The following is a 46,658-nucleotide window of genomic DNA, read 5'->3' on the forward strand; positions in this document are numbered from 1 at the left end:
TGCGGTTGCGCGTGAAGCCCCGGATCAGCGCCGACATGACCGCGATGCCGACGGCCGCGGAGACGAAGTTCTGCACCGCCAGACCCGCCATCTGCACCAGGTGGCCCATCGCGGACTCGCCGGCGTAGGACTGCCAGTTGGTGTTGGTGACGAACGAGATCGCGGTGTTCCAGGCCTGGTGGCCCTCCATCTGCGGAACGCCCAGGTTCAGCAGGAGGAAGGTCTGCAGCCGGATCAGGGCGTAGAGGAAGAGGACGGAGACGGCCGAGAAGGCGAGCACCGAGCGGAGGTAGACCGGCCAGCGCTGGTCGGCGTCGCCGTCCACGCCGACCACCTTGTAGATGCCGCGCTCGACTCTGAGGTGTTTGGCCGAGGTCAGGAGCTTGGCGATGTAGTCGCCGAGGGGCCGGTAGCACAGGGCCAGCGCGCCGACCAGGGCGAGGGCCTGCAGCCAGCCCGCGAGAGTGGATCCCATGTCAGAACTTCTCCGGGAAGATCAGCGCGACGACGAGGTAGCCGACGAGCGCGACGGCCACGATCAGACCTGCGAGGTTCTCGGCGCTCACAGCTTCTCCACCCCCCGCGCGATCAGGGCGATGACGGCGAACACGGCGACCGTGACACCGACGTAGATGAGGTCGGACATGGGCTCCACCAGCGTGGTTCGGGAGACTGCCGCGCCCGGCCGGGGGGCCTCTCGCGGCACCGGCGGAAGACCGGCTGAAGCAGCAAACCAGCCGTCAGAGGCGCGTTACGAGGTCCCTGACGCCCTCCATACGGGTGAACGAGGGACGTTGACGCGACCTTGACGCGGACGGGTGACGGGAACGCGGAACGGTCCCGGTCGGCGTTCGCCGTCCAGGACCGTTCGTATCCACATGTGCAGGTCGGGTGTGTGGGCGGACGGCCGCCGGTCACATCCTCATGCGCAGGCGGCACACCACCGCGTCGGTGCTCCGGCGCAGGGCGCGGTCGATCACGGCGCCCCGCCGGTTCTGCAGCGCCCGCTGGTACCAGTGGGCCGGCTCCACCTCGGGGATCAGCACGGTCAGGCGGTCGTACGCGTGCTCCTCCCCCAGCCTGTTGACGAACTCCGCGATCGGCCGGCCCAGCCGGCGGTGGCCGTCCGGGATCTCCACCAGGGGCACGCCCGGCTGCCACAGCTCCCAGTCCCGGCGCAGCGCCTCGGCCTCGGCGGGCTCGTGGACGACGGTCACGGCCAGCACCTCGTCGCCGAGCGACAGGGCCGCCGACAGGCCGTCCCGGGTGAGCCTGGTGATCGCCGTCACCGGGACGACGACCAGGCTGCGCCGACGGACCACCGCGCCGGGCACCCGGCCCAGCTCCAGGCGTTCGCCGATCCGCTCGTAGCCGCGGTGGACGAGCTCGAAGAGCAGCACCAGCAGCGGCAGCGCCACCACGATGCCCCAGGCGCCCTCGGTGAACTTGGTGCCGGTCACGACGAGCGCCGCGACCCCGGTGAGCAGGGCGCCGAAGCCGTTCAGCGCGGCCTTCCAGCGCCAGCCGGCGGGCCGGTGCAGGTACCAGTGCCGGACCATACCGACCTGGCAGACGGTGAAGCCGACGAACACGCCGATGGAGAACAGCGGCACCAGGCCGTTGACGTCGCCGCCGGAGCCGACCAGCAGCGCCGCCGAGACGGCCGCGAGGAAGAGGACGCCGTGCCGGTGCACCTGCCGGTCCGCGCGCAGCGCGAACACGTGCGGCAGGTGGTTGTCCCGGGCGAGCAGGTGGAGCAGGACCGGCAGGCCACCGAAGGAGGTGTTGGCGGCCAGGCCGAGCAGAACCACGGTGGAGGACTGGACGACGTAGAACGCGGCGCCGTGCCCGAGCGAGGCGTCGGCCAGCTGGGCGAGCACGGTGACGCCGTCGACCGGCTGGAGGTGGAAGCGGCCGATCAGCACGGCCAGTCCGATCAGCATCACGCCGAGCAGTGCGCCCAGCGCGACCTCGGTGTTCTGGGCGCGCCCGACCCGCGGCGTGCGGAAGGAGGGGACGGCGTTGGCCACCGCCTCGACGCCGGTCAGCGCCGAGCAGCCGGCGGCGAAGGTCTTCAGCAGGAGCAGCGCGCCGACGGTGGTGGCGTTCTCGGCCAGCCCGGAGGCGTGGCCGGCGGCGGCCGCGGTGCCGGCGGGGGCGTCCCGGAACAGGCCGACCACGATGATCGCCATGATCGAGAAGACGAAGACGGCGGTCGGCGCGATGAACCAGCGGGCCGACTCGGCGATGCCGCGCAGGTTCACGGCCGTCACCAGGACCAGCACGCCGAGGCAGAGCCACATCCGTTCGTCGTACAGGCTCGGCACGGCCGAGGTGAGCGCGGCCACGCCGGCCGTCACCGACACCGCGACGTTCAGGACGTAGTCGATGACCAGCGAGGCCGCCGCGGTGAGCGCCGTCCGGCGGCCGAGGTGCTCCTTGGCGACCGCGTACGACCCGCCGCCGTCCGGGAACGCGGCGATCACCTGCCGGTAGGAGGCCACCAGCACGGCCAGCAGGACGGCGATCGCCACCGTGACGGGGAGCGTGAAGCCCAGCCCGTACGCCCCGGCCGCGGCGAGCACCAGGACGATCGACTCCGGCCCGTACGCCACCGAGGCCATGGCGTCCAGCGAGAGGGCGGCCAGCCCGCCGAGCGCCGTGAGGCGGTGCCGTTCGTCACCCGCGCCGACGTCCGGCGGCTGGGGGTCGGCCTCGACGGCCGGGGTGGAGATGGCGCTGGACATCGACGGGGCCTCCGCGGTCGGTAGTTGATCCGATCCTGCGGGTCACGGCCCCGGCGGCACTCCGGCCCGTACGCGATCCTGACGCGGCCGGGAACGCCTTTTACGCCTTGCTGACGCCGCGCACGGAGGCACGACGGGGCCGCGGCGGGCGCACGGGGGAGGTCTGGACGGGGGTGGGTGGGCCACGTCACGGCGGTCGCCGCTTGGGAAGACGGGAAGGACTCCCACCCCCGCGGCCCCACTCTGCTGCCTGACTCCTGTAATTGCAAGCAATGTGCAATAAGTCGCCGGCCGGCTCCATGGGAGGCGGCGCGGGAGGAGCGCGGGAGGAGGGCGGGGAAACGAAAACAGCCCCTGATCCGCGTTTCCGCAGATCAGGGGCTGTTTTCTATCCTGTGGCTGGTGCAGGGTTCGAACCTGCGTAGCTTGCGCGACAGATTTACAGTCTGCTCCCTTTGGCCGCTCGGGCAACCAGCCAGGATTGGTGTCTCCCGGGGTCTTGCCCCGTTCGACTCCGTAAACGATACCCGATGCCAGGGGGTGCTTCGCCACTCGATTGGTCACGCGATGATCAAGGCTTTCGGCGTGGCTGTCGGGGGCGGTGGCGGGGCGGCGCTGGATAGGCTGGGGCGGCGGGCGCCCGGTGCGGCGCGCCGTGCCAGTGAAGCCAGAGCATCAAGGAGACCAACACCCATGGCCGACTCCAGTTTCGACATCGTCTCGAAGGTCGAGTGGCAGGAGGTCGACAACGCGATCAACCAGACCTCCCGCGAGATCGCCACCCGCTTCGACTTCAAGAACGTCGGCGCCGAGATCAGCCGCTCCGGCGAGAAGATCGAGATGAAGGCCAACGGCGAGGAGCGCGTCCGGGCCATCCTCGATGTGCTGCAGACGAAGTTCGTCAAGCGCGGCCTGTCGCTGAAGGCCCTGGACGCCGCCGAGCCGCAGCTGTCCGGCAAGGAGTACAAGATCTTCGCGAACGTGAAGGAGGGCATCACCACCGACGATGCCAAGAAGGTCGCGAAGATCATCCGGGACGAGGGCCCCAAGGGCGTCAAGGCCCAGGTCCAGGGTGACGAACTGCGCGTCAGCTCCAAGAGCCGCGACGACCTCCAGGCCGTCCAGGCCCTCCTCAAGGGCAAGGACCTGGACTTCGCGCTCCAGTTCGTGAACTACCGCTGACGCCTCCCGGCCGGTCCCCGGCGGCGACGACGAAGGCCTCGGTCCTGGGTGCGGGACCGGGGCCTTCGTCGTCGGGCCGTGGGGTGCGGCCGGTGGGGTCAGCCGGCGCTGGGGTGGGGGTGGACGGCGGTGCGGGCCGCCGTGGCGTCGGCCAGCGCCTGGGCCTGCGCCTTGAGGGACGCCAGGCGCTCGTTCACATCCGTGGACGGGAGCTTCGGTGGGGCCGGCGGGGTCACCGAGGGCGCGGGCACCGGCAGCGACGGGGGCGCCGGCAGCGAACCGAGCAGGCCGGACAGCGTGTTCAGCACGGTCGTCAGCAGCTGGCCCACGACGTCGAGGCCGGGGACGGAGGAGGTCACGCTCGACAGCAGGCCGGTGACCGTCTTGATGATGTCGCCGAGGGTGCCGGACGGGTCGGGGGTGGCGGGGAGGGCCGGGAGACCCGGGGCCGCGGGGGCCGGGACGGCCGGCAGGGTGGGGACCGCCGGGGCCGGGACGCTCGGCACGGGGACGCTCGGGAGCGGGTCGGCGAGCGGGGCCGAGACGACGGGGGTTCGGGGGGCCGCGGAGCCGTTGCCCGCGGTGATGGCGGATGCCGAGGCGACCGGCGTCAGCGCGAGGGCTGCGGTCAGCGCGGCGGCCATCCAGGTGGCACGCATGGGTACTGCTTCCTCTCGATGCGAGTGGGGCGAGATCGCCTGACTCACACCGTGGGGCAGCCACCCGGACGCAGCCACCGCACGTACGCCGAACGGTGGCGCGGCGGCCCGCGCGCCCGGCGCGGCTCAACCGGCCGTCGCCGCCCAGCCGTCGGTGCTGCGGTGGGCGCCGAGGCCGACCGCCTCGAACTCGTCCGCCCGCCCCTCCCCCACCCGGGCGCCCAGCTGTCGCAGGACGCGGGAGATCGGGCTGCCGTCGGGCGCGAAGGGTTCGAACGCACTACTGAGCGGGCCGAGTTCGAGCCGACCGTCGGACCACACGGCGGCGCGCTGGGTGCCGGTGCCGCCGAAGAAGTCGGCCTCGACGCAGGCGACCGGGCCGGCCTTGGACCAGGCCGCGAGCCTCAGTTCGAAGCCGTCCGGGTGCCAGGCGAAACCGGCGCCACCGTCGGACTTGCGCTCGTCGCCGTCGGCCCGGAAGGCGGCCAGGAACGCGGGCGTGGCCGGGATCAGGGCCAGCCCCTGTGCGAGCGGCGCCACGCGGGCGGACGGCACCTCGGCCGCCGCGACCGTCAGCAGCTCCAACGTGCCGATCAGCGCTCGGAGTTCATACGACATGCCGGACATCGTGTCCCACGGCACCGACAACCGGCCCGGAATTTACGATTCCGTGCCATCCGGAGTCCACACGGCCGCCCGAACTCTCGCACTCGCAGCGCGCGTTCGGGCACTCGCACCGCGCACCGGCAGGCCGCGGGCCGATGCGCGGTCACCCGGGCGGGCGCGCGCCGCATGCGGCGCTGCGGGCAGACGGGTGAACTGGCCGGGTACGGCCCGCCCCCAAGCCCGCCCCGCCGCCCGCCCCGCAGCCCGTACCGGACGAGGCCCCGTACCGGACGAGGACCCGCCCCGGAGGAGGACCCGGATGAGTTCCACGGACGCGCCCCCACCCCGCCCGGACGGCCCGCAGGCCGGCCCCGCCACCCGGGAGCGCGGCGGAGCGGTGGCCGCACGGGTGGCCACCGCACCGCGGATGTCCTGGCTGACGCTCGCCCTGATGACCACCAGCTCGGTGGCCAGCCTGCGGTCCGCCCCGACCATGGCGGTCTACGGCCTGGCCTGCGTCTTCCTCTACCTCGTCCCGGCGCTCGTGTTCCTGCTGCCGACCGCACTGGTCTCCGCCGAGCTCGCGTCCGGCTGGGACGGCGGCGTCTACCGGTGGGTGTCGGAGGGGCTGTCGAAACCGCTCGGCTTCCTCGCCGTCTGGTGCCAGTTCGCGATGACGATCTTCTACTACCCGTCGCTGCTGGCGTACGTCGCCTCCACGATCGCCTACGTCGTGAACCCGAGGCTGGCCGGCAACGGCCCGTACACCGCCCTGGTGATCATGGCGCTGTACTGGACCGGCGTCTGGGTCTCCTCCCGCGGGACGAAGGCGGTCGCCGGCCTCTCCTCGATGGGCCTGGTGATCGGCACGCTGATCCCCGGCACGCTGCTGGTGGTGCTCGGCTTCGTCTTCCTCGGCCAGGGCAACGCCTCCGCCGCGCCGATGGACGGCGCGCGCCTGTTCCCGCAGTGGACCGGCCTGGCCAGCCTCGTGCTGATCGTCAACAACTTCCTGAGCTACTCGGGCATGGAGATGAACGCGGTGCACGTCTCCTCCCTGCGCAACCCGGCCCGGGAGTTCCCGCGCTCGATGTTCACCGCCTCCGGGATGGTGCTGGCGATCTTCATCCTGCCCGCGCTCGCGATCAGCTGGGTGGTGCCGTCCAGCGAGCTGAGCCTGACGGCCGGCGTCATGCAGGCCTTCGACGCCTTCTTCCGGTACTTCGACGTCGGCTGGCTCACCCCGGTCATCGCGGTGGCGCTGATCGCGGCCTCGCTCGGCGGCATGCTCACCTGGCTCGCCGGGCCGTCCAAGGGCCTGCTGATGATCTCCCGCCAGGAGGGCTACCTGCCGCCGTTCCTGCAGCGGCTCAACAAGGAGGGCGTCCAGCAGAACCTGCTGGTCACCCAGGGAGTGATCACCACGGCCATCGCCCTCATGTACGCCCTGATCCCGAACGTCTCGAGCGCCTACTGGATCTTCTCGGTCATCACCACGCAGGTGTACCTGATCGTCTACCTGCTGATGTTCGCCGCCGCGATCCGGCTGCGCCGCACCCGGCCCGACCACCCGCGCGGCTACCGCGCCCCCGCGCTGGTGCCGATGTGCGTGATCGGCATGCTCTCCTCGGCCGCCGCGATGGCGATCGGCTTCGTGCCGTCCTCGCAGTTCGGCAGCGGCAGCGTCTGGTCCTACATCGGGATCGTCGGCGGCGGGCTGCTGGTCCTCGGGCTGCTGATCCCGTACCTGTTCCTGCGGCTGCGCAAGCCCGACTGGCGGTCCCCGGAGGCGGCGGCCGAGCTGGCCGCCCAGGAATCCGCCGAACTGCGCGACGCCGGAGGAGGCACGGCATGACGGCCGATCCGATGGCCTCCCGGCACCGCTGGATCTACCTGGGCTCGATCGTCCTGCTGGTCGCGATGCTGGTCACCGGGCTGCTCGCCGCCATCCAGGACCGGATCGACGGCTTCGACCTGCGCGACACCGTCCGCACGTAGCCGCCCGCAGCTACCGCCCGCCACGCCGAAGCCAGCCCACGGGAGCCCGCATGACCGACGAACTCGCCAGCCGTGTAGCCGGGTTGATGCCACGGGCCAAGGCCGACCTGGCCGAGCTGGTGGCCATCCCCTCCGTCGCCGACCCCCGGCAGTACCCGCCGGAGCACTGCCGGGAGGCCGCCGAGTGGGTCGCCGCCGCCTTCACCGCGGCCGGCCTGCGCGACGTCCACCTGGAGGAGACCCCGGACGGCAGCCACGCCGTGATCGGCCACCGCCCGCCCCCGCCCGGCGCGCCGACCGTCCTGCTCTACTGCCACTACGACGTCCAGCCCCCGCTCGACGAATCCGCCTGGACCTCCGAGCCGTTCGAGCTCACCGAGCGCGACGGCCGCTGGTACGGGCGCGGCGCCGCCGACTGCAAGGGCAACATCGTCATGCACCTCACCGCGCTGCGGGCGCTCGGCGAGGACGTCCCGGTCGGCCTCAAGCTCGTCGTCGAGGGTTCCGAGGAGCAGGGCACCGGCGGCCTGGAGCAGTACGTGCCGCCGCACGCCGGGGAGCTGCACGCGGACGCGCTGCTGGTCTGCGACACCGGCAACGCCGCCGTCGGCGTGCCCACCGCCACCACCTCCCTGCGCGGCGTCGCCAACGTCGTCGTCACCGTCAAGGCCCTGCGCGGCGACGTGCACTCCGGTATGTTCGGCGGCGCCGCCCCGGACGCGCTCGCCGCGCTGATCCGGATGCTCGACTCGCTGCGCGACGCCGACGGCGGCACCCGGATCGACGGCCTGGACTGCACCGGCACGTGGAGCGGCGCAGGCTACGACGAGGAGCGGTTCCGCTCCGACGCCGGGGTGCTGGACGGCGTCCGGCTGACCGGTTCCGGCACCGTCGCCGACCGGCTCTGGGCCCGCCCCGCCGTCACCGTCCTCGGCCTCGACTGCCCGCCCGTGGTCGGCTCGGCCGCCGCCGTCCCGGCCACCGCACGGGCCCGGGTGAGCCTGCGGGTGCCGCCCGGCACCGGGGCGCGCGCGGCGCAGGACGCGCTGGTCGCGCACCTGGAGGCCGCCGCACCCTGGGGCGTCGCGGTGGACGTCGAGCGCGAGAGCGCCGGCTCGCCGTTCCGGGCGGACACCGGCGGTCGCGCGTACGCCGCGCTCGACCGGGCGATGCGGGAGGTGTACGGGCAGCCGATGTCGTTCCTGGGCCAGGGCGGCTCGATCCCGCTGTGCGACGTCCTCGCCAGCACCTACCCCGAGGCGGAGATCATCCTGATGGGCGTCGAGGAGCCGCGCTGCCTGATCCACGCGCCGAACGAGAGCGTCGACCCGGGCGAGATCGAGCACATGGCCCACGTCGAGGCGCTGTTCCTGCGTCACTTCGCCGACGCCGCGCGGGCGTGACGGCGCCCCGGGCGGCCCGCACCCGGCCGCACACTGGCCGGCCCCGTCCGCATCCGGCCGCACACTGGCTGCACCCGGCCGAACCCGGCCGCACCCGGCTCACCGCGCCGGCTCCGGACGGGTGACGCGGCCCAGCCGCGTGATGGAGTTCCTGACAGCAGCCCGTCCGGACCTTGAGGAGGAAGACCCGTGCCCCGACCCTTCACCACCGAGGACTACCGCGCCCGGCTGGCCCGCGCCGCCGCCGACGCGACCGCCGCCGGACTGGCCGGCCTGGTCGTCGCCCCCGGCCCCGACCTGCTCTACCTGTGCGGCTACCAGCCCACCGCGATCACCGAACGCCTCACCGCCCTCGTGCTCGGCACCGGCCGCGAACCCGCGCTCGTCGTCCCCCGGCTGGAGCGCCCGGACGCCGAGAAGGCCCCCGGCACCCCGGCCGTCCGGCTGCTCGACTGGCGCGACGGCGAGGATCCGTACGCCACCGCCGCCCCGCTGCTCGACCCGGCCGGGCGGTACGGCGTCTCCGACAACGCGTGGGCCATGCACCTGCTCGGCCTCCAGAGCGCGCTGCCCGGTGCCGCCTTCACCTCGCTCACCGCGAGCCTGCCGATGCTGCGCGCGGTCAAGGACGCCGACGAGGTGGAGCGCCTGGCCGCAGCCGGCGGCGCCGCGGACGCCGCGTACCGGGGCATCCTGGAGGTCGAGTTCGCCGGCCGCCGGGAGACCGACGTCGCCGCCGACCTGGGCGCGCTGCTCATCCAGTACGGCCACGGCCAGGTCGACTTCACCGTCGTCGGCTCCGGCCCCAACGGCGCCAACCCGCACCACGAGGCCGGCGAGCGGGTGATCGAGCGGGGCGACACCGTGGTGCTCGACTTCGGCGGCCTCAAGGACGGCTACGGCTCGGACACCACACGGACGGTCCACGTCGGCACGGACGTCCCGGCCGAGGTCCGCAAGGTGCACGACGTGGTCCGGCTCGCCCAGCAGACGGCGTTCGAGGCCGTGCGGCCCGGCGTCACCTGCCAGGAGATCGACCGGATCGCCCGCCGCGTGATCACCGACGCCGGCTACGGCGAGTACTTCATCCACCGCACCGGCCACGGCATCGGCATCACCACGCACGAACCGCCGTACCTGGTCGAGGGCGAGGAGCAGCCGCTGGTGGCGGGCATGTGCTTCTCGATCGAGCCGGGGATCTACCTGCCCGGCCGCTTCGGGGTGCGGATCGAGGACATCGTGACCGTCACGGCGAACGGAGGGCGACGGTTCAACAACACCCCGCACGAGCTCGGCATCGTCTCCTGAACCGGCTGCCAAGCAGCACCGAACCGACCCAAACCACGTGCCATGAATAGGACTTTCTTAAGATCCGGTCATTGTTCGTCAAGGCTCCTCCCAGCTTGCGCCGCTAGTTTCGGCGGGCATGACCAACCTGCTGCGGCCGGCCCCACCACCACGACTCGTGCGGGCCGGGCGGCCTAGCCCGGCGGGCGCGGCGGCCAGACTCCGGCCGTTGCGGCTCCTCGCCTGGCCGCTCTACCTGGCGGCCCTCGTCTGGTATGTACGGGGCAACGGCCTGCCGTCCGCCAACGACGTGGTCTTCTGCTGGCTGATCGGCGCCCTGCTGACCGCCGCCGTGCACAGCGGGCACGGCCCTCGCGGCTTCCTCATGGTCCTGCGCGACTGGGTCCCGGTGATGGCCGCGGTGTGGACGTACTCGCTGCTGCGCGGCTACGGCGCCCACACCCCGTGGGCGCCGCACTGGCTGCCGCAGCTGGACGCGGACGAGGTGCTGGGCTTCGGCGAGCCCTGGACCGTCCGGCTCCAGGACGCGCTCTACACACCCGGCGCGGCGCACTGGTACGACTACGCGGCGGTCACGGTCTACCTCTCGCACTTCTTCATGGTCTTCGTGATCCTCGCTGTCCTGTGGCGGCGCAACCATGCGCGCTACGTCCAACTGCTCACCTGCTACCTGGTGCTGACCTTCGCCGGCTTCGCGACCTACCTGCTCTACCCGGCCGACCCGCCGTGGCTGGTCGCCCAGGCGGGCCACATGCCCGGACTCACCCGGGTGGTGTCCTCGGTGCTCACCGACATCGGGCTGCCGCAGGCGCAGTCCGTCTTCGAGAACGGCAGCCAGTTCGCCAACGACGTCGCCGCGATGCCCTCGCTGCACTCCGCCTATCCGGCGATGCTGCTGTTCTTCTTCTGGCCCACCGCCCGCCCCTGGCTGCGCGCACTGCTCGTCGCCTATCCGCTCGCGATGGCCTTCACGCTGGTGTACGGCGCCGAGCACTTCATCGTCGACATCCTGGCCGGCTGGGCCTACGCGGCCGTCGTCGTCCTCGGCCTCCGGCGGCTGCGCTCCCGCCGCACACAACGCGCGCGGGAACGGGCAGACTTGGCCGGGTGCAGATGACGCCCGCGAAGCCCACCGCCGAACAGCTCCTGGCCGCCAAGGACACCACCATCCCGGACGTCACCGGGCCCGGCCTGCGCGTCCTGTTCTGCGGGATCAACCCCGGCCTGTGGTCCGGCGCCACCGGCCACCACTTCGCCCGCCCCGGCAACCGCTTCTGGCCCGCCCTGCACCGCTCCGGCTTCACCGACCGCCAGTACCGGCCGGACGAGCAGGGCGAGCTGCCCGCCCTCGGCCTCGGCATCACCAACGTCGCCCCGCGCACCACCGCCAAGGCCGACGAACTGACCGCCGAAGAGCTGCGCGAGGGCGGCGCCGCCCTGCGCGAGCGCGTCCTGCGGCTGCGCCCGCGCGTGCTCGCCGTCCTCGGCATCGGCGCCTACCGGACGGCCTTCGGGGCGCGGAAGGCCGTGATCGGGCGGCAGCCGGAGGGCATCGGCGGCACGGAGGTGTGGGTGCTGCCGAACCCGAGCGGGCTCAACGCGCACTACACGCTGGACGCGCTGGCGGCGGAGTTCCGCGCGCTGCGGGAGTCCCTGGAGGACTGACCGGCCGCCACCAGCCCCTCCGGCAGCGGCCCGGCCCGCAGCTCGCGGATCAGCGCCCGGACGGCGGCCGTCGCGGCCAGCTCGGGCGTGGTCACGTACCCGACGGACCGGCTGGGCGGGCGCGGCCCCAGATCGGTGACGGCGAGGCCGGCCGGGGCGCCGAGCAGCGTGGTCCTGGGCATGATCGCCATGCCGAGGCCCTGGGAGACCAGCGAGACGGCCACCGAGTCGTCCTCGACGTCGAGCGTGGCGGCCGGGATCCAGTCCTGCCGCTGCCACCAGTCCCGGGTGTAGGAGCCGCAGTTCTCGTCCCAGTCGACCAGCGGCAGCCCGCGCGGCGCCGGGTGGCCCACCGGGTGCGCGAGCGCGTACGTCTCCTCGAACAGCCGCGCCGAGACGAGGCCGGGCACGGGCGGCGGGCCGCCGCCGTCCAGGGTGGCGAGCCCGAGGTCGGCGCGGCCGTCGGCGACCTCGCCGGCCGTGCCACGGCCGAGCTCCCGGACGATCCGCACCCGAGGCGCCAGCCCGGGATGGCGGGCGACGAGCCGGGCCAGGACGGGCGGCAGCACGTGCGCGGCGACGCTGCGGAACGCGGCGATCCGCAGCGGGCCCGCCACCTCCTCGACTCCCGCGCCCGCGGCCCGCACCTCGGGGCCCATCGCCGCCGTCAGCCGCAGGATCCGGCGGGCGTACGCCACCGCCCGCACGCCGGCGTCCGTGGGGCGTGCGCCGTGGCGCCCGCGGTCGAAGAGCACCGCGCCGAGCTTCCCCTCGCAGGCGCGCACGGCGTGCGAGACGGCGGACTGGGTGGTCCCCAGACGTGCGGCGGCCGCGGTGAAGCTCTGCTCCTCCTCGACGGCGACCAGGATCCGCAGCTCGTGCGGGGCGAGATCGGTCATGCGGGCGAATCTACCGCCATCCATCGAATCCGCTCATGGAAGCGGCCGTTCCATCGCCGCCGGCCCCTGCCCGGCCGCTCCCCCGCTTCCTACGGTGGTCACGTCCACCCCACGAACGACCCCGGAGCCACCGATGACCCGCCCCACCGTCCGCGCCGTCCACCAGGTCTCCCGTCCCGTCGGCGCCCCCACCGCCGCGGACTTCGCGTTCGTCGAGGAGACGGCCCCCGCGCTCGCCGACGGCCAGGCGCTGGTCGAGAACGTCCACCAGTCCGTCGACCCGTACATGCGCGAGCTGATGGACGAGGGCGGCTGGGAGCTGAACGCCCCGCTGGAGGGCCGCGCCCTCGGCCGGGTCGTGGAGTCCCGCAGCACCGCGCTGCCGGTCGGCACCCTCGTCTTCCACCGCAAGGCCTGGCGCACCCACTCCGTCGTCACCGCGGACGACGCCCACCCGCTGCCCGACTTCGCGGGCGTCCCGCTCAGCGCCCACCTGGGCGTGCTCGGCCGCACCGGCCTGTCCGCGTGGGTCGGCCTGACCAGGATCGCCCGGCTGCGGCCCGACGAGACGGTGTTCGTCTCGGCCGCGGCCGGCGGCGTCGGCACCGCGGCGGGCCAGTTCGCCCGGCTGCTCGGCGCCGGCCGTGTGATCGGCAGCACCGGCTCGGCCGCCAAGGCCGCGCACCTCACCGACCGGCTCGGCTTCGACACCGCCTTCGACTACCACGACGGCCCGATCGCCGACCGCCTGCGCGAAGCCGCTCCGGACGGCCTGCACGTCTACCTGGACAACGTCGGCGGGGACCACCTCGCGGCGGCCATCGACGTGCTGCGCGACCGCGGCCGGATCGCGTGGTGCGGCGCGGTCGCCCAGTACGACCACGCCCACAACCCGCCCGCGGCGCCGCGCAACCTCTACGACATCGTCGGCAAGAGCCTGCGCCTGGAGGGCTTCCTGGTCCGCGACCACCTCGACGCCCGCCCCGACCTGTACGACTTCGCCGTCCCGCACCTGCGCTCGGGCGCGCTGATCCCCGACGAGACCGTCGTCCACGGCTTCGACCGCGTCGTGGACGCCTTCCTCGGCATGCTGCGCGGCGCCAACACCGGCAAGATGATCGTCCAGCTCGCCGACGAGTCCTGACGCCCTACGCCAGCACCGCGAGCTCCACCCCCGCCAGCCGGGCCGGGTCGGTGACCCGGTGCCCGCGGTGCACGCGGATCTCCTTCCCCGGCGCCTACTTCGACGCCACCACCGGCGCGAAGCTGCTGCGCGACACCCGCGTCCTGGTGGTCGCCGTCCGCGGCGGCGGCTACGGGCCGGGCACCCCGCGCGAGCACCAGGACTTCCAGGTCCCGTACCTGCGGACGTACTTCGGCGACCTCGGCGTCGCGGAGGAGAACCTGCACGTCGTCACCGCCGAGCTCACCCGCGCCGACGACGTGCCCGCGCCGAACGGCCTCCGACCGATCGCCGCGGAGTCGCTCACCCGGGCCGAGGCCGTAGTCGACGCGCTGGCCGCCGCCTAGAGCGGAGTGACGGCCTTCAGGACGACGAGCAGCGCCACGGCGGCGTTGAGCGCGCACAGCGCCGACGCCGCCGTCCCCACCGCGGCGACCATCGCGGCCAGGCCCGCCGGGGTCTTCGCCGGCGGCCAGTTGCGGTCGGACGGCACCGGGCCGAGCAGCGCGGCGACCCGGCGCGGCACCGGACCGGGGGCGGGCACCGGGGCGGCGAAGGCCGCGAAGCCCGGGGCCGGCCCGGGACGCGCGACCAGGGCCGCCCTGGCCACCGCCCGCGCGGTGATCCGCCTGTCCCCCACCGCCTGCGCCGAGTCCTCGTCCGCCCAGCGCTCCGCGCTGAAGGCCACCGCCTCCTGGAGCGGGCGCAGGAACGGGTTGACGTCGGCGGCGAGCCGGGTGGCCAGCAGGTAGCGGTGGTGCCGGTGCACCAGGTGCGCGCGCTCGTGGGCGAACAGCGCCTCGCGCTCGTCCTCGGCCAGGCCCTCCAGCATCCCGGTGGACACCACGACCCGCCCCGGCGAACCCGGCAACGCGTACGCGTACGGGCTGGCGTCCGGCAGCACCGCGAGGTCGGCGTCCGGCCCGGGGCCCGCCGGCAGGCCGTCCAGCGCCCGCCGGGCCCGGGCCCGCACCCGCAGGTGGCGCACCGTCGTCCGCAGGCAGGCCGCCCCGACCAGGACCAGCAGCCACATCGCGGCCGTCCCGACCGTCTCGTGGTACGGCAGCGCGGCCCGCACCTCCGGGTCGGACCAGCTGTCCGGCAGCGGGTTGCCGGGGATCTGCGCGGTGCCGACCACGCCGATCAGGCCCAGGCACAGCACGCTGCACACCGCCAGCACCGCGCTGATCACGGTCATCAGCCGGGCCGCGCCCCGCGGGTGCAGGTGCTGCCCGGTGAGGCGTGCGATCGGCACCGCCGTCAGCGGCAGGATCAGCGGGAGGAAGACGAAGAAGCCCACGGGTCAGCTCTTACGGTCGGCCGCTGCCGGATCGGCGGACACGGAGTCGAGCAGCGCGCGCAGCAACTCCTCGTCGTGCGGGAGCAGGGCGCTCACGAAGCTCGCGAGGACGGCGTCCCGGTCGGCCTCGCCGTCGAGCATCCGGCGCATCCTCAGGGCGGCGAGCCCGGCCGCGTCGGAGGACGCCTGCCAGAGGTAGGAGCGGCCGGAGCGGGTCCGGGAGACGGCGTTCTTGGCGTGCAGCCGGGAGAGGATCGTCATCACGGTGGTGTACGCCAGGCCGCCGTCCAGGCGTTCCTGGACCCAGCCCGCGGTGACCGGGCCGGGTGCACGCTGGAGCACCGCCAGCACCTGGGCCTCCAGCTCGCCCTGGCCGCGTCGCCGGGCGGGGGTCTCCCCGGCCGGGGCGTGCCTCTCGTCTGCCATGACGGCCCACTCCCTCCGGATGCCGCACCCCGGAGCCGGCGGGGCACGCCGCTCATCCTAACGAGCGGAACTCACCGGACGGGTGGCGCCGACCAGTGCTTCGTCGACGACCTGGCCCCCGACCGCGCCTCCCGTGCGGCGGCGCCGGACCCACCCACCTCAACCCACCCCCTCCCAGTCCCCGGAGCGACCACCCCCTCCGCCACCCCGGCGAACCCACCCACCCGAAAGCCCAGCCCCACACACGAGCCCCACCCAACGGAGCCTTCAGCCCCGATACCCCGCCATCCGCTCCAGCCGAGCGATCCGCTCCCCCATGGGCGGATGCGTGGAGAACAGCCGAGCCCCCGCCTCCCCCGGCCGAAACGGACTGGCGATCATCATGTGACTGGCCGTCTGCAACTGCGGCTCCGGCGGCAGCGGCAACCGGCGGGTCCCCGCATCGAGCTTCCGCAAAGCACGGGCCAGCGCCAGCGGATCCCCCGTGATGCGAGCACCGTCCGCATCGGCCTGGTACTCCCGGGACCGGCTGACCGCGAGCTGGATCAGCCCCGCCGCCAGCGGCCCGAGGATCATGATCGCGAGCAGCCCGAACAGGCCGGGCCCGTCGTCGTCCTCGCTGCGTCCGAAGGGGATCAGCCAGGCGAAGTTCACCAGGAACATCACCGCCGAGGCGAGCGCCCCGGCGACCGACGAGATCAGGATGTCCCGGTTGTAGACGTGGCTCAGCTCGTGGCCGAGCACCCCTCGGAGCTCGCGCTCGTCGAGCAACTGCAGGATGCCGTCCGTGCAGCAGACCGCCGCGTTGCGGGGGTTGCGGCCGGTGGCGAAGGCGTTGGGGGCGGGCGTGGGCGAGATGTAGAGCCGGGGCATCGGCTGGCGGGCGGAGGTGGAGAGCTCCCGGACGATCCGGTAGAGCTGCGGCGCCTCGATCTCGCTGACCGGCCGGGCCCGCATGGCCCGCAGCGCGAGCTTGTCGCTGTTCCAGTACGCGTAGGCGTTGGTCCCGACGGCGACCAGCAGGGCGATCACGAGGCCGCTCCGGCCGAAGAAACCGCCGATCACCAGGATCAGCGCCGAGAGGCCACCGAGCAGGACGGCGGTCCTCAGTCCGTTGTGCCGGCGGTGCACGTCAGGCCCTCCAATGGCGCGGTGGGGAAGCCCTTTCTGCCTCGTCCCTCCTGCCCGGTCAACGGGTGGGGCCGGGGACCTTGTTCCCTTGTGACACAGCCGACAGAGGTGGCACCACCCTCACCCCGGAGTGCCCGCCACCCGGCCACCCGCCGACAGGTCAGAACAGACTGCCGCCCGCGACCTGGAGGACGAGCTGCGGAGCGACCGAAAGCACCACGGCCGCCGAAGCGGTGAGCCCCAGGGTCGCCGTCAGGCTGAGCGGAAGCCGACGCCCACCGCCAAGGCCACCCTCACCGAAGGCCTCCCCCTCCGCCACCGGAGCGAACAGCCGAGCCGTCCAGAGCAGGTAGTAGTACAGGGCGATGACCACGTTGACGGCCATGACGACGGCCAGCCACCCCAGCCCGGCGTCGACCGCCGAACGGAACACCACGACCTTGCCGAAGAGCCCGATCACGCCCGGCGGCAGCCCCGCCAGGCAGAGCAGGAAGAAGGCCAGGGCGAGCGCCGTCCAGCGGTTGCGGGCGAACAGCCCACGGAAGTCGTCCACACTGGTCCCGGCCCGCCGCCCGACCGCCGCGACGACGCCGAACGCACCGAGGTTCACGACCCCGTAGATCAGCGCGTAAGCGGCGGTGGCACCCAGCGGATCCGCCGCCGTCGGCGCGTACCCGGCCGCGGCGAGCGGCACCAGCAGGTACCCGGCCTGGCCCACGGAGGACCAGGCCAGCAGCCGGACCGCGCTGTAGCGGGTGTCGAAGCGCTGCCGCAGCGCGCCGACGTTCCCGACGGTCATGGTGACGGCGGCGAGCACCGCGAGCACCAGGCCCCAGGTGTGGGCGTACGGACGGAACGCCACCGTGGTGGCGAGCGCCAGCCCGGAGAGGCCGGCCGCCTTGCCGACGACCGACAGGTAGCCGGCGACCGGCAGCGGTGCGCCCGTGTAGGTGTCGGGCACCCAGAAGTGGAACGGGACGGCCGCCACCTTGAAGGCGAAGCCGACGAGGGTCAGGACGGCACCCGCCTCGGCCAGCGGCTTGAGCTGCGCGGGGGCGTGTTCCAGGCCCTCGGCGACGGCGCCGAGGTGCAGGCTGCCGCTGGCCGCGTAGACGAAGGAGACACCGAGCAGCATCACGGCGGTCGCCGTCACGGAGGAGACGAAGAACTTCAGCGCGGCTTCGGCACCCCGGCCGTCCCGGCGCAGCGCGACCAGCGCGAAGGCCGGCAGCGAGGCGACCTCCAGGGCGATCACCATGGTGGCGAGGTCACGCGAGGCCGGCAGCAGGGCGGCGCCGGTGGCACTGGAGAGCAGCAGGAACCAGTACTCGCCGCCGGGCAGTTTCTCGCTCTCCACGGTGTGCACGGACAGCAGCGCGGCGATCAGCGCGCCGCCGAGGGCGAGCAGCTGGAACACCAGGGCGAAGTGGTCCGCGACGTACGAGCAGCCGGCGTTGTCAGTGGCCCCTGCTACGTTCTGCGCACAGAACGTGGCCCGGGGTGATCCCCCGGTGAGGGGGAGGAGCGAGATGAGCGCGAGGGCGAGTCCGGCCACGGTGAGGCGGCCGAGCCACTTCTTGTGTCGCTCGGGCACGAAGAGGTCGGCGACCAGCACCGCGAGGGCGGCCACGGCGGCGATCAGCGGCGGCGCGATCGCGACCCAGTCGACGGACTGGATCAGGCTGCCCGCGTTGGGTACGGCGAGGGAGGTCACAGTGTGCTGCCCCGTGGAGTGAGGTCCGAGTGCGGCGAGCCGGGCTCCGAGCATGGCGCCGAGCATGTCAGCCACCTCCGAGGAGGTGCTTGACGGCCGGGTCGGAGAGGCCGAGCAGGAGCGCGGGCCAGAGGCCGGCGAGCAGGGTGAGGGCGGCCAGCGGCGTCCAGCTGACGGCCTCGTACGGGCGCAGGTCGGCGAGCTCGGCCACCGGTGCGGGCTGCTTCGGGTCGCCCATGCAGACGCGCTTGACGACGATCAGCAGGTACGCGGCGGTGAGGAGGGTGCCGAGGCCGGCCAGGACCATGTAGGTGACGAAGGCCGGGCGGGACAGGCCCGCCGCCGGGTCGAACGCGCCGAACATGGCGAGCACCTCGCCCCAGAAGCCGGCCAACCCGGGCAGGCCGAGGCTGGCGACGGCGGCGAAGGCGAGCAGGGCACCGATCCGCGGCGCGCGGCCGTAGAGGGCGCCGCCGGTGGTGCCGGACAGGGTGTCGAGGTCCGCCGTGCCGTAGCGGTCCTTGAGCGCTCCGACGAGGAAGAACAACAGGCCGGTGATCAGACCGTGCGCGACGTTGGCGAACAGCGCGCCGTTCACGCCGGCCGGGGTGAGGGAGGCGATGCCCAGCAGGACGAAGCCCATGTGGCCGACGGACGAGTACGCGATGAGGCGCTTGAGGTCGCCCTTGGAGCCGCGGCGGGCGAGCGCGAGGCAGGCCAGCGAGCCGTAGACGATGCCGACGGCGGCGAACGCGCCCAGGTAGGGGGCGAGCGTCGTGGTGCCGTCGGGCACGACCGGGAGCAGGACGCGGACCAGGCCGTAGGTGCCCATCTTCAGCAGCACGCCGGCGAGCAGCACCGAGCCGACCGTCGGGGCGGCGGTGTGCGCGTCGGGGAGCCAGCTGTGCAGCGGCCAGGCCGGGGCCTTGACCGCGAGCCCGATCATGATCGCCAGCGCGGCGGTCACCTGGGTGGTGTGGCTCAGGCCGCTGCCGTGCGCGGCGGCGAGGACCTGCATGTCGAAGGTGCCCGCCTTGCTGCCGACCAGCAGGAAGCCGAGCAGCATCACGGCCGAGCCGAGCAGCGTGTACAGGATGAACCGGTTGGCGGCCGGCACCTTCGCGCCGCTCCCCCACCGGGCGATCAGGAAGTACATCGGGATCAGGACGATCTCGAAGGCCAGGAAGAAGAGCAGGAGGTCCAGCACCGCGAAGGTGGCGAGCATGCCGACTTCGAGCAGGAGGAACAGCCCGACGAACGCCCTCGCCGACGGCACGTCGTCCCCGCCCGGCAGCCGCTTCTCCGAGTACAGCGCACACAGGAAGGTCAGCAGCGCGGTGAGCACGATCAGCGGCAGCGAGACGCCGTCCACGCCGAGGTGGAAGCGCACGTGGATCGCGGGGATCCAGGACACGTCCGTGGTGGCCTGCATGCGGGCGGGCTCGCTGCGGTCGAACCCGGCCGCCAGGGCGAGGCTGAGCAGGAACACCGCGCCGGTGAGCACCGAGTTCAGCCGCAGCGCGCGCCGGTCGGCGACGCCCGCGTCCGGGCCGAACACCGGCGCCAGGGTGAGGGCTGCACCGAGCAGCGGCAGCACCAGGAGGGCGATGAGGACCGCGTTCATCGGGGACTCCTCCGTGCGACGGTCGGGGGGAGGGACAGGACGGGGAACGGCATCCGCTACACCGCCACCAGGACGGCCAGCAGGACGACACCGGCGAGCAGGGCGCTGAGGTAGGTCTGCGCGTTGCCGGTCTGCGCGAGCCGGACGGCCCGGCCGAGCAGGTTGGCACCGATCCCGCTGCCCTGCACGTAGCCCTCGACGACCTCGCGGTCGAGGAAGCGGACCAGCCGGGCCGCGGCGGCCACCGGGCGGACGAACAGCACGGCGTAGAGCCGGTCGACGCCGAAGCCGTGCCGGGCCGGGCCGAACAGCGGGCCGAGCAGGGTGCGCCCGGGGTCGGCGACGATCACCTCGGCGCCCGGGGCCCCGGCCTGCGCGGGCACCCGGCCGAGCGGGGCCCGGGCGGGGCGACCCGCGCCGAGCCGGGCGGTGGCCGAGCGCCAGGCGCCGTACGCCAGCAGCGCGCCGGCCACGGCGAGCCCCGTGCCGGTGACGGCGGTGACGCCCGAGGGCCGCAGCGTGCCGCCGTCGAGCAGGGCGGGCAGCCAGTCGGAGCGCAGCCCGGTGATGCCGAAGGCCATGGTCGGGACGGCCAGCACCCAGAGCGGCCAGCGCATCGCGTGCGGCTCGGCGGTGGCCGGGTCGGCCTCGTCCAGCTCGGGCGAGTACGGCGCGTCGGCCTCGTGGTCGGCCACGACGGTGGCCCGGTCAGCGACGGCCGGGGCCACCACCTCGGGTGCCGCCGCGGCGACACCGGCCGGGCTGTGGAACGCGAGCAGGAAGAGCCGGGTGGCGTAGGCGGCGGTGAGCAGCGCGGTCAGCGCGGCCGAGACCAGCACGATCCAGCCGGCGGCCTGCGGCACGGCCGAGGCGGGGCCGAGGCCGTTGGTCATCGCCTCGCCGTTGGCGGCGTGCTCGGCGGCGCTGAGCACCGCCTCCTTGCTGAAGAAGCCGGAGAACGGCGGCAGTCCGATCAGGGCGACCAGGCCGATGCCCATCGTCCAGTAGGCGTCCGGCACCCGCTTGCGCAGCCCGGGGATCCGGGACATCGCGGAGATCGAGTTGGTGTGCGCGGCGTGGATCACCACGCCGGCGGCCAGGAACAGCAGCGCCTTGAAGGCGCCGTGGCTGACCAGGTGGAACACCGCGGCCTCGCGGTCGCCGCTGGCGAGCGCGCCGGCCATGTAGCCGAGTTGGCCGACGGTCGAGTAGGCGAGCACCCGCTTCAGGTCGTCCTGTGCGAGCGCGCACAGCGCCGAGCCGATCATCGTCACGGCGGCCATGACGGCGAGCACGACGAGGGCCGCGCCCGAGAGCAGGAACACCGGCAGCAGCCGGGCGACGAGATAGATGCCGGCCGCGACCATGGTGGCGGCGTGGATCAGCGCGGAGACCGGCGTCGGGCCGGCCATCGCGTCCGGGAGCCAGGTGTGCAGCGGGAACTGCGCGCTCTTGCCGGCGACCCCGGCGAGCAGCAGCAGCGCGATCAGCGTCGGGTGGCCGAGCTTCCCGTCGGTGGCGGCGGCCAGCACGTCCGGGATGCGGAAACTGTGGGCGTCGGCGCCGAGCAGGAAGATCCCGAACAGGAACGGCACGTCGCCGAGCTTGGTGACCAGGAAGGCCTTCAGCGAGGCCGAGCGGGCGTCCGCGCTCTCCCAGTGGTGGCCGATCAGGAAGTACGAGCAGATGCCCATGACCTCCCAGCCGACCAGCAGGACGATCAGGTCGCCCGAGTACACGACGAGGAACATCGCCGCGGTGAAGAGCGAGACCAGCGCAGCGTACGAGGGGTAGCGCGGGTCCTCCTTCAGGTACGCGGTCGAGTAGACCTGGACGCACGTGGCCACCAGGCCGACCAGCACGGAGATCAGCGAGCTGAAGCCGTCCAGGTGGAGGGCGAGCGCGACGTCCGGGCCGCCGGTCGGGGTGAGCCGGGTGGCGGCGTCGAGCGCCTGGCCGGTGCCGAGCTGGAGCGCGACCACGAGGGCGAGCACGGCCGAGGCGGCGACCGGCACGATGGCGAGCGGCCGGACCAGGCCGGGCGCCTTCTTCCCGGCCGCCAGGGTGGCGGCGGCACCGAGCGCGGGCAGCGCGGGGACGAGGGCGGGCAGGGCGAGGTTCATGCGGTGGCCTGGCCCTTCAGCGCCCCGGCGCCGGCCGGCGCCTCCTCGGCGAGCGTCTCGGCCGGGTCGCCGAGCGCGGTGGCCCGGTCGATGTCCGCGGTGCCCCTGGCCCGGAACAGCAGCAGGACGATGGCGAGCCCGAGGCCGATCTCGGCGGCGGCGATCGTGATGGTGAACAGCGTCAGCGCCTGGCCGGCGTGCAGGGAGTCCCGCAGCCAGGCGTCGAAGGCGACGAGGTTCAGGTTGACGGCGTTGAGCATCAGCTCGACGGAGATCAGGACGAGGACGGCGTTGCGCCGGGCGAGCACGCCGTACACGCCGACGCTGAACAGCAGCGCGGCGAGGACGACGGGGTAGGCGAGGTGCATCAGCTCTCCTCCGTCACGGGCGGGGCGGCCTCCGGGGCGGCGGCCTGCGGCGCGGTTCGCGGAGCGGTCGCGGCGACGGTCCCGTTGGACCCGACCGGCCGCCCGGCGCGCAGCCGGCCGGCCCGCGGCGGCGGCACCCGGCGCTTCGAGCCGCGCGACAGCACGATCGAGCCGACGAGCGCCGCGAGCAGCAGCACGGACAGCGCCTCGAAGGGCAGGACCCACGTGCGGAACAGGCTCGCCCCGGTCGCGGCGGCCGAACCGCCGCCCCCGCCGAGGTCGATCCAGGAAGTGCGGAAGGCGTCGACGACCAGCGTCACGAGCGTCCCGGCGGAGGCCAGCGCGACCACCAGGGCGACCCAGCGGTTCTTCGAGTCGGCGTCCGGCGAGCGCCCGATCGGCGCCTTCGTGAGCATCAGCCCGAACAGCACCAGGACGATCACCGAGCCGAGGTAGATCAGCACCTGCACCCAGGCGATGAACTCGGCGGTGAGCAGCAGGAACTCGATCGCGAGCCCGCCGAGCGCGACCACCAGCCACAGCGCGGCGTGCACCAGCTGCCTGGTGCTCACGGCGACGACGGCCGAGCCGAGCACGGCGATGCCGACCAGCAGGAAGACGATCTCCACGCCGGTCGGCGACAGGAACGAACGGGAGGCCGGTTCCAGCGGACCGGTCGCCGCGAGCAGGGCGAGGGCCTTCACTCGGTCTCACCCTTCTCCTCGGCGGCGAGGGCCGCCGCGGCGGCCGCCGCCAGCTTGTCCGCCGCCTTGCGCGCGGTGGCGATCTCCTTGGGCTCCTCGGCCGCCGGATCCAGCGCGGGCGGCGCCGGGACGGTCCACATCCACTCGCGGAGGCGGTCCCGTTCGTGGGTCAGCTCCAGGATGTCCGTCTCGGCGTACTCGAACTCCGGCGACCAGAAGAGCGCGTCGAACGGGCACACCTCGATGCAGATCCCGCAGTACATGCAGAGCGAGAAGTCGATCGCGAAGCGGTCCAGCACGTTGCGGGTGCGGGCGCGCGCGTTCGGGTCGGCGGCCGGGAGCGTCTCCTTGTGGGAGTCGATGTAGATGCACCAGTCGGGGCACTCGCGCGCGCAGAGCATGCACACCGTGCAGTTCTCCTCCAGCAGCGCGATGACGCCGCGCGAGCGCGGCGGCAGCACCGGCTGCACGTCGGGGTACTGCGCGGTGACGGTCTTCTTCGTCATCGTCCGCAGGGTCACGGCCAGGCCCTTGGCGAGGCCGGCTCCCGGGAAACTCATGAGATCGCCACCTTGATGATGCCGGTGAGGGCGAGCTGGACGAGGGCGAGCGGGATCAGCACGGTCCACGCGAAGCGCATCAGCTGGTCCTCGCGCAGGCGCGGGTAGGTCACCCGCAGCCAGATCACCACGAAGGCCAGCGCGAAGGTCTTCAGCAGGGTCCAGAGCCAGCCGAGCTGGTCCGGCATCGGGCCGTGCCAGCCACCGAGGAACAGCACGGTGGTCAGCCCGGACACCACCAGGATGCCCGCGTACTCGGAGAGCAGGAACAGCGCGAAGCGCAGGCCGGTGTACTCGGTGTACGCGCCGAAGATGATCTCCGAGTCGGCCACCGGCATGTCGAACGGCGGGCGCTGGAGCTCGGCCAGGCCGGCCGTGAAGAACACGAACGCGCCGATGAGCTGCCACGGGAGCCAGTACCACTGCCAGGAGTCGACGATCCCGGGCAGCGACAGCGTACCGGCGGCCATCGCCACCGACGCCGCGGCCAGCACCATCGGCAGCTCGTAGGACATCAGCTGGGCGGCCGTGCGCAGGCCGCCGAGCAGCGAGAACTTGTTCGCCGAGGCCCAGCCGGCCATCAGCTTGCCGATCACGCCGATGCCCATCACGGCCAGTACGAAGAACAGCCCGGCGTCGACCGCCTGGCCGACGAAGCCGTCCGGGCCGACCGGGATCGCCAGCAGCACGAAGAGGTACGGCAGCAGCGAGACGGCGGGCGCCAGCTGGAAGATCCGGCGGTCCGCCCCGGCGGGGACGATGTCCTCCTTCTGCGCGAACTTCACGCCGTCGGCGACGAGCTGCGCCCAGCCGTGGAAGCCGCCGGCGTACATCGGGCCGAGCCGGCCCTGCATGTGCGCCATGACCTTGTGCTCGGTCTGGCCGATGACCAGCGGGAGGACGAGGAAGACGACGAGCGTGGCGACGCAGCGCAGCACCGTGTCGAGCAGGTTCACGTGCCGTCTCCGTCCTGGCCGGCCGGACGGGCCGACGGGTCGTCCTTCTTCTCCGCCTTCTCCGCCGGGGTCTCGGCGGGCGCCTCGGTGGGTTCCGCCACCGACTCCTCGGCGGGCTTCGCGTCGTGCGCGGGCACCGGATTGTGCCAGGGCGCGTCCGACGACCGCGTCCGCGCGGGGGCGGGCCGCTCGGCCTTGGGCTCCTCGGCGGTCTTCGGGGCGTCGGTGGCCTTGGGCTCCTCGGCCGGCTGGCTGACCGAACCGTCGGACACCGACCGCGTCCGCCTGGGCCGGTCGGCCCTGATGGCCGGGGCCTCCCCGGTGACGGCGGCCTCGGCTCCCGCCTGGCTCGCCGAGCCGTCCGACACGGACCGCGTCCGCCTCGGCCGGTCCGCCCGCACGGCCGGGGCCTCACCGGCGGCACCGGCAGCTCCCGCCGCGGCGGCCCGCGGTGTGCGCGCCGCCGCGCCCGCCGCCCGCGCCCCCCGCGCGGGCCGTTCGGCGACCGGCGGCAGGGTGCCCTTGAGCGGGCCCCACTCGTTCGGGTCCGGCACGCCGGCCGGCTGCATCTTGCGCCGCGCCGGCCCGTCGCCGTGGTCGGACTCACCCGGCTCCTTGGCACCCGGCCAGGCCTTGGCGACGCGGGCCGCGAGCACGAACTCCTTGCGCAGCGGGTGCCCCTCGAAGCCGTCCGGAAGCAGCAGCGTGACGAGGTGCGGGTGCCCGGGGAAGTCGATGCCGAACATCTCGTGGGTCTCGCGCTCGTGCCACGCGGCACCGGCGTACACCGGCACGGCCGTCGGCAGGGCGGCCTTGTCCCGCGGCACCCGGGTGCGCAGCGCGAGGTGGCGCACCGCGTGTCCCTCGGCGGAGGCCAGGTGGGCGACCACGGAGAAGCCGTCGGCGAGCTCGTCGACGGCGCTCAGCCAGTCGAAGAAGCCCAGGCCGAGCCCGTCTCGGGCGGCGGTGAGCGCCTCGATCCAGTGCTCGGCGGGCACGTCGACGGTGATCAGCCCGTACGCCTCGGCGCCGGTCGCCCACTGCCCGACCGACGCCGCGTACTGCTCTGCCGTGGTCACGAGACCCCTCCCTCGGCCGCGCCGTCGGCGGACGGCCCCGCCACCAGCGGACGCCGCAGCGCCGACGCGGGCGCGGCGTAGCGGCCGGGCAGCGACTCGGCGGCGATCTTCTCCTGCAGCTTGAGGATGCCCTGGAGCAGCGCCTCGGGCCGCGGCGGGCAGCCGGGCACGTAGACGTCGACCGGGATGATCTGGTCGACGCCCTTGGTCACCGAGTACGAGTCCCAGTACGGACCGCCGGAGTTGGAGCAGGCACCGAAGGAGATGACGTACTTCGGCTCGGGCATCTGCTCGTAGAGGCGCTTGACGGCGGGCGCCATCTTGTCCGTCACCGTGCCCGAGACGATCATCAGGTCGGCCTGCCGGGGGCCGGGCGCGAACGGGATGACACCCATCCGGATGAAGTCGTGCTTGGCCATGGAGGCCGCGATGAACTCGATCGCGCAGCAGGCCAGCCCGAAGTTGAAGCACCAGAGACTGTAGCGGCGTCCCCAGTTGAGGACGACCTTGACCGGGTCCGGCGCGAGCCGGGCCAGCGGGCCGATGCCCCGGCGCTCGACGGCGCCCGGGCGCGACGGGTCCGGGAGGCCGAGCGGGACCGGTCCGCCCGACGCGGCGTGCGGGTGGTTGTGCGTCACGTCCATTCCAGAACGCCCTTCTTCCAGGCGTAGAGCAGCCCGACCGCGAGGAAGCCGATGAAGAGGAACATCTCGACCAGCGTCCCGGCCCCGTACCCGGCGGTGGCGAACACGGTCGCCCACGGGAACAGGTAGATCGCGTCGACCGCGAAGATCACGTACAGGAAGGCGTACACGTAGTAGCGGATCTGGGTGTGCGCCCAGTCCTCGCCCACCGGGTCCACGCCGCACTCGTAGGCCAGGAGCTTCTCCGGCGAGTACACCACCGGGCGCATCAGCCGGTTGGCGGTGAACGCGACGGCGACGAAGAGCACGCCGATGACGGCGAGCAGTCCCATCGCGGCGTACGCGTCGAAGTAGCCGCTGCCGACCGCCGGGTCGGCCGCGTCGGCAACCGCTTGCCGCCACTCCATGCCTTCGCCCTCCACTCGGCCGTGAACCGCCTCGCGGGGCGGGTCCACGTCGCTGTCTTTACACGGTCATAACCATGGCCAATGCGTGAGTCTAAGGGGACTGCTCCGCTCCACCCGAACCCTGCCCGCTCCGCAAGACATCACGCGCACGGCGGGTGGACACCCGTGGACCGCCCGCGGGCGCCCGGGCAGGGGTGGGGATAACCCCCGGCCCAGGAGATGTATCACCCCCATGGCACCACCCGCCCCGTGTTCGGGAAGCTTGGACCACGAGAGCGAGAGGGAGGGTGGATCCTGATGAAGCCCCTGACCCGGCGCGCCGAGGCGGCCGGCACTCAGCAGGACGCGCGGACGGAGCGCGGCCCGCTGTACGGCGCCCGGATGTGGCGGCAGGCCGGGCAGTTGATGCTGAACCTGCCCCTGGGCATCGGCGGGTTCGTCTTCACCGCGGTGATGCTGTCGGTCGGCCTCGGGCTGTCCGTGACGGTGATCGGCCTGCCGCTGTTGGCCGCCGGGCTGGCCGGCTGCCGCGGCCTGGGCGCGCTGGCCCGGCGCCGGGCGCGGTCGGCGCACGGTTCGGGGATCAGCGAGCCGGAGCCGGTGGTCCGGCGCCGCCCGGGGGTCACCGGCTTCGCCATCGCCAACCTGACCGACCTGCTGAACTGGCGCTCGGCGCTGTACAACGTGCTGCTGCTGCCGTGGGGCATCCTGAGCTTCACCGTCACCCTGGTCAGCGTCGTCGTGCTGTGGCCTGTGCTGCCGTGGGTGATCCGCGCCGAGGCGGCGGTGGACCGGATCCTGGTCGAGTCGCTGCTGTTCCCGGGCGCCCTGTCCGAGCGGGTGCGCGAGCTGGAGGAGGACCGCGGCACGGTGATCGACACCGCCGCCGCCGACCTGCGCCGGATCGAACGCGACCTGCACGACGGCGCCCAGGCCCGCCTGGTCGCGCTGGCGATGGACCTCGGCATGGCCAAGGAGCGGCTGCGCGAGGTGGAGACCCCGGCCGACATGGCCGCCGCGGCGTCGATGGTCGACAACGCCCACGGCGAGGTGAAGCTGGCCCTGAGAGAGCTGCGCGACCTGGCCCGCGGCATCCACCCGGCGGTGCTCACCGACCGCGGCCTGGACGCGGCGCTGTCCTCGGTGGCCGCCCGCTGCACCGTCCCCGGCGGGGTCCGGGTGAACGTCGAGCTGCTCGGCCCAGACGGCGTGGCCGAGCGCCCGGACTCGGCGGTCGAGGGCATCGCCTACTTCACGGTCAGCGAGCTGCTGACGAACGTCTCCAAGCACTCCGGCGCGCGGAGCGCCTCGGTGGAGGTCTGGCGCTCCGACGACCAGCTGATGCTGCTGGTCCAGGACGACGGCCGGGGCGGGGCGAGCGCCTACCCGGGCGGTGGCCTGGCCGGGCTGGCCGAGCGGGTCAGGGCGGTGGACGGGGTGTTCCTGGTGGAGAGCCCGGAGGGCGGCCCGACCACCGTCACCGTCGAACTGCCCTGGCGCACCCGCACCGCCCGCCACTGAGCACCCGGGCACGCGAAGGCGCCGGCGCCCCGCCGAGGCAGTGGCGGGACGCCGGCGCCGCTCCGGTGCGGCGCGGCCGGACCGCGCAACCCTTGCGCGGTGCGCGGGACCGGCCGGTGGCCGTACCGGGACCGAGGGGGCCGGCGCGGCCCTAGGAGGTCGTCTCCAGCGTGCCGAGCGTGACGTCGGCGGTCTGCGAGTTGCCGTCCCGGGTGTACGTCACGGTGACCTTCGCGCCCGGCGTGAGTGAGGCGAGGGCCGTGGTCAGGGCGTTCAGCGAGTCGACCGGGGTGTCGCCGATCTTGGTGATGACGTCCCCGGGCTGGAGCCCGGCCGCGGCGGCCGGGCCACTCGCGGTGACCGACACGATGACCGCGCCGGCCGGCTGGAACTGCTGGTCGAAGCTGGTCCGGGCGGTGATGCCGAGCGCGGCCCGGCCGGAGTTGGTGACCTTGCCCTGCTTGATCAGCTGGTTGGTGATGTTGGTGATGGTGGACGCCGGGATCGCGAAGCCGATGCCGGGCGCGGCGGCGCCGTTGGCCTGCGGCTCGGTGGCCGCGAGCGTGTTGATGCCGATCACCTGGCTGTCCAGGTTGACCAACGCGCCGCCACTGTTGCCCGGGTTGATCGCGGCCGAGGTCTGCACCATGTTGCCGATCGTGGCGCCCGGCGATCCGCCGCCCATGGGCTCGGAGACGGTCCGCCCGGTGGCCGAGACGATGCCCTGGGTGACGCTGCTGGAGAGCCCGAGCGGGCTGCCCATGGCGAGCGTGATCTGGCCCAGCTGGACCTTGCCCGAATCCCCGAAGACGGCGGGCTTGAGGCCGCTCGGCGGGCTGCTCAGCCTGATCACCGCGAGGTCGGAGTCGGGGTAGCTGCCGACCAGGCCGGCGTCCAGGGACTTGGTGCTGTTGGCCAGGGTGACGGCGAAGGTGGTCGCGGTCCCGACGACGTGGGCGTTGGTGACGATGTCGCCCTTGTCGTCGTAGACGATCCCCGAGCCGAGGCTGTCGCCGCTGACGATCTGGACCACCGACGGCAGCACCTCGGCGATCACCTTCTGGTAGGCGTCCTGGAGCTGGTTACCGCTGGTGGGCGGGGCCGAGGAACCCGTGGTGGCCGGTGACGAGGCCGCGGAGGAGGAGGCCGGGCCCGACGAGGGGGACTTGGCCGACGACGAACCGCTGCTGCACCCGGCCAGCCCCAGCGCGGCGGCCGTCAGGACCGCGACCGCGCCGGGCGCGCGCAGCCACCCGCGGAACGCCTTGGGTCCGGTCGGCCGCGGACCGGCCGGGAGGGGGCGGTTGTGTTCCTTCTTTCGGCTCACCTTGGCTGCCTCCGATTCGTCACCAGGCCGAGAGCACAGAAATCTTTGTCAGCATTTCACCGATTTGTCCGAATCGTTGGCTGGACTCGCCCGACCACACCGGTCAAAACGGGACGGCCTAGGATCGGGTCATGACCTGGTTGATCACTGGCGGTGCCGGATACATCGGCGGGCACGTGGTCCGTCAGCTGCTCGACGCGGGCGAGAGCGTGGCCGTCCTGGACGACCTCAGCACCGGCGACGCGAGCCGGCTGCCGGCCGACGTCGCGCTCGTCAAGGGCTCCACGCTGGACCGCGCCGTCGTGTCCGCCGCCATCCGCGAGCACGCGGTGACGGGGATCCTGCACTTCGCCGCGAAGAAGCAGGTGGGCGAGTCGGTCGAGCGCCCGTTCCTGTACTACCGCGAGAACATGCTCGGCCTGCAGACCGTCCTGGAGGCCGCCGCCGACGGGGGCGTGCGGCGCTTCCTGTTCTCCTCCTCGGCCGCCGTCTACGGCATGCCGGACGTCGACCTGGTCACCGAGGCCACCCCCTGCGCGCCGATGAACCCGTACGGCGAGACCAAGCTGGCCGGCGAGTGGCTGGTCGCCGCCGCCGGGCGGGCGCACGGCATGTCGACGATCTCGCTGCGGTACTTCAACGTGGCCGGCGCCGGCGCGCCGGAGCTGGCCGACACCGGGGTCTTCAACCTCGTCCCGATGGTCTTCGAGCGCCTCACCACCGGGCGGGCCCCGCGCGTCTTCGGCGCGGACTACCCCACCCCGGACGGCACCTGCGTGCGCGACTACATCCACGTGGCCGACGTCGCGTCGGCCCACGTCGCGGCCGCCCGGCGGCTCGCCGCCGACCCGCCGGGCGACACCGCGCTGGTGCTCAACATCGGCCGCGGCGAGGGCGTCAGCGTCCGCGAGATGCTGGCCCTGATCGGCGAGGTCACCGGGCACGACACCACCCCCGAGGTGACCCCGCGCCGCCCCGGCGACCCGGCCCGGGTGGTGGCCTCCGCCGACCTGATCGGCCGCGAATTGGGCTGGCACGCCCGGTACGACGTCGCCGAGATGGTCGCCTCCGCGTGGGAGGGCTGGTGCCACCACCACCCGGAGGCCCGCAGGGCCTAGGCCCGGGGCCCGGTCAGCGGGCGGGCACCGCCGTCCCGTAGAAGGCGTCCAGCGCGTACACGCAGCGGTCCTTGGAGCCGACGAACACCCGGCCGCCGACCGCCACCGGGGAGCCGGTCAGCTCGCCCTTGGTGCCGAGTTCCCAGCGCAGCTGACCGCTCGCCAGGTCCACCGTGTGCAGCGAGTGGTCCCGGCTGCCGAGGTGGACCAGGCCGTCCGCGACCGCCGGGGAACCGACGATCTCGCCGCGCGCGGTGTAGCGCCAGCGCTCCCGGCCGGTCGCAGCCTCGAACGCGTACAGCACCTCGCCGCTGCCGACCAGCACCATGCCCTCGCCGACCACGACCGGCTCGGCGCCCTGGCGGCTGCCGGTGGCACCGCGCCACCGGTCCCGGCCGGTGGCCGCGTCCAGCGCGTACACCGTGCCCAGGTAGTCGGCGACGTAGACGGCGTCCGCGTCCAGCGCGGGCGGGGTGAAGAGCACCACCGGCGCCTCGAAGCGCCAGCGCTCGACGCCGCTCGCCGCGTCCAGGGCGTACACCCGGGTGCCGGCCGTCACGTACAGCACGCCGCCGCGCTCGACGGGGTGCGACGGGACGTCCTCGCCGACCGGGAAGGACCAGCGCAGGCCCGCGCCGCGCGGGTCGACGCAGCGCAGCCGCCCGGCGCCGTAGTAGTACGCCGCGCCGGCCACCAGGACGGGTCCGGACTGCGGGTTCTCGTAGTCCTGCTGGGCGTCGTCGGCGCGCCACAGCTCGGCGCCGGTGGCGGCCGAACGCAGTTGGACGCCGCCGCCGCGCACGCCGCAACACAGCACGCCGTCGGCGGCGGACAGCGAGTAGACCCAGCCGTCCAGCGAGGTGCGCCAGCGCTCGGTGCCGTCCGCGACGTCCACGGTGTACAGGTGCGGGCCGTCGGCCGCGTGCACCCGGCCGGCGTCCACGGCGAGCGCCCAGGCCACGTCCCGGGTCTTGTAGCGGCGCTGGCCGGAGGCGATGTCCAGCGCGTGCACCTCGAAGGAGGAGACGAACAGGGTGCCGTCGGCGACCACCGGGGTGCCCCAGACGTCGTTGGACATCCGGAACCGCCAGGGCCGCCAGCGCGGCGCCGGAGCCGAGGGCTGGACGGGCGCCGGGAGGGGCGTCCGGGCCGGCGGCGCGGCCGCCCGGCGCACCCACTCGGTCTCGGCCGGCGTGGCGCCGGGGCCGGTCTGCTCGTGCTCGGCCCGCGGCCCGGGGCCTATCCGCACGGACGCGCCGGGCAGCCGCACCTCGGCGCCGCCGTCGGTGGGCGCCCGGTGCTTGTTGGGCGAGCGGATCTTCTCGGTGGCGATCTCGGCCTCCGACGCCTGGCCGGGCCGGACGTGCACCGGACCGAGCGGCGGCGGGGCGTGGCCGCCCGGGTGCTGGGTGCGCGGGTCCTCGACGCCGGGGCGCTGCGTCGGCACGCCCTGGTGCGACGGCTGCCGGTGCGGGACGGGCACCGGCGGCTCGGCCGGGTGCAGCGGCCCGGCGACCGGCGGGGCCACCGGCGGGGCGGGAGGCGCGGGCGGCGCGGCGGGCTGGCGCCGACCGCGCTTGCGCTCGATCAGCTCCAGCGCGTTGGCCGGGAGCCAGTCCCCGGCCTCGCCGGAGGCGTCGTCCCGGGAGAACAGGTGCGGGGCCAGTTCGGCCTGGATCTGCGCCGGGGTGGGCCGGTGCTCGGGCGAGGGCCGCATGCAGGCGCGGACCAGGTCCATCAGCTCGACCGGCATCCCCGAGTAGTCGGGCTGCTCGCGCAGGAGCTGGAACACCGTCTCGACCGGGTTCGAGCCGCGGAAGGGCGGGTGCCCGGTGGCGCAGAAGACCATCAGCGAGCCGAGCGAGAAGACGTCGCTGGCGCCCCGGACGGTCCGGCTGTCGCGGGCCTGCTCGGGCGACATGTACGCGGGGGTGCCGACCGCGACGTTGGTCATGGTGAGCCGGGTGCTGGAGACGCCGGCCGCGATGCCGAAGTCGATCACCTTGGGGCCGTCCTCGACCACCAGGACGTTCGAGGGTTTCAGGTCGCGGTGGATCAGCCCGGCCGCGTGGATGGACTGCAGCGCCTCGGCGATGCCGGCCACCAGCCAGCGGGTGGCGTCCACCGGCAGCGGGCCGCACTCCTCGACCAGGTCCTCCAGGGAGGGCGCCGGGATGTAGGCGGTCGCCAGCCAGGGCACGCGCGCGTCGGCGTCGGCGTCCACGACGGCCGCCGTGTAGAAGCCGCCGACCGTCTTGGCCGCGGCGATCTCGCGCGCGAAGCGGACCCGGAAGAGCTCGTCCTCGGCCAGCTCCCCCCGGACGGTCTTGATGGCCACGCGCCGGCCGGAGGCGGAGCGTGCCAGGTAGACCAGGCCCATCCCGCCCGCGCCGAGCCGCCCCAGCACCTCGAAGGGCCCGATCCGCCTCGGATCGTGCGCCGTCAGCTGGTCCACTCCGCTGCCACCTCCCCGTCCAGGCACCCGCCGCGTGGTGCCGGACCCGATTCTCCATGGCCGCCCGGCCCATCTCCAACCTCCCCCGCCCATGAGCGGCGGGGCTCCGGCGGACGGCACCGTCGGGTCAGTGGTGGCACAACGGCCGGATTCTGACGCCCGCTCCGCCGGTGGCTTGCGCCCGGGCCGTCCGACGCGCTCACCGACCCCATGTCACCCCACCCCGATTTTCGTCACGCTCTGTCACTCGACCACCCCTCAGCGGACTCGCCGTCACGCTGTGAGATCGAAAGCACACGGGGGGGCTACATCGAGACGCGGTGAATATCCGTCCGAAGTGGTTCATGCCCCTATACGAACCCCCGAGCGGAGTAATAGTCGCATCACCGAATCGCGCCAAGATCGTGCCACGGTAAGCTGACGGCATGACAGGACAAGTTCGCACCGTCGACGGTCGCGTCGCCGGGCGACGCGGACAGGAGACGCGGCAGAAGCTGCTCGACTGCCTCCGCGAGATGCTCAGCACGTCGCCCTATCGGGACGTCAAGGTCATCGACGTCGCCCGTATGGCGGGTACCTCCCCCGCGACCTTCTACCAGTACTTCCCGGATGTCGAGGGCGCTGTCCTCGAAATCGCCGAGGAAATGGCCAAGGACGCCGACACCCTCAAAGAGCTGGTGGCCGGAAAGTCCTGGGCAGGGAAGTCCGGACCGACCACTTCGGAAGAACTGGTCGACGGATTCCTCGCCTTCTGGCGCAAGAACGACGCCATTCTCCGAGTGGTCACGCTCGGTGCCGCCGAAGGGGACAAGCGGTTCTTCAAGATCCGCATGACCGTCCTCAACGCGGTCGCCAAGCCGCTCGCGGATGCCGTCAAGGAACTCCAGGCGAAGGGACAGGCCGACAAGTCACTCGATCCCAACGCCGTCTCCGGGGCCCTGGTCTCGCTGCTCGCCTCGGCGGCCGAGCACCAGAAGGCCTTCACCTCCTGGGGCGTCAAGGTCAAGGACCTCAAGCCCAACCTCGCTCCACTGGTGTACCTGGGTGTCACCGGCAAGAAGGCGCCCAAGTAGACCATCCGCTCATCCGACCATCCGCCCGCGCGCAGCCCCGGCCTCCTGTCCGGGGAACGACGGACGGCGGCCGTGTCCTCGGGGGAGGTCCGCCGACGTACCGCAGCGCGCCAGGGCCAGACATGCCGGTGGGCGGGCACCCCTCACACAGGGTGCCCGCCCACCGGCATGTTCCGCTCCAGGTGTCGGACGGTGTCGGTGCCGCCTCAGGGGCAGCGGACCACCTGGCCGGCGTAGGCCAGGCCGCCGCCGAAGCCGAACAGCAGGACCGGGTCGCCGGGCGACAGCTCGCCGCGCTCGACCAGCTTGGAGAATGCCAGCGGGATGGACGCGGCCGAGGTGTTGCCGGACTCCACGACGTCCCGGGCCACCACCGCGTCGGTGACGCCCAGCTTGTTGGCGATCGCGTCGATGATCCGCAGGTTCGCCTGGTGCGGCACGAAGCCCTTCAGCTCGGACGGGTCGATCCCGGCCCGCTCGCAGGCCTGCCGGGCGAGCGGGGCCAGCTGGGTGGTGGCCCAGCGGAAGACCGACTGGCCCTGCTGGCTGATCACCGGGTCCCAGCCGGTGATCACCACGGCGTCGCCCTTCTCCGGCTCGGAGCCCCAGACCACCGGGCCGATGCCCGGCTCGGCGCCGTCCTCCTGGGCCTCGACGACCGCGGCGCCGGCACCGTCGCCGAAGATCACGCAGGTCGAGCGGTCGGTCCAGTCGAGGGTGTCGGACATCCGCTCGGCGCCGATCACCAGCGCCCGGCGGGCCGCGCCGGCCCGGATCGCGTGGTCGACGGTGGCCAGCGCGTACGAGAAGCCGGAACAGACCGTGTTGATGTCGTAGGCGGCCGGAGCCCGGACGCCGAGCCGGGCGGCCACGGCGGCGGCCGTGTTGGGGCTGCGCTCGACGGCGGTGCAGGTGGCGACCACGACGAGGTCGATCTCGTCGGCGGTGCGGCCGCTGCGGGCCAGCGCCTTCTGGGCCGCCTCGGTGGCCATGTCGACGAGGGTCTCGCCCTCGGCGATGTGCCGGGTCCTGATCCCCACCCGGGCGCGGACCCACTCGTCGGTCGTGTCGACGAGCGTCGCCAGGTCGTCGTTGGAGAGGACCTTGGGGGGCTGGTAGTGACCGAGTGCCACGATGCGCGAACCGCTCATGCTGCCATGCAACCGGGTTACCCGCTGGTCAGCCGGGCACCATCGGCTACAGGATCCGCCCCCGTGAACTGTAGGTAGCCGACAAGGGGCGTTGCGGCACTTGGGGTTCCGCTTGGCCCGCGGACGCAGCGGCCCGTCCGGGGTCAGGTCGCCAGCGAGGTCGCGTCGCCCATCACGATCACCGGATGGGCGGCCGGATCCAGGGTGCGGATGAGCTGCGCCATCTTGTCCTCGGGGATGGAGACGCAGCCGTGGGTGGGGCCGTCGTGGTCGACGTGCAGCCAGATGCCGCCGCCCTTGGACTTGCCGTCGGGGCGGCGCGGGTCGAGCGGGGAGGAGCCGGGCACCCGGTTGTAGTTGATCGCCACGACGTAGTCGAACGAGCCGGCCAGCTGGTCGCCGAAGAAGCCCGTCCCGGAGACCACGAAGCTCGGGTCCTTGTCGTACGGGAGCTTGCTGCCGGGGTCGGCGTTGCGGCCGCCGGCGTCGGTGAGGGAGAAGACGCCGATCGGGCTGCGCAGGTCGCCCTCGTTGTGGCTGGTGGTCCAGCCGTTCTTGCCGTTGTGGCCCTGCCAGGTCTCGCCGGCCAGCCAGCGGCCCTCCGGGGTCCGGGTCCACAGCGTCACGCTGTTCTTGTCGGTGTCCTTGCCCTGGCCGGTGGCCACCACGACCTGGTTGGTCTGCGCGGGTATCCGGGCGGTGAAGGACGCGCCGAGGCCGGGTATCGCGGCCACCGAGCCGTCGTCACGGGTCTCGCTCCGGCCGGCGACCGCGGCCTGGTTCTGCCGGTCCGCGGCGGCCTGGGCGGCGGCGGCCGGGGCGGGCCGGTCGGGCGTGCTGACGCCCTCGGGGCCGGGGCCGTCGGCGGTGGTGACGCCCGGCTTGGCGGTGTCCTGGCCGACGGTGTACCAACCCGCGGCGGCCGCGACCAGCAGCGCGGTGCCGGCCATCACGGCCTTGCCGTGGCGCTTCTTCTTCGCCTTGCGGCGGCGGCCGCGGGCGGCCGTCCTGGCGCCCGTGGCGGGGGCCGCTGCGGCCTGCGGCGCGGGCACGGACACGAGGACCGGCTCGGGCTCGTACAGCGGCTCTGGCTCGTAGTACAGCGGCTCCGGTGCCTCGAAGGCCTCCGGCGCCTGCGCGTGCGGCTGGAACGGTTCGTCGTACGCGTCGAAGTACCCGTCAGCAGGCTGCTGGTACGGCTGGTAATGGCCGTACGGCGCCTCGTGGACCGGCTCCTGGTACGGCTCCCGGTACGGCTCGCAGGAGCCGTACGGCGGCTCCTGCGGCTGCTGCGGCACGCCGTACGACGGCTCGTACGGCGGGTACGCGGTGGCGCGATGTGAACCGGACATGGGGCCGATCCTGCCAAACGCCGTACCCGTTGGTAAACCCGGGCGTTGTACGGGAGCTGTGAAGGCGCCCGTCCCCCGGGCCGGCGGTGCGGCCCGGGGGACGGGAACGTACAGGTGGGGGTGGGTCAGAGGCGCATCGCCTGCGGGGTCTCGCGGCGCGTCAGGTCGGGGCCCTCGTACTCGCGGATGACCTCGTAGCGGGTGTTGCGCTCGACCGGGCGGAAGCCGGCGTCGCGGATCAGGCCGAGCAGGTCGTCGCGGCCCAGCTTGTTCGGGGTGCCGAAGTTGTCCGCGTCGTGGGTGATCTTGTACTCGACCACCGAGCCGTCCATGTCGTCCGCGCCGTGGCTGAGCGCCAGCTGGGCGGTGGTGACGCCGTGCATCACCCAGAAGACCTTGACGTGCGGGACGTTGTCGAAGAGCAGCCGGGAGACCGCGAAGGTCTTCAGCGCCTCGGCGCCGGTGGCCATCTCGGTGCGCGCCATCAGGCGGTTGCGCACGACGCCGTCCTTGGAGTCGTGGAAGTCGTGCTGGTAGCGCAGCGGGATGAAGACCTGGAAGCCGCCGGTCTCGTCCTGCAGCTCGCGCAGCCGCAGGACGTGGTCGACGCGGTGGCGGGGCTCCTCGATGTGGCCGTACAGCATGGTGCAGGGCGTCTTCAGGCCCTTGCCGTGCGCCAGGCGGTGGATCCGCGACCAGTCCTCCCAGTGGGTGTCGTGGTCGACGATGTGCTGGCGGACCTCCCAGTCGAAGATCTCCGCGCCGCCGCCGGTCAGCGACTCCAGTCCGGCGTCGATCAGCTCGTCGAGGATCTCGTCCGCGGACAGGCCGCTGATCTTCTCGAACCAGTGGATCTCGGTGGCGGTGAAGGCCTTCAGCGAGACGTTCGGCAGGGCCGCCTTCAGCTCCCGCAGCGAGCGCGGGTAGTAGCGCCAGGGCAGGGTCGGGTGCAGGCCGTTGACGATGTGCAGCTCGGTGAGGGACTCGACCTCCATCGCCTTGGCGAGGCGGACGGCCTCCTCGATGCGCATCGTGTACGCGTCCTTCTCGCCCGGCTTGCGCTGGAACGAGCAGTAGGCGCAGGACGCGCTGCACACGTTGGTCATGTTGAGGTGGCGGTTGACGTTGAAGTGGACGACGTCGCCGTTCTTCCGCGTCCGCACGTGGTGCGCCAGGCCGCCCAGCCAGGCCAGGTCGTCGCTCTCGTAGAGCGCGATCCCGTCCTCGCGGGTCAGCCGCTCACCCGCGTAGACCTTCGCCTCCAGCTCTCGCTTGAGCCCTGCGTCCATGCGGTGACCCGCCTCCTCCGACTTCGATTCCTTGCCGGAACGAGCGTACGCCTATGCCGCGAGCAGCTCCGCGAGCAGTGCCGGTTCGATGTTCCCGCCGCTCACCACGGCCGCGACCGCCCGGCCGCCGGTCTGCTCGGCGCGGTGGAAGTACGCGGCCGGGGCGACCGCGCCGGAGGGTTCGGCGACCAGACGGCCGCGGCGGGCCAGCAGGGCGACGGTGGCCCGGATCTCGTCCTCGGTGACGGTGACGATGTCGTCCACGTACGTGGCCAGGTGCTCGTACGGGAGCACCCCGACGGACGGGGTGCGCAGGCCGTCCGCGATGGTGCGGTAGGTGTCGGCGACCGGCCACTCGACCCGGCGGCCGGTGCGCAGGCTCTCCCGGGCGTCCGCCGCGAGCTCCGGCTCGACGCCGATCACCCGGATCTCCGGGCGGGTGAGCTTGAGCGCGGCCGCCGTCCCGCCGATCAGGCCGCCGCCGCTGACCGGCACCAGGACGGTGTCCAGCGCGGCCGGGGCGTCCTCGGCGATCTCCAGGCCCACCGTGCCCTGGCCCGCGATGATGTACGGGTCGTCGTACGGGGGCACCCACACGTAGCCGTGCCGCTCGGCCAGTTCGCCGGGCAGCGCGTCCCGCTCCCCGGGCGGCACGAGGATCACCTCGGCGCCGTAGCCGCGGGTGGCCTCCACCTTGACGGCGGGTGAGGTGTCCGGCATGACGATGACGGCCTTGATCCCCAGCAGCCCGGCCGCGTACGCGACCGCCTGCGCGTGGTTGCCGCTCGACTGGGCGACCACGCCGCGGGCCCGCTCGCCGTCGGTGAGCGCGGCCAGCCGGTTGTAGGCGCCGCGGGTCTTGAAGGCGCCGGTCGGCTGGAGGTTCTCCGGCTTGAGCCAGAGGCGGCGCTCGCCCTCGGCCGCCCACGGGGCGGGGACCAGCGGGGTGCGCACCGCGACCCCCGCGATCCGCTCCCGGGCCGCGTGCAGCTCCTCCAGACCGACCAGTGCCATGACGTCACTCTCCTTCGGGAGGGAGATCGCTCACCCGGTTCTCCCACTTCGTGGAGAGTACGACGGTGGTGCGGGTGCGGGCCACGCCCTTCGTGCCCGAGATCCGCTTCACCACCGACTCCAGGCCGGCCACGTCGGCCACCCGGACCTTGAGCATGTAGGAGTCGTCACCCGCGATGAACCAGCAGTCCTCGACCTCGTTGAGGTCCTTCAGCCGGAACGCGACGTCCTCGTGGTCGGCCGCGTCGGTCAGCTGGAGACCGATCAGGGCCGTGACGCCGAAGCCGAGCGAGGCCGGGTTGACCGTCGCGCGGTAGCCGGTGATCACCCCGGCCTGCTCCAGGCGGTTGATGCGGTCCGTGACGCTCGGGCCGGAGAGTCCGACCAGCCGGCCCAGCTCGGCGTAGGACGCACGGCCGTTCTCCCGGAGCGCCTGGATGAGCTGTCTGTCCACCGTGTCCATATACCGTCCGCGTCCTTCCGAACCTCACCAGACCCACAGATCATTATCCGGATTCAAAGGCGCCGCGCAGGGACCAACCCGGATATCGCAGAGAACATACTCTCCCGCCCCCGGCTTCCTCACTCCCCCTCAGCCGCCGCCGGTGCGCCGACGCCGCCGCGGCGCGCCGCGGCGCCCAACTCCCCTTCCCAGCGCCGGTACAGGGAATGCGGCACGCCGACGGCGTCGAGCACCCGGCCGGCGACGAAATCGACGAGTTCGCGCACGGTGGAGCCGCCCGCGTAGAAACCGGGCGACGCGGGGAGCACGACGGCGCCCTGGGCGTCCAGTTCCACCAAGTGCTTCAACGTCACCCCGTTGAGTGGCGTCTCGCGTACGCACACGACCAGTGGGCGGCGCTCCTTGAGGGTGACGCTGGCCACCCGCTGGAGCAGGTCCTTGCTCAGGCCGAGCGCGATCCCGGCCACCGCGCCGGTGGTCGCCGGGACGACCAGCATGCCCTTGGCCGGGTACGAGCCGCTGGACGGGCCGGCCGCGAAGTCCCCCGCGGACCAGTGGCGGACGTCGTCCAGGCCCTCGTCGCCGCCCAGCCACTCGGCGAGGTCGCTGCGCCAGTGCGCGTCCCGGAAGGAGATGCCGGTCTCGTCCAGGATGGTGAGCCGGGCGGCCCGGCTGACGATCAGGTCGACGGACTCCCCGGCCGCGAGCAGCGCACGGATCACGGACGCGGCGTAGGGCGTCCCGGACGCGCCCGAGACCCCGACCACCCACGGTTGACGCTTCACAGTTCCCATGGGCCATTTCTATCCGGCCCCACCCGGCGCGGCCGCATCCGCGCGGTCCCCTGCGAGGATGAGGCCATGGCAGCGACCCTCGTCGACCTCACCCACCAGGTGACCACCGCGATGCCGGTCTACCCCGGCGATCCGGCGGTCGTGCTGGAACCCGCGCTCACCACCGCGACCGCCGGAGTGAACGTGCTGGCCCTGCACCTCGGCTCGCAGTCGGGGACGCACGTGGACGCCCCGTACCACGTGGACGTCACCTGGCCGACGCTCGACGGCCTCCCGCTGGCGCGCTTCACGGGCCCCGCGGTGGTCGCCGACCTGCGCGGGCTGGAGCCCCGGGCGGCCGTCACGCCCGAGCTGCTCGCGCCCGCGCTGGAGCGGGCGGGCGAGGGCACCGTCCTGCTGCTGGCCACCGGCTGGGCCCGGCACTGGGCCACCGACGCGTACTTCGCGCACCCGAGCCTGACCCCGGACGCGGCCGAGGCGATCGTCGCGGCCGGGGTCCGCACGGTCGGCGTGGACGCGCTGAGCGTCGACCCCACCCCCGACCCGGGGCCGGGCGACCCGGCGGTCGCCGCACTGCTCGCCGGCCTCGCCGACGAGCACGACCAGCCGACCGCCGACGAGCCGACCCTGGCCGCGCACCGGGTGCTGCTGGGGGCGCCCGGCGGCGGGGTGATCGCGGAGAACCTGACCGACCTGCGGGCCCTGCTGGAGGCCCAGGAGGCCGGGCTGCCGGTGGACGTCTCGCTGTTCCCCCTACGGCTGGTCGCGGCGGACGGCGCACCGGTCCGGGCGGTGGCCCGGCTGGGGTGACCGGGTCGCGCCCGCCCCTTCTCCGGGGCGCTCCGGGGGCGTCCGGCTCCGGCCGACCGGCCCGCCCCACTTGGTCTAGACCATCCCCCGACCCCGCCGGTACGCTGTCCGCCCATGGCAGAGATCATCGGAGTGATCGAGCGACTCTGGCGCTACCCCGTGAAGTCCACCGGCGGCGAGCGGCTCGACTCCGTCGAGGTGGAGCGGCGCGGCCTGGCCGGCGACCGCCTCTACGCCGTCCGCGACGCGGCCGGCAAGTTCGGCTCGGGCAAGAACACCCGCCGCTTCCGGCGGATGGACGGCCTGCTCCGGCTCTCCTCCAGACTCGGCCACCGGCTCGACGGCCCCGACCTGCTCGACCCGCTCGGCCGCCCGGTCGCCGACCCGACCGCCTTCCTGCGCGCCTACCTCCAGCGCGAGGACGTCGAACTCGCCCGCGAGGACGCCGTCTCGCACGTCGACCGGCTGCCGGTGAGCGTGGTCACCACCGCCACCCTCGACTGGGCCCGCGAGGCCGCCCCGCTCACCGTCGTCGACGAACGCCGGTTCCGCCCCAACATCGTGCTGCGCACCCCGCCCGGCACCCCGCCGTTCGTCGAGGACGGCTGGTTCGGCCGCGAGGGGCGCACCGAAGCCCCGGACGGCGCCCGGCTCGCCTTCGTCCGCTCCAGCGAGCGCTGCGTCATGACCTCCGCCGCCCAGCCGGGACTCCCGCACGCGCCGGAGCTGCTCAAGGCCATCGTGGCCGCCCACGACGGCCGGCTCGACGCCCTCGCGGAGGTCGCCGCGCCGGGCCGACTGAGGGTGGGCGACCGGCTGACGCTCAGCTGATCCGCCATCCCATGGCTTGAATGGACGAACCGTCAGCCCGGGGCGGGCACACCGGCACACCGGCCCGCCCCACCGGTCCGCGAAGATCCGCCGACCGCGCGGCCCTGTTCCGCCGAGCGGCCCGGCGGGGGCTTGCGGATCAGATTCCGAGACCCCGGATGATCAGGTCCACCAGGGCGAAGAAGAAGAGCGAGATGCCGACGAAGCCGTTGGTCTGGAAGAACGCGCGGTTGAGCCTGGACAGGTCGCCCGGACGCACGATGGTGTGCTCGTAGACGAACGCGCCGGCCACGACGAGCAGGCCGATCCAGAACGCCACGCCGGCACCGGTGAGGACGCCGAACCAGGCCAGCAGGGCCGTGGTGACGAGGTGACAGACGCGGGCGCCCCGGATCGCCGCCGGGATGCCGAAGCGGGCCGGCACCGAGCGCACGCCGCCGTGCCGGTCGGACTGCACGTCCTGGCAGGCGTAGATGAGGTCGAACCCGCCGATCCAGATCCCGACCGCCACGCCGAGCACGACGGCCTCCCAGGACCAGCTGCCGGTCACCGCGAGCCACGCGCCCACCGGGCCCATCGCCTGTGCCAGCCCGAGGATCGCCTGCGGGAAGTCGGTGAACCGCTTGCCGTAGGGGTAGACGACCATCGGCACGACCGCCACCGGCGCGAGCGCGAGGCACAGCGGGTTCAGCATGGCCGCCGCGCCGAGGAACACCACCAGGGCGACCGCCGAGCCGGTGTAGGCGGTCTTCAACGAGACGGCGCCGGTGACCAGTTCGCGCCCGGCGGTGCGCGGGTTCCGGGCGTCGATCTCGCGGTCGATGATCCGGTTGGCGGCCATCGCGAAGGTCCGCAGGCCGACCATGCAGACTGTGACGACGAACAGCTGGCCCCAGTGCACCCGCTTGTCGGCGAGGAACATGGCCGTCAGCGCGGCGATGTAGGCGAAGGGCAGGGCGAAGACCGAGTGCTCGATCATCACCAGGCGCAGGAAGGCCGACACGCCCCCGCGAGTGCGGGGGGATTCGCCGTGCCCCCCGTTGCCGAGCGTACCGACTCCCGTGCTCACAGCCCGTACTCCTTCCAGCGGCGCGACACGAGGGCGGCCGTGGCCGGGTCCGAGGAGACCATCTCGGGCCAGCCGCCGTCGCGGGTGTAGCCCTCCTCGGGGAGCTTGCGGGTCGCGTCGATGCCCGCCTTGCCGCCCCAGAACTGCTGGTAGGAGGCGTGGTCGAGGTGGTCGACCGGGCCCTCGACGACCGTCAGGTCGCGGCTGTAGTCGACGTTGCCGAAGGCCCTCCAGGCGACCTCCTGGTAGTCGTGCACGTCGCAGTCCGCGTCCACCACGATGATCAGCTTGGTCAGCGACATCATGTGCGCGCCCCAGATCGCGTGCATCGTCTTCTGGGCGTGCTTCGGGTACTTCTTGTCGATCGAGACGATCACGCAGTTGTGGAAGCCGCCGGCCTCCGGCAGGTCGTAGTCGACGATGTCCGGGATGATGATCTTCAGCAGCGGCAGGAAGAACCGCTCGGTGAACTTGCCCAGCGGACCGTCCTCGGTCGGCGGGCGGCCGACCACGATGGACTGCAGGACCGGGCGGCGGCGCATCGTCACGCAGTCGATCTTCAGCGCCGGGAACGGCTCCTGCGGCGTGTAGAAGCCGGTGTGGTCGCCGAACGGCCCCTCGGGGAGCATCTCGCCGGGCTCCAGCCAGCCCTCCAGCACGACCTCGGCGTCGGCCGGCACCTGGAGCGGGACGGTCTTGCAGTCGACCATCCGCACGCGCTCGCCGGCGACGAACCCGGCGAACAGGTACTCGTCGATGTCCCCCGGCAGCGGCGCGGTGGCCGCGTACGTGACGGCCGGCGGGCAGCCGAAGGCGATCGCGACCGGCAGGCGCTCACCGCGCCTGGCGGCCACCGCGTAGTGGTTGCGGCTGTCCTTGTGGATCTGCCAGTGCATGCCGATCGTCCGGCGGTCGTGCCGCTGGAGCCGGTAGAGGCCGAGGTTGCGGATGCCCGTGTCCGGGTCCTTGGTGTGGGTGAGGCCCAGGTTGAAGAAGGAGCCGCCGTCCATCGGCCAGGTGAAGAGCGCGGGAAGCCCGTCCAGGTCGACGTCGTCGCCGGTGAGCACGACCTCCTGCACCGGGGCGTCCTTCACGTGCCGCGGCGGGACGTGCGCCATCGAGGCGAGCTTGCCGAAGGCGTCCCGGAAGCCGGTGAAGCCCTGCGGCAGTTCGGGCTTGAGCAGGCCGGCGATCTTCTCGGAGATGTCGTCCGGACCCTTGAGGCCGAGCGCCTTGGCCAGGCGGCGCTCGGTGCCGAAGACGTTCATCGCGAGCGGCATCGACGAGCCCTTGACGTTCTCGAAGAGCAGCGCCGGGCCCTTGGCCTTCTGCACCCGGTCGACGATCTCGCCGATCTCCAGGTGCGGGTCCACCTCCGCCTTGATGCGCTTGAGGTCGCCCTCGCGGTCGAGGGCTCGGAGAAACGAGCGGAGATCGTCGTATGCCATGCCAGTCAGTATCCGCCACCCGATAGCCTGGATCCGTCAAGGGCCCCCGGGGAGGGCCCCAGGACGCAGCCCGCCACAGTCGCCGTCGCCGGGGGAGATCGCCGCCGTGCTCAGGATCCTGACCTTCGTCGTTCCGCTCGCCCTGTGGGTGTGGGCCTTCATCGACTGCCTGACCACGCCCGAGGACGAGGTGAAGCACCTGCCCAAGGTGGTGTGGGTGATCATCGTGCTGCTGTTCCCGCTGGTCGGCTCGATCGCCTGGCTGGTGGCGGGCAAGCAGCGCGGCGGCGCGCGGATCGCCGGCGGCGGGCCGGCCTCCGGCCGACCGGAGCACGGGGGCCCGCGCGGCGGCCGTCCGCTCGCGCCGGACGACGACCCGGAGTTCCTCGCCTCCTTGAAGAAGCCCGACAACGCCCACGAGGACATGCTCAAGCAGTGGGAGGCGGACCTGCGCCGCCGCGAACGGGAACTGCGGGGCAAGGACGAGCCGGAGGAAGGCCACAAGGGCTGACCCGCCCGTTCGGAGGATCCCTCGGACAGCCCACCCGGCAGGCGTCGGGTGGGCTGTGGCGTTTTTGGCGCTTCCCTACGACTGTGGCCCTACTACCACGACTCCTACCGGTGGCCCCACCAGACTTTAGCGGCGCTTGAGCGGGGCCCCAGTCGGCTCGCCTACGCTCCCGGGTGACGGCCCTGACCTGCGCTTTCCTTCATGCTCAGATCATCGGACCATCATCTGTCCGACAACCCCCGGTATTCGAACGGACACCGAGCGCAGTGGGTGAGGTCCGGTCGCTTCTGTACAGGCCTGACAGCCAAACGCTCCCGACCTTGTACGGAATCGACGCCGAAACCAGCGCACGGCCCCTCGTACAGTCATAAGTGAAGAAAGTGATTCGCAGCCGGGGGCACAGCAGACGTTGGCTGTCGGACAGTTCCCTCACCCTTGGAGTGGTTCGAGATGACGGTTGTGCATGAGGCGCCGGTCGGCGGCGAGATCCCGGAGATTCCGGCCGACGCCCGAGGTCGGGTCGCCGAGCTGCACGAACTGCGCGAGAAGGTCCGGCGCGGCCCGAGCGAGAAGGCCACCGAGGCCCAGCACGCGAAGGGCAAGCTGACCGCCCGCGAGCGCATCGACCTGCTCCTGGACGAGGGCTCCTTCCACGAGGTGGAGCCGCTGCGCCGGCACCGCGCCACGGGCTTCGGCCTGGAGGCCAAGAAGCCGCACACGGACGGCGTCGTCGTCGGCTGGGGCACCGTCCACGGCCGGACCGTCTTCACCTACGCCCACGACTTCCGGATCTTCGGCGGCGCGCTGGGCGAGGCCCACGCGCAGAAGATCCACAAGATCATGGACATGGCCATCGCGGCCGGCGCTCCCCTGGTCTCCCTGAACGACGGCGCCGGCGCCCGCATCCAGGAGGGCGTCACCGCCCTCGCCGGCTACGGCGGCATCTTCCAGCGCAACACCAAGGCCTCGGGCGTCATCCCGCAGATCTCGGTGATGCTCGGCCCGTGCGCCGGCGGCGCCGCGTACTCCCCCGCGCTGACCGACTTCGTCTTCATGGTCCGCGAGACCTCGCAGATGTTCATCACCGGGCCGGACGTCGTCCAGGCCGTGACCGGCGAGAAGATCAGCCAGAACGGCCTCGGCGGCGCCGACGTCCACGCGGGCGTGTCCGGCGTGGCGCACTTCATCTACGACGACGAGCAGTCGTGCATCGAGGAGGTCCGCTACCTCCTGTCGCTGCTGCCGCAGAACAACCGCGAGATGCCGCCCTCCGTCCTCAGCGAGGACCCGGTCGCGCGCCGCAACGACAGCCTGCTCGACCTGGTGCCGGCGGACGGCAACCGCCCGTACGACATGCGCAAGGTCATCGAGGAGATCGTCGACCACGGCGAGTACCTGGAGGTCCACGAGCGCTGGGCGACCAACGTCCTGTGCGTGCTGGCCCGGGTCGACGGCCACGTCGTCGGCATCATCGCCAACCAGCCGCAGTCGCTGGCCGGCGTCCTCGACATCAATGCGAGCGAGAAGGCCGCGCGCTTCGTCCAGATGTGCGACGCGTTCAACATCCCGCTGGTGACCCTGCTGGACGTCCCGGGCTTCCTGCCCGGCGTCGACCAGGAGCACGGCGGCATCATCCGGCACGGCGCCAAGCTGCTCTACGCCTACTGCAACGCCACCGTCCCGCGCATCTCGCTCATCCTGCGCAAGGCGTACGGCGGCGCCTACATCGTCATGGACTCCCAGTCC

Annotated in this window: 45 protein-coding genes and 1 tRNA gene (1 of these 46 only partly in view); 16 read left to right on the forward strand and 30 right to left on the reverse strand. The window is 73.1% G+C overall.

All coding sequences use genetic code 11. The features are described from left to right. The 4 genes from kdpA to PUR71_RS30355 form a co-directional block, all read right to left on the reverse strand. A protein-coding gene (kdpA, locus tag PUR71_RS30340) for a potassium-transporting ATPase subunit KdpA (protein WP_329930372.1) crosses the window boundary here: on the reverse strand, positions 1-475 show its 5' end (the start). It extends 1,187 nt beyond the left edge of the window; the window shows 475 of its 1,662 coding nt (coding positions 1-475); its start codon is at positions 473-475; its stop codon lies off the left edge, out of view. A 1-nt stretch (position 476) separates the two neighbouring features. Beyond that, positions 477-566, reverse strand: coding sequence for a K(+)-transporting ATPase subunit F (kdpF, locus tag PUR71_RS30345; protein WP_037830997.1), 90 nt, complete (start codon positions 564-566; stop codon positions 477-479). 348 nt (positions 567-914) lie between these two features. Continuing rightward, entirely contained in the window at positions 915-2,747 is a 1,833-nt protein-coding gene (locus PUR71_RS30350) for an APC family permease (protein ID WP_329930373.1), read from the reverse strand. 396 nt (positions 2,748-3,143) lie between these two features. Beyond that, positions 3,144-3,224, reverse strand: a tRNA-Tyr gene (locus tag PUR71_RS30355). 216 nt (positions 3,225-3,440) lie between these two features. On the opposite strand from PUR71_RS30355, the gene PUR71_RS30360 reads away from it, so the two are divergent. Beyond that, positions 3,441-3,929: a YajQ family cyclic di-GMP-binding protein gene (locus tag PUR71_RS30360; protein ID WP_329930374.1), complete on the forward strand. Its 489-nt coding sequence runs from the start codon at positions 3,441-3,443 to the stop codon at positions 3,927-3,929. Between the two features lie 98 nt (positions 3,930-4,027). Here PUR71_RS30360 and PUR71_RS30365 read toward each other — a convergent pair whose 3' ends face one another. Both PUR71_RS30365 and PUR71_RS30370 read right to left on the reverse strand, forming a co-directional pair. Beyond that, complete coding sequence (locus PUR71_RS30365; RefSeq protein WP_329930375.1) at positions 4,028-4,588, reverse strand: hypothetical protein; 561 nt, start codon at positions 4,586-4,588, stop codon at positions 4,028-4,030. Positions 4,589-4,714: 126 nt separating this feature from the next. Next, entirely contained in the window at positions 4,715-5,206 is a 492-nt protein-coding gene (locus PUR71_RS30370; protein ID WP_329930376.1) for a hypothetical protein, read from the reverse strand. Positions 5,207-5,513: 307 nt separating this feature from the next. Between PUR71_RS30370 and PUR71_RS30375 the strand changes: the two genes are divergently transcribed. From PUR71_RS30375 to mug, 6 genes are all read left to right on the forward strand, one after another. After that, positions 5,514-7,049, forward strand: coding sequence for an APC family permease (locus tag PUR71_RS30375; protein WP_443077617.1), 1,536 nt, complete (start codon positions 5,514-5,516; stop codon positions 7,047-7,049). Next, positions 7,046-7,192 carry a hypothetical protein gene (locus tag PUR71_RS30380; protein WP_329930377.1) on the forward strand — a complete coding sequence of 49 codons (147 nt, stop codon included), beginning with the start codon at positions 7,046-7,048 and terminating at the stop codon, positions 7,190-7,192. Before PUR71_RS30375 ends, PUR71_RS30380 begins: the two co-directional genes overlap by 4 nt. A gap of 50 nt (positions 7,193-7,242) precedes the next feature. After that, entirely contained in the window at positions 7,243-8,595 is a 1,353-nt protein-coding gene (locus PUR71_RS30385; protein WP_329930378.1) for a dipeptidase, read from the forward strand. Positions 8,596-8,784: 189 nt separating this feature from the next. Further along, the gene (locus PUR71_RS30390; RefSeq protein ID WP_329930379.1) at positions 8,785-9,903 is read left to right on the forward strand and encodes an aminopeptidase P family protein; all 1,119 of its coding nucleotides are present in this window, start codon (positions 8,785-8,787) and stop codon (positions 9,901-9,903) included. A 118-nt stretch (positions 9,904-10,021) separates the two neighbouring features. Continuing rightward, positions 10,022-11,020 (forward strand): phosphatase PAP2 family protein, encoded by a 999-nt coding sequence (locus PUR71_RS30395; protein WP_329930380.1) that lies wholly within the window; start codon positions 10,022-10,024, stop codon positions 11,018-11,020. Next, positions 11,017-11,568: a G/U mismatch-specific DNA glycosylase gene (gene mug, locus PUR71_RS30400; protein ID WP_329930413.1), complete on the forward strand. Its 552-nt coding sequence runs from the start codon at positions 11,017-11,019 to the stop codon at positions 11,566-11,568. The genes PUR71_RS30395 and mug overlap by 4 nt, the downstream gene beginning before the upstream one ends. On the opposite strand, the gene PUR71_RS30405 is transcribed toward mug, so the two are convergent. Then, entirely contained in the window at positions 11,508-12,467 is a 960-nt protein-coding gene (locus tag PUR71_RS30405; RefSeq protein ID WP_329930381.1) for a LysR family transcriptional regulator, read from the reverse strand. The genes mug and PUR71_RS30405 overlap by 61 nt on opposite strands. A 133-nt stretch (positions 12,468-12,600) precedes the next feature. Between PUR71_RS30405 and PUR71_RS30410 the strand changes: the two genes are divergently transcribed. Then, the gene (locus tag PUR71_RS30410) at positions 12,601-13,611 is read left to right on the forward strand and encodes an NADP-dependent oxidoreductase (RefSeq protein WP_329930382.1); all 1,011 of its coding nucleotides are present in this window, start codon (positions 12,601-12,603) and stop codon (positions 13,609-13,611) included. Between the two features lie 50 nt (positions 13,612-13,661). Beyond that, the gene (locus tag PUR71_RS30415; RefSeq protein WP_329930383.1) at positions 13,662-13,997 is read left to right on the forward strand and encodes a hypothetical protein; all 336 of its coding nucleotides are present in this window, start codon (positions 13,662-13,664) and stop codon (positions 13,995-13,997) included. Here the strand turns inward: PUR71_RS30415 and PUR71_RS30420 are convergent. From PUR71_RS30420 to PUR71_RS30480, 13 genes are all read right to left on the reverse strand, one after another. Continuing rightward, positions 13,994-14,950, reverse strand: a complete 957-nt coding sequence (locus PUR71_RS30420; RefSeq protein WP_329930384.1) for a M56 family metallopeptidase — start codon at positions 14,948-14,950, stop codon at positions 13,994-13,996. The genes PUR71_RS30415 and PUR71_RS30420 overlap by 4 nt on opposite strands. 3 nt (positions 14,951-14,953) lie before the next feature. Next, positions 14,954-15,376 (reverse strand): BlaI/MecI/CopY family transcriptional regulator, encoded by a 423-nt coding sequence (locus PUR71_RS30425; RefSeq protein WP_329930385.1) that lies wholly within the window; start codon positions 15,374-15,376, stop codon positions 14,954-14,956. A gap of 267 nt (positions 15,377-15,643) precedes the next feature. Beyond that, positions 15,644-16,507, reverse strand: a complete 864-nt coding sequence (htpX, locus tag PUR71_RS30430) for a zinc metalloprotease HtpX (RefSeq protein WP_329930386.1) — start codon at positions 16,505-16,507, stop codon at positions 15,644-15,646. Positions 16,508-16,667: 160 nt separating this feature from the next. Then, complete coding sequence (locus PUR71_RS30435) at positions 16,668-18,275, reverse strand: NADH-quinone oxidoreductase subunit N (protein WP_443077623.1); 1,608 nt, start codon at positions 18,273-18,275, stop codon at positions 16,668-16,670. A 13-nt stretch (positions 18,276-18,288) separates the two neighbouring features. Next, on the reverse strand, positions 18,289-19,845 hold the full coding sequence (locus tag PUR71_RS30440) for a complex I subunit 4 family protein (RefSeq protein ID WP_329930388.1): 1,557 nt from the start codon (positions 19,843-19,845) through the stop codon (positions 18,289-18,291). A gap of 56 nt (positions 19,846-19,901) precedes the next feature. Continuing rightward, positions 19,902-21,968, reverse strand: coding sequence for an NADH-quinone oxidoreductase subunit 5 family protein (locus tag PUR71_RS30445; RefSeq protein WP_329930389.1), 2,067 nt, complete (start codon positions 21,966-21,968; stop codon positions 19,902-19,904). Next, complete coding sequence (nuoK, locus tag PUR71_RS30450) at positions 21,965-22,336, reverse strand: NADH-quinone oxidoreductase subunit NuoK (protein ID WP_329930390.1); 372 nt, start codon at positions 22,334-22,336, stop codon at positions 21,965-21,967. The genes PUR71_RS30445 and nuoK overlap by 4 nt, the downstream gene beginning before the upstream one ends. After that, positions 22,336-23,040, reverse strand: a complete 705-nt coding sequence (locus PUR71_RS30455; RefSeq protein ID WP_329930391.1) for an NADH-quinone oxidoreductase subunit J family protein — start codon at positions 23,038-23,040, stop codon at positions 22,336-22,338. Before PUR71_RS30455 ends, nuoK begins: the two co-directional genes overlap by 1 nt. Then, the gene (locus PUR71_RS30460; RefSeq protein ID WP_329930392.1) at positions 23,037-23,600 is read right to left on the reverse strand and encodes a NuoI/complex I 23 kDa subunit family protein; all 564 of its coding nucleotides are present in this window, start codon (positions 23,598-23,600) and stop codon (positions 23,037-23,039) included. Before PUR71_RS30460 ends, PUR71_RS30455 begins: the two co-directional genes overlap by 4 nt. Next, complete coding sequence (gene nuoH, locus PUR71_RS30465) at positions 23,597-24,556, reverse strand: NADH-quinone oxidoreductase subunit NuoH (RefSeq protein ID WP_443077618.1); 960 nt, start codon at positions 24,554-24,556, stop codon at positions 23,597-23,599. The genes PUR71_RS30460 and nuoH overlap by 4 nt, the downstream gene beginning before the upstream one ends. Beyond that, a complete protein-coding gene (locus tag PUR71_RS30470) occupies positions 24,553-25,635 on the reverse strand; it encodes an NADH-quinone oxidoreductase subunit C (RefSeq protein ID WP_329930393.1) in 1,083 nt (360 codons plus the stop codon). Before PUR71_RS30470 ends, nuoH begins: the two co-directional genes overlap by 4 nt. Next, positions 25,632-26,279 carry an NADH-quinone oxidoreductase subunit B gene (locus PUR71_RS30475; protein ID WP_329930394.1) on the reverse strand — a complete coding sequence of 216 codons (648 nt, stop codon included), beginning with the start codon at positions 26,277-26,279 and terminating at the stop codon, positions 25,632-25,634. The genes PUR71_RS30470 and PUR71_RS30475 overlap by 4 nt, the downstream gene beginning before the upstream one ends. Continuing rightward, positions 26,270-26,686: an NADH-quinone oxidoreductase subunit A gene (locus PUR71_RS30480; RefSeq protein WP_329930395.1), complete on the reverse strand. Its 417-nt coding sequence runs from the start codon at positions 26,684-26,686 to the stop codon at positions 26,270-26,272. The genes PUR71_RS30475 and PUR71_RS30480 overlap by 10 nt, the downstream gene beginning before the upstream one ends. 297 nt (positions 26,687-26,983) lie before the next feature. On the opposite strand from PUR71_RS30480, the gene PUR71_RS30485 reads away from it, so the two are divergent. Continuing rightward, on the forward strand, positions 26,984-28,207 hold the full coding sequence (locus tag PUR71_RS30485) for a sensor histidine kinase (protein WP_443077619.1): 1,224 nt from the start codon (positions 26,984-26,986) through the stop codon (positions 28,205-28,207). Between the two features lie 151 nt (positions 28,208-28,358). Here the strand turns inward: PUR71_RS30485 and PUR71_RS30490 are convergent, their stop codons facing one another. Next, positions 28,359-29,456, reverse strand: coding sequence for a S1C family serine protease (locus tag PUR71_RS30490; protein ID WP_443077624.1), 1,098 nt, complete (start codon positions 29,454-29,456; stop codon positions 28,359-28,361). A gap of 209 nt (positions 29,457-29,665) precedes the next feature. Between PUR71_RS30490 and galE the strand changes: the two genes are divergently transcribed. Then, on the forward strand, positions 29,666-30,652 hold the full coding sequence (gene galE / locus PUR71_RS30495; protein ID WP_329930397.1) for a UDP-glucose 4-epimerase GalE: 987 nt from the start codon (positions 29,666-29,668) through the stop codon (positions 30,650-30,652). Between the two features lie 13 nt (positions 30,653-30,665). Here galE and PUR71_RS30500 read toward each other — a convergent pair whose 3' ends face one another. Next, the gene (locus PUR71_RS30500) at positions 30,666-33,107 is read right to left on the reverse strand and encodes an outer membrane protein assembly factor BamB family protein (protein WP_329930398.1); all 2,442 of its coding nucleotides are present in this window, start codon (positions 33,105-33,107) and stop codon (positions 30,666-30,668) included. A gap of 425 nt (positions 33,108-33,532) precedes the next feature. On the opposite strand from PUR71_RS30500, the gene PUR71_RS30505 reads away from it, so the two are divergent. Then, positions 33,533-34,180, forward strand: coding sequence for a TetR family transcriptional regulator (locus PUR71_RS30505; RefSeq protein WP_329930399.1), 648 nt, complete (start codon positions 33,533-33,535; stop codon positions 34,178-34,180). Between the two features lie 206 nt (positions 34,181-34,386). On the opposite strand, the gene PUR71_RS30510 is transcribed toward PUR71_RS30505, so the two are convergent. The 6 genes from PUR71_RS30510 to PUR71_RS30535 all read right to left on the reverse strand — a co-directional run bounded on the left by PUR71_RS30510 (position 34,387) and on the right by PUR71_RS30535 (position 40,243). After that, a complete protein-coding gene (locus tag PUR71_RS30510; protein WP_329930400.1) occupies positions 34,387-35,331 on the reverse strand; it encodes a beta-ketoacyl-ACP synthase III in 945 nt (314 codons plus the stop codon). Positions 35,332-35,474: 143 nt separating this feature from the next. Continuing rightward, a complete protein-coding gene (locus PUR71_RS30515; RefSeq protein WP_329930401.1) occupies positions 35,475-36,683 on the reverse strand; it encodes a L,D-transpeptidase family protein in 1,209 nt (402 codons plus the stop codon). Positions 36,684-36,808: 125 nt separating this feature from the next. Continuing rightward, complete coding sequence (mqnE, locus tag PUR71_RS30520; RefSeq protein WP_329930402.1) at positions 36,809-37,972, reverse strand: aminofutalosine synthase MqnE; 1,164 nt, start codon at positions 37,970-37,972, stop codon at positions 36,809-36,811. A 51-nt stretch (positions 37,973-38,023) separates the two neighbouring features. After that, entirely contained in the window at positions 38,024-38,986 is a 963-nt protein-coding gene (locus PUR71_RS30525) for a threonine ammonia-lyase (protein WP_329930403.1), read from the reverse strand. A 4-nt stretch (positions 38,987-38,990) separates the two neighbouring features. After that, positions 38,991-39,449, reverse strand: coding sequence for an Lrp/AsnC family transcriptional regulator (locus PUR71_RS30530; RefSeq protein ID WP_329930404.1), 459 nt, complete (start codon positions 39,447-39,449; stop codon positions 38,991-38,993). Positions 39,450-39,568: 119 nt separating this feature from the next. After that, the gene (locus tag PUR71_RS30535; protein ID WP_329930405.1) at positions 39,569-40,243 is read right to left on the reverse strand and encodes a UbiX family flavin prenyltransferase; all 675 of its coding nucleotides are present in this window, start codon (positions 40,241-40,243) and stop codon (positions 39,569-39,571) included. A gap of 66 nt (positions 40,244-40,309) precedes the next feature. Here PUR71_RS30535 and PUR71_RS30540 point away from each other — a divergent pair, with 66 nt between their 5' ends. Then, a complete protein-coding gene (locus tag PUR71_RS30540; RefSeq protein ID WP_329930406.1) occupies positions 40,310-41,053 on the forward strand; it encodes a cyclase family protein in 744 nt (247 codons plus the stop codon). Between the two features lie 114 nt (positions 41,054-41,167). Beyond that, the gene (locus tag PUR71_RS30545) at positions 41,168-41,884 is read left to right on the forward strand and encodes an MOSC domain-containing protein (protein ID WP_329930407.1); all 717 of its coding nucleotides are present in this window, start codon (positions 41,168-41,170) and stop codon (positions 41,882-41,884) included. A gap of 139 nt (positions 41,885-42,023) precedes the next feature. On the opposite strand, the gene mqnP is transcribed toward PUR71_RS30545, so the two are convergent. Together mqnP and PUR71_RS30555 are read right to left on the reverse strand one after the other, a co-directional pair. After that, on the reverse strand, positions 42,024-42,953 hold the full coding sequence (gene mqnP / locus PUR71_RS30550) for a menaquinone biosynthesis prenyltransferase MqnP (protein WP_329930408.1): 930 nt from the start codon (positions 42,951-42,953) through the stop codon (positions 42,024-42,026). Beyond that, positions 42,950-44,401 (reverse strand): menaquinone biosynthesis decarboxylase, encoded by a 1,452-nt coding sequence (locus tag PUR71_RS30555; RefSeq protein ID WP_329930409.1) that lies wholly within the window; start codon positions 44,399-44,401, stop codon positions 42,950-42,952. The genes mqnP and PUR71_RS30555 overlap by 4 nt, the downstream gene beginning before the upstream one ends. 106 nt (positions 44,402-44,507) lie before the next feature. Between PUR71_RS30555 and PUR71_RS30560 the strand changes: the two genes are divergently transcribed. Both PUR71_RS30560 and PUR71_RS30565 read left to right on the forward strand, forming a co-directional pair. After that, positions 44,508-44,912 carry a PLD nuclease N-terminal domain-containing protein gene (locus PUR71_RS30560; protein ID WP_329930410.1) on the forward strand — a complete coding sequence of 135 codons (405 nt, stop codon included), beginning with the start codon at positions 44,508-44,510 and terminating at the stop codon, positions 44,910-44,912. 450 nt (positions 44,913-45,362) lie between these two features. Next, a partial coding sequence (locus tag PUR71_RS30565; RefSeq protein WP_329930411.1) for an acyl-CoA carboxylase subunit beta occupies positions 45,363-46,658 on the forward strand: 1,296 nt, incomplete at its 3' end.

The sequence above is a fragment of the Streptomyces sp. SP17BM10 genome (assembly GCF_036322405.1).
Classification (GTDB): Bacteria; Actinomycetota; Actinomycetes; order Streptomycetales; family Streptomycetaceae; genus Kitasatospora.

What these genes read in the sequence shown, in the direction of transcription:
- PUR71_RS30350 (WP_329930373.1), bottom strand. Translation starts at nt 2,747, where the DNA reads ATGTCCAGCGCCATCTCCACCCCGGCCGTCGAGGCCGACCCCCAGCCG.
- PUR71_RS30360 (WP_329930374.1), top strand. Translation starts at nt 3,441, where the DNA reads ATGGCCGACTCCAGTTTCGACATCGTCTCGAAGGTCGAGTGGCAGGAG.
- PUR71_RS30365 (WP_329930375.1), bottom strand. Translation starts at nt 4,588, where the DNA reads ATGCGTGCCACCTGGATGGCCGCCGCGCTGACCGCAGCCCTCGCGCTG.
- PUR71_RS30370 (WP_329930376.1), bottom strand. Translation starts at nt 5,206, where the DNA reads ATGTCGTATGAACTCCGAGCGCTGATCGGCACGTTGGAGCTGCTGACG.
- PUR71_RS30375 (WP_443077617.1), top strand. Translation starts at nt 5,514, where the DNA reads ATGAGTTCCACGGACGCGCCCCCACCCCGCCCGGACGGCCCGCAGGCC.
- PUR71_RS30380 (WP_329930377.1), top strand. Translation starts at nt 7,046, where the DNA reads ATGACGGCCGATCCGATGGCCTCCCGGCACCGCTGGATCTACCTGGGC.
- PUR71_RS30385 (WP_329930378.1), top strand. Translation starts at nt 7,243, where the DNA reads ATGACCGACGAACTCGCCAGCCGTGTAGCCGGGTTGATGCCACGGGCC.
- PUR71_RS30395 (WP_329930380.1), top strand. Translation starts at nt 10,022, where the DNA reads ATGACCAACCTGCTGCGGCCGGCCCCACCACCACGACTCGTGCGGGCC.
- mug (WP_329930413.1), top strand. Translation starts at nt 11,017, where the DNA reads ATGACGCCCGCGAAGCCCACCGCCGAACAGCTCCTGGCCGCCAAGGAC.
- PUR71_RS30405 (WP_329930381.1), bottom strand. Translation starts at nt 12,467, where the DNA reads ATGACCGATCTCGCCCCGCACGAGCTGCGGATCCTGGTCGCCGTCGAG.
- PUR71_RS30410 (WP_329930382.1), top strand. Translation starts at nt 12,601, where the DNA reads ATGACCCGCCCCACCGTCCGCGCCGTCCACCAGGTCTCCCGTCCCGTC.
- PUR71_RS30425 (WP_329930385.1), bottom strand. Translation starts at nt 15,376, where the DNA reads ATGGCAGACGAGAGGCACGCCCCGGCCGGGGAGACCCCCGCCCGGCGA.
- PUR71_RS30435 (WP_443077623.1), bottom strand. Translation starts at nt 18,275, where the DNA reads ATGCTCGGAGCCCGGCTCGCCGCACTCGGACCTCACTCCACGGGGCAG.
- PUR71_RS30440 (WP_329930388.1), bottom strand. Translation starts at nt 19,845, where the DNA reads ATGAACGCGGTCCTCATCGCCCTCCTGGTGCTGCCGCTGCTCGGTGCA.
- PUR71_RS30445 (WP_329930389.1), bottom strand. Translation starts at nt 21,968, where the DNA reads ATGAACCTCGCCCTGCCCGCCCTCGTCCCCGCGCTGCCCGCGCTCGGT.
- nuoK (WP_329930390.1), bottom strand. Translation starts at nt 22,336, where the DNA reads ATGCACCTCGCCTACCCCGTCGTCCTCGCCGCGCTGCTGTTCAGCGTC.
- PUR71_RS30460 (WP_329930392.1), bottom strand. Translation starts at nt 23,600, where the DNA reads ATGAGTTTCCCGGGAGCCGGCCTCGCCAAGGGCCTGGCCGTGACCCTG.
- PUR71_RS30475 (WP_329930394.1), bottom strand. Translation starts at nt 26,279, where the DNA reads ATGGACGTGACGCACAACCACCCGCACGCCGCGTCGGGCGGACCGGTC.
- PUR71_RS30480 (WP_329930395.1), bottom strand. Translation starts at nt 26,686, where the DNA reads ATGGAGTGGCGGCAAGCGGTTGCCGACGCGGCCGACCCGGCGGTCGGC.
- PUR71_RS30485 (WP_443077619.1), top strand. Translation starts at nt 26,984, where the DNA reads ATGAAGCCCCTGACCCGGCGCGCCGAGGCGGCCGGCACTCAGCAGGAC.
- galE (WP_329930397.1), top strand. Translation starts at nt 29,666, where the DNA reads ATGACCTGGTTGATCACTGGCGGTGCCGGATACATCGGCGGGCACGTG.
- PUR71_RS30505 (WP_329930399.1), top strand. Translation starts at nt 33,533, where the DNA reads ATGACAGGACAAGTTCGCACCGTCGACGGTCGCGTCGCCGGGCGACGC.
- PUR71_RS30510 (WP_329930400.1), bottom strand. Translation starts at nt 35,331, where the DNA reads ATGAGCGGTTCGCGCATCGTGGCACTCGGTCACTACCAGCCCCCCAAG.
- PUR71_RS30515 (WP_329930401.1), bottom strand. Translation starts at nt 36,683, where the DNA reads ATGTCCGGTTCACATCGCGCCACCGCGTACCCGCCGTACGAGCCGTCG.
- mqnE (WP_329930402.1), bottom strand. Translation starts at nt 37,972, where the DNA reads ATGGACGCAGGGCTCAAGCGAGAGCTGGAGGCGAAGGTCTACGCGGGT.
- PUR71_RS30525 (WP_329930403.1), bottom strand. Translation starts at nt 38,986, where the DNA reads ATGGCACTGGTCGGTCTGGAGGAGCTGCACGCGGCCCGGGAGCGGATC.
- PUR71_RS30530 (WP_329930404.1), bottom strand. Translation starts at nt 39,449, where the DNA reads ATGGACACGGTGGACAGACAGCTCATCCAGGCGCTCCGGGAGAACGGC.
- PUR71_RS30535 (WP_329930405.1), bottom strand. Translation starts at nt 40,243, where the DNA reads ATGGGAACTGTGAAGCGTCAACCGTGGGTGGTCGGGGTCTCGGGCGCG.
- PUR71_RS30540 (WP_329930406.1), top strand. Translation starts at nt 40,310, where the DNA reads ATGGCAGCGACCCTCGTCGACCTCACCCACCAGGTGACCACCGCGATG.
- PUR71_RS30545 (WP_329930407.1), top strand. Translation starts at nt 41,168, where the DNA reads ATGGCAGAGATCATCGGAGTGATCGAGCGACTCTGGCGCTACCCCGTG.
- PUR71_RS30555 (WP_329930409.1), bottom strand. Translation starts at nt 44,401, where the DNA reads ATGGCATACGACGATCTCCGCTCGTTTCTCCGAGCCCTCGACCGCGAG.